This window comes from Pseudomonas yamanorum (assembly GCF_013386765.1).
Lineage (GTDB): Bacteria > Pseudomonadota > Gammaproteobacteria > Pseudomonadales > Pseudomonadaceae > Aquipseudomonas > Aquipseudomonas yamanorum_A.
Map to the genome: position 1 here is coordinate 1 of NZ_JACARE010000049.1, position 51,932 is coordinate 51,932.

Consider the following 51,932-nt stretch of genomic DNA (forward strand, 5'->3'; position numbering starts at 1 on the left):
GCCGACAGGCGGGGCAGAGCCTTTTGCTTACTTTGGGCTGGGCCGGCATTCCGGCTTTTCCAAAGTGAGTCGCTGTAAGAGCGAAACCATAAGTGGCCGTTACCTAAATAACGGATATACACCCACAACCACCCACCCCCTCACCCCCGCCCCTCCCTGGCACACCCACCACGCAATTCCGCCGCCAGCTTCCCCTCATCCAACGCCCCCTCCCACTTGGCAATAAACAACGTCGCCACCCCATTGCCAATCACATTAATCAACGCCCCCCCTTCAGAAATAAACCGATAAACCCCGAGCACCAACACCAACCCCGCCGCCGGAATCACATCCAGGCTACCGAGGGTCGCCGCCAGAGTAATAAACGCCCCACCGGTAACACTGGCCGCCCCCTTGGACGTCAGCAGCAAAATCAGCAACAAGGTGACCTGGTGCCAAAGATCGAGGGGAATATCCAAAGCCTGGGCAATAAAAATCGCCAACACCGTCATGTTGATGCAACTGCCATCCAGGTTGAAACAGTAACCCGACGGCACCACCAACCCCACCACCGACTTCTCACACCCCAGGCGCTCAAGCTTGCCCATCAACCGCGGCAACGCCGACTCCGAAGACGATGTCCCCAACACCAGAAACAGCTCATCACGGATGTACTTGAGAAACTGCCACAAACTGAACCCAGCCAAACGCGCCACCAGGTTCAACACCACAAACACAAAGAAAACCGCCGTCACGTAATAGCAAATCAGCAAGTTCCCATAGGCCCCCAACGACCCCACACCATACTTGCCGATGGTAAACGCCATCCCCCCAAACGCCCCCAACGGCGACACATACATGACAATCCTGACCATACGAAAAAACGCCTGGGCCACCAGATCAATCAGGTTCAGCAACGGCTTGCCCGCAGCCCCCAGCATCTGCAAACCAAACGCAAACAGAATGGAAATAAACAGCACCTGCAGGATGTCGCCCTCGGCAAACGCCCCCAACACCGTGTTCGGCACAATATGGGTAAGGAACCCCACCACACTCTGCTCATGGGCCAGCTTGCTGTAGCCCGCAACCGCCTGACCATCGAGGGTCGCCGGGTTGATATGCATCCCCGCCCCCGGCTGCATCAGGTTGACGCCGATCAGCCCGATCACCAACGCCAGGGTCGTCAGCACCTCGAAGTACAGCAGCGACTTGAAGCCAACCCGACCGATGCGCTTGAGGCTCTGCATGCTGGCAATGCCGCTGACCACGGTGCAGAAGATAATCGGCGCAATCAGCATCTTGATCAGCTTGATGAAGGTGTCACCCAGGGGCTTCATCTGTTCGCCGACGCTGGGGTAAAAGTGCCCGACGATAACGCCCAGCAGGATCGCCAGCAGCACCTGCACATACAGGTGGCGCAGTACGCGGCGCAGGCGTGACGGGGATTTTTCCGAAATCATGCTTGTTATTGTTTTCATGAGTGGACCTTGTTGTTTGGAGAGGGAACCTCTACGACACGACGTTGATCAGGCTCCCGCTGTAGTAACCCTGAAGGTTGCCGAGGATGCCGTCGGCCAGCCGTCGCAGGCTGCTCTGGCTGGCCCAGGCCACGTGGGGCGTGACGATCAGGTTGGTGTGCGGGCTGTTGAGCAACGGGTGATCAGCCGGCGGCGGTTCCTGGCACAGCACATCCAGCGCGGCGCCACCCAGGCGGCCGCGCTCCAGTGCCGCGAGCACGGCGGACTCATCCACCAGCGGCCCACGTGCGGTGTTGATCAGCAACGCGCCGGGCTTCATCTGTGCAAATTCAGCGGCGCCCATCAGGTGGCGGGTACGCTCGGTCAGCGGGCAGTGCAGGGAAATCACGTCGCTCTGCGCCAGCACCGTCTCAAATGCCTGATACCCCTGGCGCACCGACGTCACGCCGCGGTGCTCGGCGAACAGCAGGCGCATGCCCAACGAACTCGCCAGGCGCGCCGTGGCCAGGCCGATCGCGCCCTTGCCGAAGATGCCCAGCACGCTGCCTTGCACATCCTGGATCGGCTCGCGGTGCACGCAAAAGTGTCGCGATTCGGGCCAGCCCTGCCGCGCGGCACGCTGGTAGGCAAACAGCTGCCGGCGCAGGGCGAAGATCGAGGCGATCACCGATTCGGCAACGCTTTGCGCCGAATACGCCGGCACGTTGGACACCGTCACGCCGAAGTCGCGGCAGGCAGCCAGGTCGATGCAGTCGTAGCCGGTGGCCGCGACGCAGATGAAGCGCAGGTTGGGCAGTTGTTCCAGCTCGACGCGGCCAATACGCACCTTGTTGGTGATCAGCACGTGGGCATGCCGGGACACGTCCACCACTTGATCAGCAGGCGTATCAGGTCGGTCTTGCCAGTCGGTGACCCAGGCCGGCGCCGCAAGGTTCAGGGGCAGGCTGTCGCTGTCGAGGAACACCACGTTCATGGCTGCACCTGCTCGGAAATCTCGATCAGGTTGAGGTCCGGGTCGCGCACGTAGACCGAGCGGATCGGCCCGGTGGCGCCCGTGCGCATCACCGGCCCTTCGATGATCGGCCACTCGACCTTGGCCAGATGGGCAATCACCTGCTCCAGCGGAATCGAGGCGATAAAGCACAGGTCCAGCGCCCCTGGCACCGGCAAGTGCGCCTTGGGCTCGAACTCGTGGCCGCGCACGTGCAGGTTGATTTTCTGCTGGCCGAAGGCAAACGCCTTGCGCCCGCCGGCGAAGGTCTGCACCTGCATGCCAAGCACGCGCACGTAGAAGTCCTCGGCCGCAACCGGGTCGATGGTGGTGAGTACCAGGTGGTCAAGATGGTCGATCATGGGCGCAGCTCCAGGGTGTTGGCCACCTGCTTTTCCAGGCTGGCGACATGGGCGGGAATCGGGTGCAGGTCCAGGCGTTTGCCGGCTTTCAGGACCTGGCTGGGAATCTCGTGGCCGATCAGTCCGGGCAGTTGCCGGGCAACCGCCAGCACGCGATCAAGGTCGACGCCGGTGCTGAAGCCCATCAGTTGCAGCATGTGCAGCAGGTCTTCGGTGCACACGTTGCCGCTGGCGCCCGGTGCGTAGGGGCAGCCGCCGAGGCCGCCGAGGGATGAGTCGAAGCGGTCAACCCCAGCGTCGATGGCCGCCAGGGCATTGGCCAATGCCATGCCGCGGGTGTTGTGGAAATGCAGGGTCAGTTGCAGCGCCGGGAACCGCTCGCGCACGGCCCGGGACAGCGTCTCGACCTGGCTCGGGTAGGCCATGCCGGTGGTGTCGCACAGGGTCACGCCACGGGCGCCCAACTCAGCGAAGCGCTCTACCCAATGCAGCACCTCCCCCACCGGCACATCGCCCTGCATCGGGCAGCCAAACACGGTCGACAGCGACACATTGATCGCCACCGGGCCCTTGGCGCCGATCACGCTGAACACTTCACGCAGCTGGGCAAACGACTGCTCGCGGCTCATGCGCAGGTTGGAGCGGTTGTGGGGTTCGCTCACCGACATCACCAGGTTGGCTTCATCGATGTTGCACGCCAGCGCCCGCTCGGCGCCGCGCACGTTGGGCACCAGCACGGTGTACTCCACCGCCGGGTTGCGGCGGATGCCGTGCATCACCGCCTCGGCATCCCGCAGGGCGGTGATGGCCTTGGGCGAGGTAAACGAGGTGACTTCGATCTTGGCGAAACCGCACTGGCTGAGGGCGTCGATCATGGCGATCTTGTCGGCGGTCTCGATAAACCGTGCTTCGTTCTGGAAGCCGTCACGGGTGGCGACTTCCTGCAAAAACAGGCGTTGCATGACTGTTCCTCCGATTCAAATGATGCCGCGCTGGCGCCAGTCGGCTTGCTGCGCGGGGGCGATGCCGAGGCCGTCGAGGATCTCGGCGGTGTGCTGGCCCAGGGTCGGCGCCGGGCGCATCACGCGGCCCGGGGTGGTGCCGAGCTTGGGCACGATGCCGGGCAAGGTCACCGGCGTGCCGTCGTCCAGTTGGCTGTCGAGGAGCATCTCCCGCGCCCGGTAGTGCGGGTCGTGGGCGATGTCGGCGGCGTTGTAGATCTTGCCGGCGGGAATCCGCGCTTCGGTGAGGATCGACAGCACCTCATCCAACGGCAGCTGTGCGGTCCATTGGGAGATGGCGGCGTCGATGCGTTCTACCTGCAGCACCCGGCCGTCGTTCTGCGACAGCGCCGGGTCGGCCGCCAGGTCGGGGCGACCGATCACTTCCATCAGGCGTTGGTAGATGCTGTCGCCATTGCCGGCGATCAACGCAAAACCACCGTCGCGGCAGCGGTAGGCGTTGGTCGGCGCGATGCCCGGCAAGCTGCTGCCGGCGGGTTGGCGCACGGTGTTGAACACCGAATATTCGGGCAACAGGCTTTCCATCATGTTGAACACCGACTCGTACAGTGCCACGTCGATCTGCTGGCCGTCGCCGCCGTTCTGTTCGCGGTGCCGCAGGGCCAGCAGGATGCCGATCACCCCGTGCAACGCCGACAGCGAGTCGCCAATGGAAACACCGACCCGCACCGGCGTGCGCCCCGGCTCGCCGGACAGGTGGCGCAGGCCGCCCATGGCTTCGCCGATCACGCCGAAGCCGGGGCGGTCACGGTAAGGCCCGGTCTGGCCATAGCCGGAAACCCGCAACATGATCAGTCTCGGGTTCAGCGCATGCAGCGTGTCCCAACCCAGGCCCCAGCTTTCCAGGGTGCCGGGGCGAAAGTTCTCGATCAGCACGTCGGCATCCGCCACCAGGCGGCGTACCACTTGCTGGGCCTCAACCTGGCGCAGGTCAAGGGTCAGCGAGCGTTTGTTGCGTGATTGCGCCGCCCACCACACGGACGTACCGTCGTGCAGCAGCCGCCATTTGCGCAGCGGGTCACCGTTCACCGGCGGTTCGATCTTGACCACCTCGGCGCCGAATTCGCCGAGCATCTTGGCCGCGAACGGCCCGGCAATCAGTTGACCCAGCTCCACGACCTTGAGACCTTGCAGCGGTAAGCCCATGACGTTTTCCGTTCTTGTTGAGTGCGTGTGCCATGGATAATCGACACAAACCGGGCGGATGAAAATTTCGGATTTCGCCACTATCCTTTCCAGATTGGAAACCCTCGGACACCCCTGATGATCAATCCCCTGCATTTCGACCTGCTGTCCCTGCGCTTGCTGATCTTCGCGGCCGAAACCGCCAACCTCACCCGCGCCGCGGAAAAGGCCAACATGACCGTCTCGGCCGCCAGCAAGCGCCTGGCCGAACTGGAACGCACCACCGAATGCCCGCTGTTCGTGCGCCTGCCCCGGGGGCTGGAGCTGACGGCGGCGGGACAAGGCATGGTCGAGCACGCAAAGATCATTCTGGAAGGCGTCAACCGCATGGCCTGCGACGCCAGTGACTACGCGGTGGGGGTACGCGGGCATGTGCGGCTGTTCGCCAACACCTCGGCGGTGGTGCAGTTCCTGCCGGATGACCTGGCGGCGTTCCTGCGGGACAACCCTCACGTGCGCATCGGCCTGGAAGAAGCCCTCAGCGAACCGATCATCCAGGCGGTGGAAAGTGGCCGCGCCGATATCGGAATCTTTGCCGATAACGTGCCGGCCGAGGGGTTGTACAAACTGCCGTATCGCGAAGACCGGCTGGTGCTGCTGGTGCCCGTGGGCCATGCGCTGGCCACGCAGCCAAGGGTGTCTTTCAGCGACACCCTTGGCTTTGATTACGTGGCGCTGAACCAGGGCAGCTCGCTGCTGCGCCGGATCACCGACGCCGCCGCAAGCGCCGGCAAGGTGCTCAAGGTGCGGATCCAGGTCAGCAGTTTCGACGGGATCTGCCGGATGATCGAAGCCGGGCTGGGCATCGGTATCCTGCCGTTGTCATCGGTGCGGGCCGAACTGCTGGGCAGCCGGTTGATCGCCGTGGAGCTGGACGACGACTGGGCGCAGCGCACCCTGTTTGTCGGGGTCAGCAGCCAGGCGCAGTTGGCACCGGAAGCAGCGAAGTTGTTCGAGTACCTGAGCCAGCGCAATCCTTAGCGAAACCGCGCAATCACCGCCTCCACCACCGGGTTGGGGCGCTGGGTGTTCCAGGCGACTGCCGTGGTCACCACATTGAGTTTCTGGCTCAGCGCCCGAAACACCACATTGGCCGGGGCCAGTTTTTTCAGCGACGCCGGCACCAGCGCAATCCCCTGCCCATAGCTGACAAACGCGATCTGCGAGGCCACCGAACGCACTTCATGCAGCACCCGTGGGGAAAAACCACTGGCACGGCAGGTAGCGATCAGGTTGTCGAAATACACCGGGCTGACATTGCGCGAGAACATCACCAACGGCTCATTGGCCAGGCTCGACAGGCTGATGCGCGTGCGGCTCGCCAACGGGTGATCCGCCGGCAACGCCACCACCAGCCGGTCTTCCGTCAGCGGCAGGGACTGCACCGAGGCGCCCAGGTCGCCGTCGAGTCGGGCGAACGCCAGGTCAATGTCTCCGTTTTCCAGCGCCGGCAGCGCCTCGACGCTGTCGATTTCCCGCACCGACACCGTGAGCTGCGGGTAATCGAGCTTCAGTTGCTCGATCAGGCCGGGCAACACATCGAACATCGCCGTGGAGATCGCACCAATGGTCAACATCCCCGACTGCCCCGCCACCGCTTCCTCCACCGCCAGCTCCAGGCGCTCCAGTTGCTCGGCGAATTTGCGCACCGCCGGCAGGATCGCCGCGCCCACCGGGGTCAGTTGGGCACCGCGTCGCGAACGGTCGAACAGCTTGACCTTGAGCGCCTGCTCCAGCACCTGGATCTGCTCGCTCAGGGGCGGCTGGGACATGCCGAGGCGCTTGGCGGCGCGGCCGAAGTTCTGCTCTTCGGCCACCGCGAGGAACAGCCAGAGATGACGGATCAGGCGAAAATTGATCATGGTTTTATCCATAGGTTAAGCGTATGCAAGGCTTCTGTACTTCGTAATATACCTATCAAAGCACCTCGCCGACACTGGCCGCCTCTATCACCCGAGGCTTGCCCATGACCGCTGATCACTTGCTCGACCGCCTGGCCGCACTGGACACCAACACCGTGTCCGACGCCCTCGACTTCCTCGGCCTGCCCGGCGCCACCGTGGGCCTGCGCCCGCTGTGGAACTGCCCGAAGATCGTCGGCCGCGCCAGCACCGTGTTGCTCGGCCCCAAGTCCGACACCGCCCCCACGGTGCACCTGATCACGCCAGTGATCGAACAGGTTGAAACCCGCGACCGGGTGCTGGTGATTGCAGGCGGCATCGAGGGCATTTCCTGCTGGGGCGACATCATCGCCAACGCCGCATCGCGCAAACACATCCGCGGCACAGTGATTGATGGTTTCAGTCGCGATATCGACGGCAGCGAGGCCATCGGCTATCCGGTGTACGGGCGTGGCGTGACCATGATCAGCGCGCGCAACCGCGTGGTGCAGCTCGATGCCGGCGTAACCATCAGCGTCGCCGGGGTGCAGGTCAGCGAGGACGACTATGTGATCGCCGATGTATGCGGCACGGTATTCGTGCCCCAGGCGATGATCGAAAAGGTCCTGGACCTGGGCGAGCGCATCGCCCGTCGCCAGGACGGCATGGTGCAGGCGGTGCGCAGCGGGCGCTCAGTGGTGGAGGTGATGCACGACGCACAGTTTGAGGCGATCAGCCAATGAGCCGCGATATCCAGCGGCTCAACCCGCGCCTGGCCAGCGCACAACCGTCCGCCACCTATCGCATCATGGACCGCGTCGCAGAACGCCGCGCACAAGGCGCGCAGATCATCTCGCTGTGCGCCGGCGAGCCGGATTTCGATACGCCGGCGCATATCCGCGAAGCCGCGATCCGGGCCATCGAAACCGGCCACACCCGCTACACCCAGGTGGCCGGTGCGCGAGCCCTGCGGGAGGCGGTGGCGGCGAAGTTCCGGCGCGAAAACGGCCTGGACGTGTCCTGGCAGGACACCCTCGTGTGCAACGGCGGCAAGCAGGTGATCTATAACGCCCTGGCGGCCACCCTCGATGAAGGCGACGAAGTGATCGTGCCGGCGCCGTACTGGGTCAGTTACCCGGAGATGGTGCAACTGTGCGGCGGCGAAGCGCGCATCGTCACCTGTGGTGCCAACAGTGGGTTCAAGCTGACACCCGAGGCGCTGGCCGCCGCAATCACCCCGCAGACCCGCTGGCTGATCCTCAATTCACCGTCCAACCCCACCGGCGCGGTGTACAGCAAGGACGAGCTGCAGGCGCTGGCCGAAGTGCTGCTGGCCTACCCGCAGGTGCTGGTCCTCGCCGACGATATCTACGAGCATCTGATCTTCGACGGCCAGGCCTTTCATACCCTGGCCCAGGTTGAACCCCGGCTGGCACCGCGCACGTTGACCATGAACGGCGTGTCCAAGGCCTACGCCATGACCGGCTGGCGCATCGGTTTCGCCACCGGACCGCGCTGGTTGCTGGAAGCCATGGAAAAGCTCCAGGGCCAGCAAACCTCCGGCGCCTGCTCGATCTCGCAACAGGCGGCCCTCGCCGCACTGGAAGGCCCCAGGGACTTCATCCGCGACAGCCGCGGGATATTCCAGGCGCGCCGGGACCTGATGGTCGAGCTTCTCAACGACACCCCGGGCCTCGGGTGCATCAGCCCTGCCGGTGCGTTTTATGCGTTTGCCTCCTGCGCGGCGCTGATCGGGCGTACTTCCGCTGGCGGCCGGGTGCTGCGCAGCGATGAAGACGTGGCCCTGGCGCTGCTCGACGAGGCGAATGTGGCCGTGGTCCACGGCAGTGCCTTTGGCCTGGGGCCGTACATTCGCATCGCCTATGCCCTGGATGATGCGTCGCTACGCCAGGCGTGTGAGGCGATCCGTGGCTTCTGCAGCAGCCTGGTGACTGAAGAAGAAAAGTGATGAATTCACATAGATAAATATCGCTAATGGTGGCGTTCGGCCCTTTTTAAGATGAGGGCCGAACAGGACAACACTCACAACAACAAGGTCCGCCCCTATGTCTATGCCTGAAGTCATAAAACCCGCTGTGCGCAGCCAATACCGCTGGGTGGTCGCGGCGCTGATTTTCCTGATCTACACCGTGGCTGCGGCCGACCGGGCCAACCTCGGCGTGGCGCTGCCGTTTATTCGCCAGGAATTTGAAATGAGCAACGCCCAGGCCGGCGGGCTCGTCAGCCTGTTCCTGCTGGCTTACGCCCTGGCGCAATTGCCGTCGGGCTTTGCTTTCGGCCGCTTTGGCGTCAGCCGGATCCTGCCGGGGGCCATGGTGCTGACCTCGTTGCTGACCGGCCTGGTGGGCACCGCCAGCTCACTGCTGGCCCTGAAACTCTATCGCCTGGGACTGGGCATCGCCGAGGGCCCGTTGCCCATCAGCATGACCACCACCATCAACAACTGGTTTCCGGCCCGGGAAAAAGGCACGGCGTCGGGGATCTTCCTGTCGGCCGTGAAGTTCGGGCCCGTGATCGTGCCGCCGCTGTGCGCGGTGATCATTTCGGTGTGGGGCTGGCGGGAGATTTTCTACTTCTTTGCCATCCCGGGCATCGTGCTGGCGGTGGTCTGGTATTTCATGGTCACCGACCACCCTTCCCGCAGCCGCTTCGTCAATCAAGCCGAACTCCAGTACATCGTCGAAGACACGGCAATCGCCCAGACCGCCCGCGTACACAAGACCCCGGCCTGGGTGGAAAAGCTCGACCGGGTGATCCGCACCCGCGATGAAAAACCCCTGGAGACCAACCGCCAGGTGTTCAAGTCCTGGAACGTCTGGGGCTGCGCCACCAGCTACTGCTTCCAGCTCGGCGTCTCCAGCGTGCTGCTGGCGTGGATCCCGACCTACCTGATGACCGTCAAGCAGTTCTCGATCATGAACATGGGCCTGGTCTCGGCAGCGCCCTGGGTGGGCGCGGTGCTGGGCAACCTGCTGGGTGGCTGGTGCTCCGACCGCCTGATGGGCGGGCGCCGCAAGCCGGGCATGCTGCTGTCGGCGGTCGGCACCTCGTTGATGATGTACCTGCTGATCAACTCACCGGCCGAGCCCCTGCCCTATGGCTTGCTGCTGATGCTGACCGGCATGGTGCTGAGCCTCGGGTTCTCCTCCTACATGGTCTACCCGATGGGCTTGACCACCAAGAAGACCTTCCCGATCTCCAACGCCATCGTGAACATGATCGGCCAGTTGGGCGCCGCCGCCACGCCCTTCATCACCGGCCTGCTGCTGGACAACTACGGCTGGAACTACGTGTTCGCCTGGCTGGCCATCGGCTCGTTCATCAGCTTCATCATTTTGCTGACGATCGCCGAGCCCCGCCCACAAACCTGACCTATCTGTCACCACCATTGAGGAGTTACCCATGTCGCCCCAAGACCAAGAATTGGTTGCCCTGTTTGCCGGCCTCGACACCCCGGGCGTGTCCGACGCCCTGGACAAGCTCGGCCTGCCCGGCCAGTGCCTGGGGATCATGCCCCTGGACAACTATCGCCAGGTGGTGGTCGGCCCGGCCTTCACCGTGCGCTACGTCAGCGCCAGCACCCCGCCGGGCACCGTCGGCGACTTTGTCGATGACGTGGCCGAAGGCGATGTGGTGGTGATCGACAATGACGGGCGCACCGACTGCACCGTGTGGGGCGACATCATGACCCAATACGCCGGCAGCCAGCGGATCGCTGCGACGGTGATCGATGGCGTGTGCCGTGATGTGAGCAAGGCCCTGGGCGACGGCTACCCGCTGTTCACCAAGGGCCGGTTCATGCGCACCGGCAAGGACCGGGTTGAAGTGGCGTCGGTGAACCAGCCGGTTTCCATCGGCCACGCCCGCGTATGCGCCCGGGACATCGTGGTGGCCGACGCCAACGGCGTAGTGATCGTGCCCCGCGAGCGCGCCCATGAAGTGGCGGCCTGCGCACGCTCGATTGAAGCGGTGGAAGCGCGTATCCGGGCGCTGCTGGGTGAAGGAAAATCGTTGCGCGAAGCCCGTGCGGCGCTGGGTTATCACACCCTGCAACGCAAGGGCTGACCCTCCCTTCAGTTGGCCGGGCGCAACAGCTGCATCTGCTGGCGATAGTCATCCGTCACCTGCCGCGCCTGGCCGCTGCTGGTAATCACCCTCGGCGTGATCAGCACGATCAGCTCGGTGCGATCCTTGGACTTGCTGGTGTTGCCAAACAACCAGCGCAGCCCGGGGATTTTTCCCAGGTACGGCACGGCGCTGACGCTCTCGGCGTTGTCCTGCTTGATCAGCCCGCCGAGCAACACGGTCTGGCCGCTTTGCACCGCCACCTGGGTCGACACCGAGCGCGTGGAGATGCGCGGGTTGTTGGGCGTGTCGCTGCTGTTGGTGGTCTGGTTCTCGGCGTCGCTGACCTGCTGCTGGATGTCCATGTACACCAGGCCGCCCGGGTTGATGCGCGGCACCACGTCGAGGATCACCCCGGTCTGGATGTATTCGACGCTGCTCAAGGTGGTGTCGGAGGTGCCGGTATTGACCGTGGTCTGGCTGATGGGGATGTTGTCACCCACCTGGATCTGCGCCGGCTGGTTGTTCATCACCACCAGCGACGGCGCCGACAGCACCTGGGTGCGGCCGTTGGTTTCCAGGGCATGCAAGGCCACTTGCAGGTTGGAGCTGACGAAGGAATAGAACAACGAATCCGCGCCCAATCCCGCCCCGCCACCGCCCAGCGCGCCCTGGCTGCCTGGGGTATTGGCCACCGTGGTGCTGGTGGAATTGCCCGCCAGGCGCCCCAGGTACCATTGCACCCCGAGGTCCAGTTCGCCGGTGAGTTTGACTTCGAGGATGCGCGTTTCGATCTGCACTTGCAGCGGCGGGTTGTCGAGGCGTTTGATCGCCGATTCGATCTCCTTCCACTGCACCGGGCGGGTGCGCACCAGCAGCTGGTTACTGCTTTTCTGCGCGGTGATCCGGGTGCCGGCGTCGAGGCTCTTGCCGGGGGTTTGCGGCTCGGCGCTTTCACTGTCTTCGCTGGTGGCCGGGGCCTGGTCCTCGTCATCGCCAACGGGCGGGTTGGTACCGCTGTTGTTCAGGCCGCCGGAGGTGCCGCCACTGGTGTTGAGTGACGACAGGGTCGCGGTGCGCAGACCCGGCGCCACCTTGGCCGGCGCATCGTCCTTGATCGCGCCGGTGCCGTAGATCTGCCGCAGGTACTTGGCCAGGTCCGTGGCCTTCATGTTGCGCACATCGTAGACGTACATCTGCGGTTCATTGCCGCCGCCTTCGTCGATGGTGTGAATCCAGTCGCCGACTTCGCTGAGGTACTGCGGCTGGGATGAGATCGCCACCACCGAATTGGTCCGCTCAATCGGCAGAAAGCGCACCATGCCCGCCAGGGGCATGCCGCTGTCGGGGCCGAACATTTTTTGCAGCTCGGGCATCAGCTCGGCCACCGAGGCCCGCTGCAAACCGAACACCCCCACCGACATGCCTTTGAGCCAGTCAACGTCGAAGGTGTCGATGGTGTCCTGATAGTTGGCCAGCTCATCCGGCGTACCGGCCAGGCTCAGTACGTTGCGCGCCGGGTCCACCAGCAGGAAGGCATTTTCCCGGGCGAACGGCTTGAGCAGTTTCTGCATTTCCGTGGCCGAGATATAGCGCAGCGGAAACAGCCGCGCCGAGAGCCCGCTGGAGGGTTGCGACACGCTCATTTCCGGCACCAGTTTGCCCGCCACCGCCTGGTTGGCCGGCAGGATCACGTAGCGCTGGCCCTGGCGGATCATCGCGTTATCGGTCCAGGACAACAGGGTTTCGAGGATCGACAGCGCCTGCTTCTTGTTCACCGGCTTTGAGGTGGAGAAGCTTACGTTGCCTTTCACACCCTGGGCGATGCTGTAGTTCTCGTGCAGCAGGTCGCCCATGACGCTGTTGATCACCGCCTCAATCGGCTGGTCGGCGAAGTTGAACACGATGTCGCCGCTGGTTTCATCCTTGACCGCCGGCGCCGGTGCAGGCTGGCGCACGAACTGCTGGTTGCCGCGAATCAACTGGCGTTGGGGCGGCGTGGACGCCTGGGGTTGGCGACTGTCAGCCGCAGGCGACTCGCTGGCCGGGTCCACGGCGGGCCGTTGCGAACCGGTGCCCTGCATCGCCTCGTGGAGCAAGGCGTCGTCCGGGTCGAGGTGATCGGGGAATGACCCACAGCCGGCCAGGGAGACGGCGGTGGCCAGGCAAAACACGGTGGTGCGCAAGGCGCCAGGGCAAGTATCGATCAAGGTGCGGGCTCGTGAGGAAGGGAAATCGGTGGTGTGGTGGACGGCGGCGGCAAACGCGGAACGCTGAGGCTCAGGGTTTGCGTGCGGCCATCCAGTACAAAACGGGCATGCAGCGGTGTCAGGTGTTCCAGGCGCCAACCGTTGGGCAGGGCCTGGCCTTGGTGGACCTTGAGTGGCGGGCCGTCCGCAGGTTTGAGCAGCGCGACGCGAAGCTCGCCGTCGAGCAGCACGCCGGTCAGCTTCAGGCTCGACAGGCTGGAAATCTCGGCCTGGCCCACGGCGGCATCGGGGCTGCGGTCGGGGCTGAACAGCGGCGCTTGCCAGGTGCCGGCGAGGCTTTCCAGGGTCGCGCTCGGGGCCACGTGAACCTTGGCCGTGGCATTGGCGCGCGCAGCGGAGGCAGGCTCATCCAGCCACTGCGGCGCATCGCCGATACTGCTCAGGATGCCGACCATCAGCAGGCCCAGCAGCCCGGCCACACCGAGCAAGCCCCACTCCAGGGGGCGCAATGAACGGATCATCGGCGGGCCTGCGTGGCGGCGGCCGGTTGCAGATAGCCGCGCACCAGCAGATGCACCACCAGCTTTCCAGCGCCGCCGCTGGCGGGTGCGTTCGGGCCACGGCGGATGCTCATTTCATCCACGAACAGGAACGGCCGCTGGTACTCCAGTTCATGCAGGATCGCGGTCAGCGGCTCGATGGCGCAGTTGAGGGTCAGGCTGACTTTCACCTGGCGATAGGGTTCGGTGTCGTCCTGCTCCGGGGTGATGGGCATGCGCTGGGTCAGGCTGCACCCACCGCCAAGGCCGGCTCGGCTGTTGATCAGGTCGGCGATGCGCTGCATCAGGTCGGCCGCCACGGCGCTGGGGTCATCCCCGGGCAACAGGCTGGTGCTGCTCGCCGGGTCCTGACGGGCTTGCTCCAGTTGCTCGCGCAACGCGGCGCCCTGGTGCAGCAGGCCGGCATAGCGTTGCTGTTGTTCGCGCAGTTGTTCGGCCTGCTCGCCCATGGCGCGCAGCGGCCCGGCGAACCAGCTGTCGATCAGCAGCCAGTAGCCGCCGCCGAGCACCAGCGCGAGGACCAGCAAGGCTGCGCCGCGACGTTCACGGGGTGTCAGTGGTCGGCGCATCGGCGGCCTCCTGGTGCAAGTGGGCGCGCAGGGAAAACTGGTCCTTGCCGGTTTGCGCATCGGGTTGGATCACCCCTTCGAACTGGGCGTTTTCCAGGCTGTGGCAGGCCTTGATCCGGGTGATCAAGGCACTCGCCTTGGCGCTCTGCCCGGAGAAGGAAACGTCGGCGCCGTCGTTGACCTCCAACTGGTCGATCCATGTGTCGGCGGGCAGGCACGCCGTCAGCTCGTTGAGCAGCGCTGCCAGCGGCGGTTGTGCCGACTTGCGGCGAATCAGGTACTGCGCGGCGCCACGGGTATTGAGCAGTTGCTGGCGCAGGTTCTGGATCTCGGCGACCTGGGCTTTTTGCTGCTGCACCTGCTCGTGCATCACGTCGAGCACCCGCTGGCGGTCGTTGAGCCACAGCAACATCGCCGCAATCAACAAGGCGCCGCACAACCACGGCAGGCTGCGCTGCAAGCCCTTCCCCGCCGGGCGTTGGCGAGGGCGCAACGGGGTCGGCAGCAAGTCGATGCCCATGGGGCCGTCCACATCCACCGCGTGGGGCTGCAAGCCGAGGGCGGCGCAGTCCAGCAGGATCTGGTCCAGGCGCTCGCGCAGGATGGCCACCAGGGTCACCTGCAAATGCGTAGCGGTGCGCCGTTCCTGACGGGCCACGAAGTACAGCTGCCCGGCCTCGAACGGGGTAAAGCGGTCCAGCTCATACCCCACCACCGTCGACAGGTCGCGCCCGGCCGCCAAGGGCAGTTGCAGGCTTTGCCGCAGCACCGCCGAGGGCGGGAGCAGCAATACCTGGCGCACTTCGCCGACAGGTTTTGCCACCGCCTCGGTCAACGGCCACAGGTAGTGATGCTCGGGGATGTCGTGGAGCGACAGCCACGCCGGCAGGCAGCCCCGCAGCTCCTTGAGCCACAGCCGCCAGCCCGATTGCAGCACGCTGCCGCGCCAGCGCTGGGCAACAGGCGCCACCAGCACCTGCAGCCGTGCGGATAAGTGTTCGTTCATTCTTGCCAACGTAGGACTCGATAAGGTTGTGCGCTGCCTTGCGCGGGGCTCAATAACACCGTGGCTTGCAGCCGGGCGTGCGCGCCGCCTGGCCGTTGTGCGCGGCTGTCGATCACCAGCACGTCGCCGGGGTCGGCGCCTGCCGCACTCAAGCGCGGCAGGTTCAACGCACGGCGCATCAACGGGCTGGCGAAGGCCGGATCAGGGCGGTCCAGGCCACTCCACAGGCTGATCTCGGGCACCAGTGCGCTGTACAGCGCCTGGGTCATACCCGGTAATTGCCGCACTTCCTCCACCACCCGAAACGGCGGCAGGCCTTCGTTGCGCCGCACTTCCAGGTCCCTGGCGAGCCGGTTGGCCTGGGCCTGGGTGGCACCGCAGGCCAGGGTCAGGCGGGCAAAATCACTCGCCTCGGCGCTGTTCAAATACAGCTTGCCGCGCTCGCTGTGCAGGCTCACGTGCAACTGGGCGTCATCAAACACCAGGGGCATTTCGCGACCGTCGGCAATCCACTGTTTGCGCTGCAGCGGGTCGGCCAGGGCCTGCATGGCCAGCGCCACGCCCGCCTCCGCCGCCAGCAAGGCCTGGGTGTGCTGGCGATGCCACAGGGCCTGGCGAGTCTCCAATTGCACCCAACCGGCCAGGCCGCCCAGCAGCAGGCTGAGCAACGCCAGCACCCACAGCACCAGCAACAGGGCAACGCCGCGCTGGCGCTTCATTCGCCCGATGCGCCACTGGAGAGGTTCAGGCGCAGGGCAACCACCTGGGTCACCCACGGCACCGGCCCATTGACGCGCGCGGCGATACGCACCGCGTAAGGCAGGCGCTTGGTCCACGGCCAGTCATTGATCCAGCCGGTGGCCTGGCCCTTGGGCGACACGCCGAAATAGCTGAATTGCAGGTCCTCGACGTTGGTGAGCAAAACCTGCGGCTCGCTGCGGATGGCCGGCACGCTGACCTGGGCGCTGGACTCGAACCGGGCGAAGGCCACTCGCAGCTCGCCCTCGGCCAACTGCAAGGTGAAACGCTGGATGCCGCCGCCGAGCACGCCCGGCAAGGTCGCGACGAATTGCAGGCGTTGGGGGTTGCCGACAAAAAAACCGTTGGTTTGGCTGTCGTCCTCGGTCACATCCAGCGGCAGCGCCTCGCTGATGGAGGTGCGCAGGAATTGTTGCGCGGCGCGCATTTCATCCAGGCTGACCGTGTAGCGCTGGGCCTTGAGCACCGCGCGGTTGGCCCCCAGCAATGCGCCGCCCACCAGGACCAGCAACACCCCCAGCAAGCTGAGCACGATCATGATTTCGAGCAAGGTAAAGCCCCGTTGATGCTGATTCACAGGCCGGCCCTGTCGGTGGCAGCGCGCAGTTTCAGGGTGCTGAAACGGGCCTGGCGCCGGGCTTCGCTGACGGTCAGGTCGAGGCGAAACAAACGCGGCTGACCGATGCGGGTCGGCTGCTGGGCAATGGTCAATTGCCAATCGATGCCGTCCCCCAGGCTGCCCTGGCGGGTGCCGCTGGCCAATGGGCCCGAGGCTTCCTGATCCATCACGCTCAGGGCGGCGTGCGTGAGGCGGTCACTGTGGGCCACCTGCAACAACGAGCGCACGCTCTGGCCGAACGCGACCAGCAGCACCATGCTGCAGATCGCCATGAGGGTCAGCGCGGCGAGCATTTCCAGCAAGGTGAAACCCGACTGGCGATTCATGGCAAGGCCCTGGACTGCACGCTGCCGGTCAGCCAGCCAATATCGATGCGCCAGCGGCGTGAGCCATTGGCCAACAACAGGTTGCCGCCGGTGGAACTGCCGTCGGGGTAGAACTCCACCGCCGGGCCTGCGTGCTCGGCGGTGTGCAGGGTCACTTGCAGGTCGGCCGGCCAATGCTTGAGTGGTCGCCCCGGCGCCTGGAAACTCAGTTGCTCCAGGTCGAATAGGGTCCTGGCCGGCGTGCCGCTGACAATCGCCCGCGCCCGTGTACTGCGCAGGGCCTCGACCATCTGCCCGACCGCCTGGCGCTCCTTGGCAACCCGCAGGCCTTGTTGCAGGCCGAATCCCACCAACCCGGCCGCGAGGCTGATCAATACGATCACCACCAGCATCTCCAGCAGGGTAAAGCCGCGTTGGGGGGCACGCATTATTCCCAGTTGCCCAGGTCGGCACTGTAGCCTTCGCCGCCGGGCTGGCCGTCCTGACCGTAGAAGATCAGGTCGAAGGCGCCATGTTCCCCGGGAAAGCGATAGCCGAAGGCATGGCCGAACGGGTCCTTGAGGTCTGACGGTTTGGCGTACGGCCCGGCCCAGCCCGCGGTATTGCCGGGTTTGTCGACCAGTTGCTGGAGGGTCTTGGGTGGCGAGCCGACATCCAGGCCGTAGCTCTCGATTTTCATGCTCAGGCTGGCCAGTTGCGCCTTGCCCGCGCCGTATTTGCCCTTGTCGACGTTGCCGCCCACCTGGCGCACCACGATGGTGGCGACGACGCCCAGCAGCACGATCACCGCGAGCATTTCCAGCAAGGTAAAACCGCCTTGGCGGCGGGCGGGTTTGAAACGGGTATGGCGCATCGGCTTGCTTCCTTGGGTCTTCATATATTGCTGGTCAGGCTCATCAGCGGCAGCATGATCGCCAGCATGATCACCGCCACCAGGACCGCCATGACCACAGTCAGGGACGGCACCAGCGCGGCCAGCAGGCGGTCGATACCGCGTTTGGCTTCGACGTCGAACACGTCGGCGACCTTGAGCAGCATGCTGTCCAGTTCACCGGCCTGTTCGCCGACTTCAATCATTTGCAGGGCCAGGTCCGGCAGCAGCGGCTGGCTGCCAAACGCACTGGCCAGGGTGCCGCCACCTTTCACCGACTCGGCGGCCTGGGCCACTTGTGCCTGCAAGGCGCGGTTGGTGCAGACCTGGCGGGCGATCACCAGCGCTTGCAGCAGCGCCACGCCGTTGCTCAGCAAGGTGCCGAGGGTGCGCGCCAGGCGTGCGGCTTCGACCCGTTGCAACAGCGGGCCGATAACGCGGATGCCCAGCACGCGGCGGTCGTAATTTTCGCGGTGCTTTGGGTTGCGCAGGCGTGCCGCCAGGCCCCAGACCGTCACGATCAACCCGGCGAGCACCGCCAGGCCATAGGCGCCGAGGAACTGGCCAAGGCCCAGAATCACTTCGGTGATCAGCGGGATCGGCACGCCCAGGTCCTTGAAGATCGGCACGAATTGCGGCACCACGTAGGCCAGCAGCAAGGCCAGGGAACCGAGCACGCCCACCACCAGGAAGGCGGGATAGATCAGGGCGTTGATCACCTCGCCCCTTAACAACTGGCTGCGCTCCAGGTAGTCGCTGAGCTGGCGCAGGGTGTTTTCCAGCGCACCGCCGGCCTCGCCGGCGCGCACCATGCTCAGGTACAGCGGCGAGAACTGGCTGCCCTCCTCCTCCAGCGCCGCCGACAACGGCTTGCCGGCCTTGACGTGCTCGCGGATGCGCTCGATCAGCGCGCGGGTTTGCGGCTGGCCGGGTTGCTTGAGCAGGATGCCCAGGGAGCGTTCCAACGGCTGGCCCGCCCCCAGCAGCGTGGCCAGTTGCTGGGTAAAGCTGACCAGCGCCGCGCCGTTCAACTGGCCACGCCCGAAGGCATTGCGCAGGCCTTGGGCACCGGCGGCATCGATGTGCAACAGCAGCAAGCCGCGCTTGTGCAGCGCGGCAACAGCAGCGGTCTGGTCTTTGGCTTCGATCGTGCCGTTTTGCGCGACGCCCTGGCTGTCGAGGGCGCGGTATTTAAACAGGCTCACGCGCCCTCTCCACGGGTGACGCGCAGCACTTCTTCAAGGGACGTGACACCGGCCACCGCCTGGCGCAGGCCCTCTTCATGCAGGGTGCGCAGGCCACCGCGGCGGGCCGCCTGTTCAAGGGTTGCGGCATCCGCCTGGCGCATCAACAAACTGCGCAGTTCGTCATTCATCACCAGCAATTCGGTGATTGCGCTGCGGCCGTGGTAACCGCCGCCCGGGGCATCGGCGCGGGGCCGGTACAGCAGGATCGGGCGCTGGTCGGTGAAGCGGTCGAGGCCGTGTTCCTCGATCAATTCCGGCGGCGCTTCGAAGGCCTCGCGGGTGGCCGGGTCGAGGCGGCGCACCAGGCGCTGGGCGAGAATGCCATTGACGGTCGAGGCGATCAGGTAGCTCTCCACGCCCATGTCCAACAGGCGGGTGATACTCGCCGCGGCGCTGTTGGTGTGCAGGGTCGAGAGCACCAGGTGGCCGGTCAGGGAGGACTGGATGGCGATGCGGCAGGTTTCGAGGTCGCGGATCTCGCCGATCATGATCACGTCCGGGTCCTGGCGCACGATGGAGCGCAGCGCCCCGGCGAAGTCCAGCCCGATGGCCGGCTTGACCTGGATCTGGTTGATACCTTCCAGCTGGTATTCCACCGGGTCTTCGACGGTGATGATCTTGCGCTCGGCAGTGTTGAGCCGCGACAGCGCGGTATACAGCGTGGTGGTTTTGCCCGAGCCGGTGGGCCCGGTGACCAGCAGGATGCCGTGGGGCCGCTCGAGCACTTCAAGAAAGGTTGCCAGGCGCTGGCCGTCGAAGCCCAGGCTCTGGAAATCGAACTGCACGGTCTGGCGGTCCAGCAGGCGCATCACCACCGACTCACCGAAACTGGTGGGCACCGTGGACACCCGCAGATCCAGCTCCTTGCCCTGGATGCGCAACATGATCCGGCCGTCCTGCGGCAGGCGGCGCTCGGCGATGTCGAGGCGCGCCATGATCTTGACCCGGGAAATCACCGCTGCCGAGGAACTCGAGGGCGGCGCTTCGGCCTCGTGCAGCACACCGTCGATGCGGTAGCGCACCTTGAGCTGGTTTTCGAAGGGTTCGATATGGATGTCCGAGGCGCGATGTTCCACGGCCCGTTGCAGGATCAGGTTGACCAGGCGAATCACCGGCGCTTCGGAGGCCATGTCCTTGAGGTGTTCGATGTCTTCCAGGGCGCCGCCCTGCTCGTCGAGGTTTTCGATCAGGGTGCCCATGGCCGAACGGCCCTGGCCGTAGTAGCGCTCGATCAGGGTCTCGACTTCATTGCGCGGCCCGACCGCCAGCCACACCGGCACGCCGCAGGCATAAGCCAGGGCCTGGAACGGGTACAGCAGCGCCGGGTTGGCCGCCAGCACCCGCACGCCGCCATGGCTCCAGCCCACCGGCACCACCTGGTAATGGCGCATGAAGCGTTCGGTCAGCACCGGCAACGGGTCGAGCAAGGGTGGCGCGGCATCGGCCAGCAGCAACGGTGCGCCGAGCAAGTCGGCCCAGGCCCGCGCCAACTCCACTTCGGAGACCAGCCCCAGGCGCGTCAGCAGGCCGAGCAGTCCGGTGTCGTCGGACTCCTGGGATAACCGTCGGGCGCGTTCCAGGTCGACGGTTTTCAAACCGGCCTGTTGCATCAGCCATGCGCACACCTGTTCGGTATCCGGAATCTGCATTCGGCAAGCATCGATGGGCGTGGACGGCATGGGCTGGGGTATCTGCAAAATCTGAGGGGCTATTTAAAAAACCTGTTCCCGTGAGGCGCCCGGGAACAGGTGCATCCAACCTTAGTTGGAGGTTTTTGGTGCAGTCGCCTGGCTGTTGCCCAGCGGGCGGCCGCCCTTGGTGGTTTCGGCTTTCTGCTTCTTCGCCGCCTTGGCGTCGTGGGCCTGGGTGATCACCGTGGAATCGGCGGCCCCGGACTTCGCGTCGGCGTCCGTCGACTCGACGGCCATTGCCGCACCACTTAGTGCAACGCCCAGTACAACACCGGCACTCAACAGGGAAATCTTCATCAACTTTCTCCAGATCAAAAACAATCAATCGCCCAGGTGCAGCCCTGACAAGATCAAGACCCTACACCAAAGCATTTTGTATTACAGCCCATTTGAGTTATGGCCATTTAGAACTACTGGTAGACGCCACTAGTTAGCCATGACCGTGCATGTTTTCTTAAACCAATCGACTGGTAGGTTTAACACAAGTTCATAAACGTAATAAAATATTTCTAATTTCACGCAAAAATTAGCTTTCGTTTGACATTTTACGGCAAGAATTGACTTAATTATGGCGATTTAACGGTTCAAAGTGCCATCTAGTGATATCACTTGGTCACTACTCACAATAATAATTAGTTCAATTGTTACACTTTTAAAACTGCGAAATCCGCCCAGTAATCGCAATTAGCCATCGGCCAAAAGTTGCGACAAAGGCGAACTATTGCCCGTAAAAAAGTGACGAGCGTGCACAACAAAACGCACTTCTCGACGCCCAGTTTTCAATAATCAGTTGTCGGAGAGCTCAATGAGCAAACGCAAGATGATCGGTGCGCAGTCGGCTTTCGCCCTGCTGGCACTTGCCGTGTCCCAGGTGCATGCGGCCACCAGCCCCGCCCTGGATGAAGCCCGGGTAAGCCGCGCCGAAAAGGCCGCGGACCAGACCCTGGCCAAGATGACCATGGAAGAAAAACTCGCCTATATCGGCGGCACCGGCGGCTGGGACGTCAAGCCGTTGACCCGGTATGGCGTGCCGCAGATTCATGGGGCCGACGGTGGCGTGGGCGTGCGCTACACCAGCGAAGGCAACGACCAGGGCGTGGTCTACCCCTCCGGCCCGAACCTGGCGGCCAGCTGGAACCCGCGCCGCGCCATCGACCTGGGCCGTGCCCTGGGCTACGACACCGCCAGCGGCGGGTATCAATTCGTCACCGGGCCTGGGGTGAACCTGTACCGCATGCCCTACAGCGGCCGGGCGTTTGAGTACCTGTCCGGTGAAGACCCGTTCCTCGGCGCCAGCCTGGGGCCGGCGGTGATCAATGGCATCCAGTCCCGCGGGGTGTGGGCCAACGCCAAGCATTTCGCTGCCAACGACCAGGAAAGCAACCGCTTCCACCTCGACGAGACCATCAGCGAACGGGTACTGCGGGAGATGACCCTGCCACCCTTCGAGTCCGCCTCGAAGAACAGCAAGGTGGCGATGATGATGTGTTCGTTCCAGAAGGTGAACGGTGAGTTCGCCTGCGAGAACAAACACCTGATGCACGACATCCTGAAGACCGAATGGGGCTATCCGGGCTTCGTGCAGAGTGACTACAACGCCGTGGTCAACGGGTTGCCGGCGGCGCAGGCCGGCACCGACCTGGACATGATGGGCTACCAGATGAACAGCACGGTGCTCAAGCCGTTCCTGGACAGCGGCGAGCTCGCCAGCGCGACCATCGATGACAAGGTGCGGCGCATCCTCAAGCAGATCTACCTGTACAAGTTCGACAGCAAGGCGCCGTTGACCAGCCATAACATGAACAGCGCCACCAGCAACCGCGTGGCGCTGAATGCGGCCCGCGAAGGCATCGTGCTGCTGAAAAACCAGAACAGCCTGCTGCCCCTGGACGCAAAGACGGTCAAGCGCATCGCCGTGGTCGGCAACCTGGCCAAATACGCCCCGCCCACCGGATTCGGCAGCGCCAACGTGATGGCCGCCAACTACATCAGTGAGCTGAGCGGCCTGCAGCAACTGGCGCCGAACGCCAAGGTCGAGTTCATCGACGGGCTGTCCCTGGACCAGACGGCGTCCAAATGGACCCACACCGACAACGACGGCAACAGCGTCAAGGGCTTGAAGACCGAATTCTTCAGCAATGCCAACTGGTCCGGCGACCCGGCTGCCACCCGTACCGATACCCACGTCGACCTCGACTGGTCCACCGACAGCCTGCCGGTGAATGGCGACACGGCCGCCACGTCGATCCGCTACAGCGGCCAGGTCACCCCGACCGTCAGCGGCGAACAGGTGTTCAAGGTGCGCGCCGACGGTGCCGTGCGCCTGTACGTCAACGGCCAGAAAGTCCTCGACAACGGCGACGGCAACCCTCTGCCCAACAACAGCATCCCGCCGACGATTCCGGTGTTCGCCAAGGTCAATCTTGAAGCCGGCAAACCCGTGGACATCAAGCTTGAGTACTCGCGCCGCAAAGGCTACATCTCGACCATGGGCGGCCTGGTGGGCGTGCAGATGAGCTGGGCCTCGCTGGTGGCGCCCAAGGACCTGGCCCAGTACGACGCGGTACTGGTGGCCGCAGGCAACAGCAATGAGTACGAAGGTGAAGGCTTCGACCACAGCTTCGACTTGCCGGAATACCAGAACCTGCTGATCCAGAGCATCGCCAGGGTCAACCCGCATACCGTGGTCACCCTGCACGGCGGCACCGGGCTGAAGATGAGCGACTGGATCGACCAGGTGCCGGCGGCGCTGCATGCGTTCTACCCGGGCCAGAACGGCGGCCAGGCCCTCGCCGAGATCCTGCTGGGCAAGGTCAACCCGTCGGCCAAGCTGCCCATCAGCATCGAACGCAACATTGAAGACAACCCGATCTACGCGACTTTCCCGAAATTCGACAATCAGGAAACCCTCACGCAGATGAGCTACAAGGACGACCTGTTCCTGGGCTATCGCGGCTACGAGAAGAAAGGCATCAAGCCGCTCTACCCGTTCGGCTATGGCTTGTCGTACACCACCTTCGGCTACAGCAACATCAGCGTGACCCCTGGGGTCGCGGTGGCGGGCGCGCCGATCAAGGTGTCGTTCGACCTGAGCAACACCGGCAAGGTGGCGGGCGCTGAAGTCGCCGAGCTGTATGTGGGCCAGAACCACCCGAAAGTCGAACGGGCGCTGAAGGAACTCAAGGGCTACAAGAAGGTGTTCCTCAAGCCCGGCGAGAGCAAGCGCGTGACCATCGAACTCAACGACCGCTCACTGGCGTACTTCGATGTGGCGAGCAAGCAATGGGTGGTGGACGCCGACAGCTTCAACCTGTCGGTCGGCGCCTCGTCCCAGGACATTCGCCTGAACGCCAGGCTGGTCAACCCGTTCCGCCAGGAACTGTCGACCACCACCAGCAACCCGCTGCCGCGCTCGGCGCTCAACTCCACGCTGCGTGAGTCGCCAACGGTCAAGACCGGTGGTGTGCTGCATCAGAACCAGGGTGACGCCGGCACCAGCGACGGTGACGGCTACGACACCTCGGATGACAGCAGCCAGGGCAGTTCGACTGGCAACTGATAAAACCCTGTAGGAGCGAGCTTGCTCGCGAAAAACGCAAAGACACCGCGTTAATCCAGGATGCCCGCGTTATCGTTGACGTCCTTCGCGAGCAAGCTCGCTCCTCCATTCACGCTCGTATGGCCGCATCGACCCGCGCGATGTAGGTATCGAAACGCGCCACCAGGTCCACCTGATCGGGAAAGCGCAGCCACTGGATCTGCAAGCCGTCCATCATGGCCAGGATCTCCTCCACCAGCCCGGCAATGTCCACGTCAGCACGCACCTCGCCCATGGCCACAAGGTCGGCAAACTGCCCGTGCAGGCGCCGATGAATGCCCGCATAACGCTCCTGGAACCAACCCCAGGCCGGGTGGGTGTCCAGCAGGCTTTCCGCATTCAGAATCGTAAAAGCCCGCACCACCCCCGGCGCAGTCGCGTTGGAGCGGTTGATCGCCCGCAGGCTGCCCAGCAAGCCGGACAATGACTTCTCGGCCCGGACCTCATCGGCAATCCGCTGATTGACCTCGTCCCGGCGTTGCAGCACGCCCATCAACAACGAAATCTTGCTGGGAAAGTGATGCAGCAGGCCGGCCACCGAGATACCGACGATCGCCGCCACCTGCGCCATCGAGGCACCGCTGTAACCTTCCAGGGAAAACACCTGCAATGCGGCGTCCAGCAGTTCTTCCCGGCGTTTTTCACCTTTGGGCGCACGGCGGGATTTGGGCGCGGTAGCGGGTTGCGGCTCGGTCATTGGCAGGTCCTTTGGGCAGGCCTGCACCGTATCCAAAATGCCCCGCAGCCGCAAATAAACCTCAGGCGCTCTCGCGCTCGATCAAGCGGCATGCCAGCAGGTTCAAACGCTGCACCTCCTCCTCGACCGGCAACACGCCCAGGCTTTCCAGGACCCGCGTGGCCGCCAGCACGCCAATTTCCAGGGCGGGCGGCTTGATGGTGCTCAGACTCGGCAGGAGCATTTCGGCAAACGGGTAATCACCAAAGCCAAGCACGGCACACTCCTCGGGGATTTTCAGCCCGGCCCGCTGCCCGGCCAGCAAGCCGCCGGCGGCCAGGTTGTCATTGGCGAAGATGATTGCGTCGGGCGGCACGGCGGCGCTCATCAATGCTTGCATGGCTTGCTTGCCCGCCTCGAAGGGCGCGCGGTCGGCGTCCGGGGCAAACACCCAGGGCTGCACACCCAACTCAAGCAGGGTGGCGCTGTAGCCATCCCGGCGTTCCAGGGCGCTGAAGTCCCCCGGCGCGCTGTTCTGCACAAAGGCGATGCGCCGATACCCCTTGCCATGCAGGTAGCGCGCGGCCGTCACGCCCACCTCGTAATGGGAGAAGCCGATCTGCAACGGCTCGCGCTCGGGTTGGTAATCCCAGGTTTCAACCACCGGGATATCGGCCTCGGCGATCATCTTCTCGGTGCCCGCACTGTGGAAACGGCTGGTGAGCACCAGCGCCGCCGGCGACCAACCGAGAAACGCGCGCACCGCATTTTCTTCCTGCTCGGCGCTGAAGTAGCTGGATGCCAGCAGCAGTTGATAGCCATGGCGGCTGAGGGTGTCGCTGAAGCCCTGGATGGTATTGGCGAAGATCGGCCCGGAGATGTTCGGAATCACCATGGCGACGATTCTGCCCCGGGCCGACGCCAATCCACCCGCCACCAGGTTGGGCACGTAGCCCAACTCGGCGACCACCGCCGCGATGCGCTCACGGCGTTCAGGCGAAACCTGCTCCGGCTGGTTGAAATAGCGCGACACGGTAATCGCTGACACACCGGCCTGGCGCGCCACGGTGTTCAAGGTGACACGGCCGGCACCACGGCGTTTCCGGGGTTTGTCTTCGCTCAAGGGACGATCCTGTTAAAAACCTAAAAGAATATAAAACTAATTTTTTAGTATTTGACGCTCTATGCCACACCTACCAATAATGCCGATGTTAGCGCTACCAAAGCGTTTTGTCTGCTACTCGCTCGAGCGAATGCCCAAGACAGTTTCAACGGCGCTGTCGTCGCAGAACGGCAGCGGTTCAGGGCATATTTCGAGCGGGCAGAGCATGCACACACATTCGGGGCAACCTCAAAAACTATCGCAATCCATACGCGCCGCCACCGGGCGCCGCGCCCACCTGGGCTGGCTCCTCGCGGGTCTCGCCGCCCTGCCCGTTCCCGCTGTATTCGCGGCCGACGAGCAGGAACCCACCCTCAAGCCGGTCACGGTCACGGCCACCCGCCGCGAAGAGTCGCTGCAAAAAGTCCCGGTGGCGGTCTCGGTGCTCGATGGCGAACAGCTGGAGCGTGACAATCGCAATGGCGTGGCCAGTATCGTGCAGCAAGTGCCGTCGCTGAACTTCCGCACCGGTGCGTCGAACAAGGACACCTCGCTGTTCGTACGGGGTGTGGGCACCATTTCCACCTCGCCCGGGGTTGAACCCACCGTGGCGACGGTGATTGACGGCGTGGTGTACGCACGCCCCGGCCAGGCCACCCTCGACCTGCTGGACCTGGAACGTGTCGAAGTGCTGCGCGGGCCCCAGGGCACGCTGTTCGGCAAGAACGCTTCGGCCGGCGTGCTCAATATCACCAGCAAGGCGCCGACGGCCGAGACCCACGGCTATATCGACCAGTCCTACTACAGCGGCAATGAAAGCCGCACCCGCTTCGGCCTTGGCGGCAGCCTGATTCCCGGCACGCTCAAGGGCTCCATCAGCGGGCTGTTCGGCAGCTACGACGGTAACGTCGACAACAAGCACAACGGCCAGGAAGTGAACGGCTACAACCACCAGGGCGTGCGCGGCAAGCTGGAGTTCACCCCCAACGACGACGTGAAACTGACCCTGATTGCCGACTACATGCAGTCCCACGACGACGCGCCGAATGGCGTGGTGAGCAAATCCCTGACCCCGGCGTTCGCCAATGCATTGAACCCGGTGCGCGGCTCCAGCGACAACCGCGACATCAACACCGACACCCGCAGCCATGTGGAGGACACCAACAAAGGCCTGTCTGCCCAACTGGACTGGAACCTGGGCGACTACACCCTGACCTCGATCACCGCCTGGCGCGGCTGGGACAACACCCAATACCAGGACGGCGACCGCCTGGGCACCGTGACCGCCGCCTTCCCCGGCACCGCCGACAAGGGCCAACTGGCGTTCGACCAATACTCCCAGGAGCTGCGCCTGGCCTCGCCCAAAGGCGAATTCCTCGAATACGTCGGCGGCCTGTTCTACATGCACGGCAAGGACCAGGAAACCTACCAGCGCACCCTGACCACCACCACGCGCACCGACCGTGGCATCGCCGATTACGGCACTACCAGCGACAGCTACGCGGTGTTCGGCGAGACCACGCTGAATTTCACCTCGAATTTTCGCGGCATCGCCGGCCTGCGCTATACCCACGACGACCTGGAATACGATCACCGCCGCGTGTCCACCTCGGCCGCCACCGTCAGCGGCATTCAACCGGCCACCAGCAGTTCCGGCTCAGTGGATGAAGACGGCTGGTCCGGCCGGCTGGGAGTGCAGTACGACCTGAGCGACACCGTCACCAGCTACCTGACCTACTCGCGCGGCTACAAGGGCCCGGCCTACAACGTGTTCTTCAACATGCAGCCGCGGGACACCGACGCGCTGAAGCCGGAAACTTCCAACACCTGGGAAGTCGGGATCAAGGCCACCAGCTGGAACAACCGCCTGACCACCAACCTGGCGATCTTCCACAGCGACTACGATAACTACCAGGCGAACTTCTTCGACACCGTCGCCGGGCAAGTGGTGACGCGCCTGATCAACGCCGGCAGCGTCAGCACCGAAGGGGTCGAACTCGACTACACCTTGCAGGCCACCCAACAACTCAAGCTCTCCGGCGCGCTGGCCTACACCCGGGCACGTATCGATGAGTTCGCCTGCCCGCCGGGCGCGGCGGCGTCGTGCAACGTCAACGGCAAGCCGCTGCCCTTCAGCCCCGACTGGAAAAGCTACGTGCGCGCCGACTACAGCATCCCGCTGGATAACGGCCTGGATATCGAACTGGGTACCGACTACAGCTGGCAGAGCGAAGTGCAGTACGACATCAGCCAGAACGTCGACACCAAGCAAGGTGCCTACGGCATCTGGAACGCCAGCGTCGCCCTCGCCGACTACAACAACGGCTGGCGCGTGGCGCTGCTGGCGAAGAACCTCGCGGACAAGTCCTATTCACCGCTACTGACCAGCGGCGGCAACTACATCTACCGCGCCGTACCCCGTGACGATGAACGTTACTTCGGCGTGCAACTGCGCAAGGATTTCTGAGCATGCCCCGTCAACTGAAACTCGGCGCGTTCCTGATGGCCACCGGGCACCACGTGGCCGCCTGGCGCCATCCCGATGTGCCGGCCAATGCGGGGCTGGACTTCTCCCACTACAAACGCCTGGCGCAGATCGCCGAGGCGGCGAAATTCGATGCCCTGTTCGTGGCCGACAGCATTGCCGCCGCCACCGGCGAGATCGCCAGCCGCATGGCGCGCTCGGACCATTTCGAGCCACTGACGTTGCTGTCGGCGTTGAGCGTGGTGACCGAACACATCGGCCTGATCGCCACGGCCACCACCAGCTACAACGAGCCTTACCATGTGGCGCGCAAATTCGCCTCCCTGGATCACTTGTCCGGCGGGCGCGCCGGCTGGAACCTGGTGACCTCGGACAACGCCGCCGAAGCCCGGAATTTCGGGCGAGACGAACACCTCGGCCACGGCGAACGCTACAGCCGTGCCCGGGAGTTTCATCAGGTGGTGACGGGGTTGTGGGACAGCTGGGAAGACGATGCCTTTGTGCGCGACAAGGCCAGTGGCGCCTATTACGACCCGGCGAAGCTGCATGTGCTCGACCATGTCGGCGAACACTTTCGGGTCAAGGGCCCGTTGAACGTAGCGCGCTCGCCTCAGGGCCAACCGGTGATTGTCCAGGCCGGCTCGTCCGAGGCAGGCCGTGAGTTGGCGGCACAAACCGCCGAAGTGGTGTTCACCGCCCAGACTTCATTGGCCAGTGCCCAGGCGTTCTATGCCGACCTCAAGGGTCGCCTGGCCCAATACGGGCGGGAGCCGGACGCGCTGAAGATCATGCCGGGGGTGTTTGTGGTGGTCGGGCAAACGCAAGCGCAGGCGCAGGAAAAGTTCGAGGCCTTCCAGCAGTTGGTCGAACCCGAAGTGGGCGTCGCCTTGCTGGGGCGCATGCTGGGCAATTTCGACTTGTCTGGCTACCCGCTGGACGGCCCGCTGCCGGAGCTGCCATTGACCGACAGCGGCCAGCGCAGCCGCCAGCAACTGCTGACCGAACTGGCGGGCCGCGAACACCTGAGCCTGGCGCAGCTGGGCCGCCGAATTGCCGGTGGACGCGGGCATTACAGCCTGATCGGCACGCCCGTTCAGATCGCTGATGAGCTGCAGCACTGGTTCGAAAACGGCGCCGCCGATGGCTTCAATGTGCTGGTGCCGCACCTGCCGGGCGGGCTGGAGGATTTCGCCCAATGGGTGGTACCGGAACTGCAACGGCGCGGCCTGTTCCGTACCGAATACGCCGGCACCACGCTGCGTGAAAACCTTGGACTGGCGCGGCCAGGCAATCGCTTTACGGAGAAACAGCCATGAAGATTTCCGCGCTGCTGTTGGCGCTGCTCGCCCTGGCGCAAACCGCGCTGGCCGCCGACCCGGCGAGCCTGAGGATAGGCTACCAGAAAGGCTCGATCGCCCTGGTGCTGGCCAAGGAACATGGCCTGCTGGAAAAACGCTTCGACCAGACCAAGGTGCAATGGATCGAATTCCCCGCCGGCCCGCAGATGCTCGAAGCCTTGAATGTGGGCGCGCTGGACGTCGCGTCCACCGGTGATATCCCGCCGCTGTTCGCCCAGGCGGCAGGTGCCGACCTGGTGTACATCGGTGCCGAACCGCCCAAGCCGACGGCGGAAACCATCCTGGTGCAGGCCGACAGCCCGCTGCATACCATTGCCGACCTCAAGGGCAAGAAAGTCGCCTTCCAGAAAGGCTCCAGCTCCCACAACCTGATCCTGCGGGCACTGAACAAGGCCGGCCTGAGCTACAAGGACATCCAGCCGGTTTACCTGCCGCCGGCCGACGCCCGCGCGGCCTTCGAACAGGGCAGTGTCGATGCCTGGGCCATCTGGGAGCCCTACTCGTCACTGGCCCTGAGCCAAAGCCCCAGCCGCGTGCTTGCCAACGGTGAAGGCTTGAACCTGTCCGGGCCGATCTATACCGCGCGCCGTGCCTACGCCGAGGCCAATGGTCCGTTCATCCACGCGCTGCTCGATGAACTCAGCGCCGCCGAAGCCCTGACCCGCAGCCAGCGCGAAGACAGCCTGCAGGTGCTGACCCGTTTCATGGGTTTGCCGGCCGGGGTGATTGCGCGGTATGTCGACAACCGGCCGCCATCGCCGATCCTGCCGATTGACGAGCACATCATTGAGGCGCAGCAACAGACGGCGGACCTGTTTTTCCAGAACCGCCTGCTGCCCAAGCCGGTGCAAGTCAGCAAAGCGGTGTGGCAGGCCGCCGACGCATCGAATCAGAAGTCGACCGTGGCCGACAGCAAGTAAGTGCGCGGCGTCGACAAGGTCAGCCCCGGCTCGCTGTCATCCGAGGCACCGGCCGAACTCCAGTAGCGCCGGTTGGCCACGTTCTCGACATTGGCCCGCAGGGTGATGTGCTTGTCGTCGACCTTGAAGGCGTAGCGTGCACCCACGTCGAGGCGGGTCCAGGCGTCGATTTCCTTGACGTTGGACTGGTCCAGGTATTGCGAGCTGGAATAGATCCCGCGGCTGGTGAGGGTCAGGCCTTCAACGGTCGGCACATCCCACTCGGCGCCGAGGTTGACGTTGTACTTGGGCGTGGCCGGCGCGCGGTTGCCGTCGTAGGTGCCGTTGGTGGTGTTGGTCAATTCGCTGTCGATGTACATCACCCCGCCCAGCAGGCGGAAGCCCTTGAGCGGCTCGCCGAACACGCTGAGTTCCACGCCGTCGTTCTGGCGCTTGCCATTGGGGCCGAACACCAGGGTGGTGGCATTGGTCTCGTAGGCCGGCTGCTTGATCCGGAACACCGCCGCCGTCACTGCGAACGCCCCGGCGTCGTACTTGGCGCCGACTTCGACCTGGCGACTGATGAACGGCGGGAAGATTTCGTCATCGTTGACCGAGGTCGACGGTGCAACCTTGCCCTGGCTCAGGCCTTCCATGTAGTTGGCGTACAGCGACAGCTTGTCGGTGGCCTTGAACAGGATGCCGCCCGAGGGTGAAATCTTTTCTTCGTCGTAGGCGGTTTTGCCTTTGACGTCATCGGTCCAGTCATCCACCTTGACCCGCTGCCAGCGCGCGCCGAGGGTCAGCAGCAGCCGGTCGTCGAAGAAGCCCAGGGTGTCGGACAACGCCACGCCGCTGAAGCGGTTCTCGGTGTAGACCTTCGAGTCGAGTCGCGTCGGCCTGCCGGGTGCAGGGGTTTGCACCGGGTTGTAGAGATTGCTCGTCCCGGACGCATACCGCGCGCCGCCGTTTTCGAAGTCCATGTAGAAGTAGCTGGCCGCCAGGTTGACCTCATGGCTCACCGGGCCGGTATGGAACCAGTTGCGCACGCCTGCCGTGGCGGTGCGCACGTTTTCGTCGCGGGTGAAGTCCCGGGGCTGCACGCTGAAATCACCGGCGTTGTTGGTCACCGATACCGCATGGCGCAGGAAATCGTGATTGCTTTTGCGCGCGCCGACGCCGCCGTAGAGCATCACGTTGTCGCTGAGGTCGAACTCACCGTTGACCGTGCCGAAGGTGTCGTTGGTGCTGGCCTTGCTCCAGGGCTGCGCGTAGTTGTGGCGCACGTCGTTGGCGCTCGGCACATTGGCCTTGGGGCCGACCTGCACGCGCTCTTGCGGGGCGTCGGTGTCGCGCTCGGTGCGGCCGATGTCGGTGGAGAGCCGCAGGCGGTCGCCGCGAAAATCCAGGCCGAGCACGGCCATTTCGCGGTCGACGCTCTGGTGATCCCAGGTGGTGTCGCCGGACTGTTTCACGCCGTTGAAACGCAGGCCGAACTTGTTGTCTTCACCAAAGCGCCGGCCGATATCCACGGCGCCACCCGCCTGGCTGTCGGAGGCCCAGCTGCCGGTGAACGAGGTGATGGGTTTGTCGGTGGCGCGCTTGGGCACCACGTTGATCCCGCCGCCCACGCTGCCCCGGGGCGAGATGCCGTTGATCAACTGGCTGGGGCCTTTGATGATGTCGACGCGCTCGGCCATTTCCATGTCGATGGTGTAGGTCGGCAGGACGCCGTAGAGGCCGTTGTAGGCGACATCACTGTTGAACAGGCTGAAGCCGCGAATGGTGAATTGCTCATAGCGCCCGCCGGCCGGGTTGGTGGCGCGCACCGAGGGGTCGCTGGCGATCAGGTCGCCGAGGGTGCGCGCCTGCTGGTTCTTGACCGCCTCGCTGGTGTAGGTGGTCATGCTGAACGGGGTTTCCATGAAGTCCCGCGAGCCCAGCAGCCCCTGGGAACCACGGCGCGCCACCTGGCCACCGGCGTAGGACTCGCTGCCGGCATCACTGGTGGTGCCGAGAATCGAAGTGGGTGCGAGTTGCAGGCTGCCACCTTCGGGAATTGGGGTCAGCATGTAGGCCTGCTCGCCCATGGGCTGCAGTTGCAGGCCGGAGCCTTGGAGCAGGCGCGCGAAACCTTCTTCGACACCGTATTCGCCCGACAACCCGCTGCTGTTGCGGCCGCTGACCAGCGCCGGGTCCACCGACAGGTTGACCCCGGCCAGCCCGGCGAAACGGGTCAACGCGGCACTCAGGCTGCCGGCCGGCACCTGGTAACTGCGCCGGGACGCGCCGTCTTCGGCATAACTGACGGGAACAAACAACGGGCTGGCGCTCAGGCTCAGCATGAGGCTGAAATTCAGCAACGGACGTAGGGCGGGCATTGGCAAAAGCTCTCGATTTTGTTCACTTACCTGGAATGACCAGCCAGGTGAAAAAAGGGGACAGGCTTCAGCCAATATTTTTTGAAATCAGGGTTTGATGCCTTTCAGCTTTTGCAGCAGCTCCATCAATTGCTCCAGGGATTCCTCGCCGAACTGCTCCTGAATCTTCAGGTAGTTGCTTTCCATCCCGGCGCTCATGTCGACAAAACACTGCTGCCCCTGTTCGGTCAGGGCGACGAACACCCGGCGCTGGTCTTCGGCGGATTTGCGCCGGCGCACGATGCCGTCACGCTCCAGCCGCCCCAATACGCCGGTCATGCTTGGCTTGAGGATGCACGCGAGGTGCGCCAGTTGGTGGCTTTCCAGTTCGCCTTGCTGGCGCAGGATGCGGATCACCCGCCACTGCTGTTCGGTCAGGTCATGTTCATTGAGCAAAGGCCGGAAGAACGCCATGGTCGCTTCGCGGGCCTGGAGCAAGGTGAGCGTAAGGGACGGTCTGGGGGTGGGCATGGTTCACGCGCAGTAGAGGTCGAAGCGTCGAAGCTTAGAGTCGGGGCCCCGGGTGCGCAACCCAAGGCACGCGGCAAATCGTTAATTTCGAAATGAATTAGCAAAAACCTCTGAATCCGGCTATTCAGCTTAAAGATAACATGTTAACAATATGCCCGCCCCTGCCCCGGTGGCGGGCTCTACCAACAAAAACAACAAAAGGAACGCCCCTCATGCATTCGTGCCTCTTTCGCACGGCGGCAAGCGCTGGCCTGTGCGCCGCGTTTACCCCTCTGGTCGCCCACGCCGACTTTATCCAGGACAGTAAAGCCAGCCTGGACCTACGCAACTTCTACATGAACCGCGACTTTCGCCAGGCCAACGCGCCGCAGAACAAGGCGGACGAATGGGCGCAAGGTTTTGTGCTGCGCCTGGAGTCGGGCTACACCGAAGGCGTGGTGGGTTTTGGCGTGGACGCCTTGGGTGAAATGGGCCTGAAGCTCGACTCCAGCCGCGACCGCCGGGGCACCGGGCTGTTGCCATCCGGCGCCAGCGGCGAGCCGGCCGACAGCTACAGCGAACTCGGCCTGACCGCCAAATTGCGCCTGTCCAAAACCGTGCTCAAGCTCGGCACCCTGCAACCGATATTGCCGGTGGCCGCCTACAACGACACCCGCTTGCTGCCGTCGACCTACAACGGCGAGCTGGTGACTTCCCAGGACATCGACGGCCTGACATTGAACGTCGGCCGCCTGGAAAAACAGAACCTGCGGGACTCCTCCAACAACGAGTCCATGAGCTACGGCGGCGTCAACAGCAGCCACCTGGACCTGGCCGGCGGCACCTACGCGATCAATCCGCACCTGGCCGCGACCTATTACTACGCCCAGATGCAGGACATCTACCGCCAGAACTTTATCGGCCTGGTGCATGACCTGCCGCTGGCCGAAGGCGTGAACCTGCGCACCGACCTGCGCTACTTCGACACCCGCGAGCAAGGCAGCGCCCTGCTGCGCAGCCCTACCCGGGTGGACGGCGGGCGGATCGACAACCGCTTTTTCAACGGCATGTTCAGCCTGTCGGTGGGCGCGCACAAATTCGGCCTGGGCTTCCAGAACCTTTCCGGTGACGGCGACTTTGCCTTCCCGGGGCAAGACCCGTACTCGGTCAACCTGGTGACCATCAATATCTTCACCAAGGCCAACACCGATGCGTGGCAGGCGCGCTACGACTACAACTTCGCCGCCCTCGGCCTGCCGGGCCTGACCTTCATGACCCGCTACGTCGACGGCAGCCACGCGCAAACCGCCACGGTGCGCAACGGCCGGGAATGGGAGCGCGACACCGACCTGGTCTACACCGTGCAAAGCGGCCCGTTGAAGAACGTCAACGTGCGGCTGCGTAACGCGACGCTACGCTCGAGCAACGGCCTGACCAGCGACATCGACGAAAGCCGGGTGATCATCGGCTACACCGTGGCCCTGTGGTAACGCCAGGCGCCTCAACGCAACCCCGATTGACGCTGGCGGTACTCCCCCGGCGTCATCTGCGCATAGCGCTGGAAGAACCGGCTGAAATACGCCGGGTCCTTGAACCCCAGCTGGTAGCAGATTTCATTCGCCGAACTGCCGGTAAACAGCAGCAGGCGCCGGGCTTCCTGCATCAGCCGTTCGAGGATCAGGCGTTTGGACGGCAGGTCGGCGATGCGTCGGCATACCTCGTTGAGCCGCGCTTCGGTGACGCCCACACCGTCGGCGTAGCGCGACAGCGGCCAGTGTTGCAGGTAGTGGTCTTCGATCAGTTCGTTGAAGCGGTGGAAGATCCGCAGGTCTTCGTGACGCGCCGGGCGGGCTTCCAGGGAATTGGCGCAGAGCCTGAGCAGGCTGATCATGATCAGGCGCGTCAGGCTGTCCAGGGCCGAGCCGCGTCCGCTGGCCTGGGCGTTGATCTCACTGCACAGCTCGTCGAACAGGAATTCCAGACGGCGCACCTCGGGATGAAACTCCGGCGCCAGTCGCGCCAGCGCCACACAGGCCGCCGGCAATTGCGCGCCGGGCGCCAGGCTCGGATCGGCGTCGATCAAGGCCCACACCAGTTGCTGGCGCACCGTCAGCACATGGCCGTCGGCGTCGGCTTCGGTGACGAAGGAATGCGCCACCGTCGGCGGTGTGAGGAAAAACATCGGCCCGGATTCGAGGTACTGCTGGTCATCCAGATAGACCCGCACTGCGCCCGTCTTGACGTAATGCACCTGGAAAAACCGGTCGTGGCGGTGCACCGGCATGTTGCGACCAAAAAACCCCGCCAGGTTGCCGAGCCTGTCGTAGTGCACCTCGGCATCGCTGTAACGCTGGTCGTAGACCTGCCCGATGTTGATGTTGGGGATCGGCTGACGATCGCTCATCACTGGATTCTCTTTGTTGTTTTGACTGCCCTGAAATATTGCCACGCTTGACGATAGTTAACATCTTAATTATAACGTTAACAGGTTAACGAATATTCCACGGAGCAGGTCCGAATCTGCCCCGCCACTGCCAGGAGAAAAGCATGAGCCGTGCCCTGCATGATGTTGCGAACGGCACCCTGTTCGGCGTTGCGCTGAACTACCAGGGGTTGCTGAACCAACGTCTCGCCGAATTCGAACAAGCGCCTTACCAGAAGCCACCGGTGAAGCCGGTGCTGTTCATCAAGACGCCCAACACCCGCAACGGCCACGACGCCGTGGTGCTGCACCCCCAGGGTGAACGCCTGCAACCGGGCCCGGCCCTCGGCGTGGTGATTGGCAAGACCGCCAGCCGGGTCAGCGTCGAAAACGCTCTGGAGCATGTGGCGGGCTACACCATCGTCAACGAGTTCAGCCTGCCGGAAGACAGCTACTACCGCCCGGCGGTGAAAGCCAAGTGCCGGGACGGCTTCTGCGCATTGGGCCCGGAACTGGTGGCCCGTGACCAGGTCGCCAACCCGCACCAACTGAGCGTGAAGCTGTTCGTCAACGGTGAACTGCGCCAGCAAAACTCCACCGCCAATTTCGTGCGCAGCCTGCCGCAGTTGATCGCCGAGATCAGCGAGTTCATGACCCTGCACGAAGGCGATGTGCTGATCACCGGCACGCCCGAAGGCCGGGTGGATGTGCAACCCGGCGACACGGTGGAAGTCGAGATCAGCGGCCTGGGCCGCCTGGTCAACCACATCAAGGCAGAGGAGCTGTCATGAAACACGCCCGTATTCGCTTTGAAGGTGAAGCCCACCAGGTTCTGGTCGAAGCTGAAAATGCCGTGCGCCTGGCCGACGGCCGCCTGCTGGCCGAAGACCAGGTGGAGTGGCTGCCACCGGCCAGCGGCAGCATGTTCGCCCTCGGCCTGAACTACGCCGACCACGCCGCCGAACTGGCCTTCAAGCCGCCCACCGAACCACTGGCGTTCATCAAGTCACCCGGCACCTACACCGGCCACAACCAGGTGACCTGGCGCCCGGACAACGTCGCCTACATGCACTACGAGTGCGAGCTGGTGGCGGTCATCGGCAAGCCGGCGCGCAACGTCAAGCGCGAGAACGCCCTGGAGTATCTGGCCGGCTACACGGTGTGCAACGACTACGCGATCCGCGACTACCTGGAAAACTACTACCGCCCCAACCTGCGGGTGAAAAACCGCGACGCCACCACGCCCGTAGGCCCGTGGATCGTGGATGTCGCCGACGTGCCCGACCCGAGCAACCTGAAGCTGCGCACCTGGATCAACGGTGAACTGCGCCAGGAAGGCAGCACGAAAGACATGATTTTCGATATCCCGTACCTGATCGAATACCTGTCCAGTTTCATGACCCTGCAACCCGGCGACATGATCGCCACCGGCACGCCCGAAGGCCTGGCCGATGTGGTGCCAGGGGATGAAGTGATCGTGGAAGTGGAAGGCGTTGGTCGCCTGGTAAATCGAATTGTCAGCGAGGCGGACTTTTTCGCCGCCCGCAAAGAGGCTTGAGCAACATGATCAAACACTGGATCAACGGCCGTGAGGTCGAAAGCAAAGACACCTTCATCAACTACAACCCGGCCACCGGCGAAGCCATCGGTGAAGTCGCCAGCGGCGGCGCCGAGGAAGTGGCGCAGGCGGTAGCGGCGGCCAAGGAAGCCTTTCCGAAATGGGCCGGAACACCGGCCAAGGAACGTGCCCGCCTGATGCGCAAGCTCGGCGAGCTGATCGAACAGAACGTGCCGCACCTGGCCGAACTGGAAACCCTCGACACCGGCCTGCCGATCCACCAGACCAAAAACGTGTTGATTCCCCGGGCGTCCCACAACTTCGATTTCTTCGCCGAAGTCTGCACCCGCATGGACGGCCACAGCTACCCGGTGGACGACCAGATGCTCAACTACACCCTGTACCAGCCGGTGGGTGTGTGCGCGTTGGTGTCGCCGTGGAACGTGCCGTTCATGACCGCCACCTGGAAGACCGCGCCGTGCCTGGCGCTGGGCAATACCGCCGTGTTGAAAATGTCCGAGCTGTCGCCGCTGACCGCCAATGAACTGGGACGCCTGGCGGTCGAGGCCGGCATTCCCAAGGGCGTTCTGAACGTGATCCAGGGCTACGGCGCCACGGCCGGTGACGCACTGGTGCGCCACCCGGACGTGCGGGCGATTTCCTTCACCGGCGGCACCGCCACCGGCAAGAAAATCATGCAGACCGCCGGCCTGAAAAAGTATTCGATGGAACTGGGCGGCAAGTCGCCGGTGCTGATTTTTGAAGATGCCGACCTGGACCGCGCCCTCGACGCGGCGTTGTTCACCATCTTCTCGCTGAACGGTGAACGCTGCACCGCCGGCAGCCGGATCTTCATCCAGGAGAGCGTCTACCCGCAGTTCGTCGCCGAGTTCGCGGCCCGCGCCAAGCGCCTGATCGTCGGCGACCCGCAAGACCCGAAAACCCAGGTCGGCTCGATGATCACCCAGGCCCACTATGACAAGGTCACCGGCTACATCAAGATTGGCCTGGAAGAAGGCGCCACCCTGCTGGCGGGCGGCCTGGAACGCCCGGCCAACCTGCCGGCGCACCTGAGCCGCGGGCAGTTTATCCAGCCGACGGTGTTTGCCGATGTGAACAACAAGATGCGCATCGCCCAGGAAGAAATCTTTGGCCCGGTGGTGTGCCTGATCCCGTTCAAGGACGAAGCCGAGGCGCTGCAACTGGCCAACGATACCGAGTACGGCCTGGCGTCGTACATCTGGACCCAGGACATCGGTAAGGCGCATCGTCTGGCCTACGGCATCGAAGCCGGCATGGTGTTCATCAACAGCCAGAACGTGCGGGACTTGCGCCAGCCGTTTGGTGGGGTAAAAGGTTCCGGCACCGGCCGTGAAGGCGGCCAGTACAGCTTCGAAGTGTTCGCCGAGATCAAGAACGTGTGCATTTCCATGGGCAGTCACCACATCCCGCGCTGGGGTGTGTGAGTGAACCCCGTAGGAGCTGTCGAGCTTAAGCGAGGCTGCGATGCAGGCGCTGCGGTCTGCCAGAGTCAACGCGGTGATCCCATCGCAGCCTCGCCGGGGCTCGACAGCTCCCACCGTTGATCTTTGACAACACGCTTCCAAGACAAAAACAATTATTCAGGAGAATCATCATGGGCGAAGTCGTCCTGGCAGCAAAGATCTGCCACGTTCCCTCGATGTACCTGTCGGAACTGCCCGGCAAGCACCACGGTTGCCGCGAGGCCGCCATCGCCGGGCACAAGGAAATCGGGCGGCGCGCCCGTGAACTGGGGGCCGACACCGCCGTGGTGTTCGACGTGCACTGGCTGGTCAACAGCGGGTATCACGTCAACTGCGGTGAGCATTTCAAGGGCACCTACACCAGCAACGAACTGCCGCACTTCATCAAGAACATGGAATACGAGTACCCGGGCTGCCCGGAGCTGGGCGAGTTGATCGCCGCCGAGGCCAACCTGGCCGGCGTGCGCACCATGGCCCACAACATCCCGAGCCTGGAGCTTGAATACGGCACCCTGGTACCGATGCGCTACATGCACATGGGCGTACCGGATGAGCAGAAGTTCGACGTGATCTCGATTGCCGCGTGGTGCGCCTGGCACCGCCTGGAAGACAGCTTCGCGTTTGGCGCCGCCGTGCGCCGGGCCATCGAGAAGAGCGACCGCAAGGTGCTGGTGCTGGCCTCGGGTTCCCTCTCCCACCGCTTCTCGGACGACCGCGAAGCCGAAGCCAATATCCACAACTGGACCCGTGAATTCGACAAGCAGATGGACCTGCACGTGGTGGAAATGTGGAAGCAAGGCCGCTTCAAGGAGTTCTGCGCGATGCTCCCGGACTACGCCGAGCACTGCTTCGGCGAGGGCAAGATGCACGACACCGCGATGCTCCTGGGGCTGCTGGGCGGGCCGGACTACAACCAGCCGGCCGAGATCATCACCCCGCCGTTCGGCAGCTCGGGCACCGGGCAGATCAATGCCATTTTCCCATTATGAGCCTTGGTAAAGATCTCCTGTAGGAGCTGGCTTGCCTGCGATGCGACGCCTCGGTGTATCTGTCTCACCAAGTTGATGCCATCGCAGGCAAGCCAGCTCCCACAGGAATCAACAGCGCCTCAAGCTAAAGGAGACACACATGCCGCACTTCATCGCCGAATACACCGACAACCTCGAACAGCAGGCCAACCTGCCGGCCCTGTTCGAACGGGTTCACGCCGTGCTGGGCGACAGCGGCGTGTTTCCCCTGGGGGGCATTCGCAGTCGCGCGGTGCGCCTGGACACCTGGCGCATGGCCGACGGCAAGCATGACTACGCCTTTGTCCACATGACCCTCAAGGTCGGCCACGGGCGGGACCTGGGAACCCGCAAGACCGTCGCCGAAGCCCTGTTCAAGGTCATCACCGAGCACTTCGCCGAGCTGCAATCCCAGCGGCTGCTGGCGTTGTCGTTCGAGATGATCGAGCTGCACCCCGAGCTGAATTTCAAGCAGAACAACGTGCACGCATTCCTGAAGAACCAGGCGGGCTGAGCACAGCCCGCTTTCCGCCCATGGCACTCAAACCAAAAAGAACAACATCATGAGCACAGCCAATACCGCCGACAGCACCACCCTGATCGAACATCAGCGCACCCACAGCATCGTCACCTGGCGACTGATGCCGTTGTTGCTGATCTGCTACCTGTTTGCCCACCTGGACCGGATCAACATCGGCTTCGCCAAGATGCAGATGAGTACCGACCTGCACTTCAGCGACACGGTGTACGGCCTCGGGGCCGGCCTGTTTTTCATCGCCTACGCGCTGTTCGGCGTGCCGAGCAACATGGCCCTGGACCGGGTCGGCCCACGGCGCTGGATCGCCTGCCTGATGGTGGTCTGGGGCGTGCTGTCCACCAGCATGCTGTGGATCGAAAGCTCCACTGGCTTCTACGTGTTGCGCTTTTTGCTGGGGGTGGCCGAGGCCGGTTTCTTCCCGGGGATCCTGGTGTTTCTCAACCGCTGGTACCCGGCCCGCCGCCGGGCGCAAGTCACCGCGCTGTTTGCGATTGCGGTGCCGATGGCCGGTGTGGTCGGCGGCCCGTTGTCCGGGGCCATCCTGGAGAACTTCCATGATTTCGGCGGGCTGCGAGGCTGGCAGTGGATGTTCCTGATCGAGGGCGCGCCGGTGGTACTGCTCGGCTTGGTCGTCCTGAAATACCTGCCCGACAGCTTCGAAACCGTGAAGTGGCTGGCGCCCGCGCAAAAGCAGCAACTGCGCGAGCAACTGAGCACTGAAGAACAGCGCAAATCCATCACCTCCTTCGGCGGCATCCTGCGTGACCCGCAGGTGTGGCTGCTGGTGGCGGTGTACTTCGCGGTGATGCTGGCGGTAAACACCCTGGCGTTCTGGATGCCCACCCTGATCCACGGCGCCGGCATCGGCCGCGACAGCCAGGTGGGCCTGCTGAGCGCCGTGCCGTACCTGGCCGGGTGCTTCTTCATGATCGGCTGCGGGCGCTCATCCGACCGCAACCGCGAACGCCGCTGGCATCTGTGCGTGCCGTTGCTGATGTCGGCCATCGGTATTGCGGTGGCCGGGCTCTCGCCCACCAACCCGACCCTGGTGCTCGGCGGCCTGATCCTGGCCGGTATGGGCGCCAGCGCCGCGTTGCCGATGTTCTGGCAACTGCCGCCGGCGTTCCTGTCCAACAGCACCCAGGCGGCCGGCATCGCGCTGATCAGCTCGTTCGGCAGCATCGCGTCGTTCCTCGCGCCGTACCTGATCGGCTGGATGCGCGACACCACCCATAGCGCGAGCCTGGCCCTGTACGTGCTGGCGCTGCTTATCGCCCTCGGCGGCCTGCTGGTGCTGCGCACCCATGCGGCCATCGTCAATCCCCAGTAGAGATTTTGTCATGCTTGATCAAGCCCAAATCCAGCAAGCCGCCGCCCGCCTCGACCAGGCCGAACGCTCCCGTGAGCAGGTGCGCCAGTTTTCCCTGGAGCACCCGAACATCACCATCGACGACGCCTATGCCATCCAGCGCGCCTGGGTGGCCCAGAAAATCAAGGACGGGCGCAAGCTGGTCGGGCACAAGATCGGCCTGACGTCGCGGGCGATGCAGGTGTCGTCGAACATCACCGAGCCGGACTACGGCGCCCTGCTCGATGACATGTTCTTCGACGAAGGCACCGACATCCCGTTCGAGCGCTTCATCGTGCCCCGGGTGGAAGTGGAACTGGCGTTCATCCTCGGCAAGCCGCTCAAAGGCCCGAACTGCACGATTTTCGACGTGCTGGACGCCACCGAGTGGGTGATCCCGGCGCTGGAAATCATCGACGCCCGCATCCAGCAAATCGACCCGCACACCAACGCCACACGCAAGGTGTTCGACACCATCTCCGACAACGCCGCCAACGCTGGTGTCGTCATGGGCGGCCGCGCCGTGCGCCCTACCGAGATCGACCTGCGCAAGGTGCCGGCGGTTTTGTACCGCAACGGCGTGATCGAGGAATCCGGGGTGTCGGCCGCCGTGCTCAACCACCCGGCCAAGGGCGTGGCCTGGCTGGCGAACAAGCTGGCGCCGTACGACGTCACCTTGCAACCCGGCCAGATCATCCTCGGCGGCTCCTTTACCCGCCCGGTGGCGGCAAATCCGGGTGACACCTTCCATGTCGACTACGACATGCTGGGCTCCATCTCCTGCCGCTTTGTCTGAATACTGGAGGACTGTTTCATGGACATGCCCATCAACCGCTTCAAGCAGCGCCTGCAACGGGGCGAAACCCAGATTGGCCTGTGGCTCGGCCTGGCCGATGCCTACTGCGCCGAACTGGCTGCGAATGCCGGGTTCGACTGGCTGCTGATCGACGGCGAGCACGCGCCCAACGACCTGCGCGGCATGCTTGGCCAACTGCAGGCGGTTGCGCCTTATGACAGCCAGCCGGTAATTCGCCCGGTGATCGGCGATACAGCGTTGATCAAGCAGGTGTTGGATATCGGCGTGCAGACGCTGCTGGTGCCGATGGTGGAGACGGCTGATCAGGCGCGGCAGCTGGTGCGGGCGATGCGTTATCCGCCCCTTGGCGTACGTGGCGTGGGCAGTGCGCTGGCGCGAGCGTCGCGCTGGAACAGCATTCCCGGTTATCTGGATGAGGCCGATGCGCAAATGTGCCTGCTGGTGCAGATCGAGAACCGCGAAGGCCTGGAGAACCTCGACGCGATTGCGGCGGTTGAAGGAGTGGACGGGGTGTTTATCGGTCCGGCGGATTTGAGTGCGGCCATGGGGCATCGGGGCAATCCCGGGCATCCGCAGGTGCAGGCGGCGATTGAGGACGCGATTGTGCGGATTCAAAAAGCCGGCAAGGCGGCGGGAATCTTGAGTGCAGATGAAAAGCTGGCGCGGCGGTATATCGAGCTGGGGGCGGCATTCGTGGCCGTCGGGGTGGATACGACGGTGTTGATGCGCGGGTTGCAGGGCTTGGCTGCCAAGTTCAAGGACACCGCAGCACCGGCCATTACCGGCGGCGTGTACTGACTTCCTCCGTAGCAGCTGTCGAGCCCCAGCGAGGCTGCGTCTGCGGTGTGTCAGGTACACCGCAGACGCAGCCTCGCTGGGGCTCGACAGCTGCTACGCGATGTATCTGAAGCGGTGTTTCAGCGTTTGATGGTTTTCAACTCATCCAGCAACCCCAGCAACACCTGCAACTTCTCCTCCCCGAACTGCCCCTGCAAGCGCTGGTAATTCTCTTCCATGCACTGGCTCATCGACTCGAAACTCGCCTTGCCCTTCTCCGCCAGCGTCACCAGCACCCGCCGCTGATCCTGCTCGGCCTTGCGCCGGTGCACCATCCCCGCCGCTTCCATGCGCACCAGCACGCCGGTCATGCTCGGCTTGAGAATGCACGCCAGTTCCGCCAGTTGGTAAATCTCCAGCTCGTCATGCTGGCTGAGAATTCGGATAACCCGCCATTGCTGTTCGGTCAGCCCGTGCTCATTCAACGAAGGCCGGAAAAAACTCATGGCCGCTTCACGGGCCTGCAACAGGGTCAAGGTCAGGGATTGTCTGGGTTTCAACATAGGCTCAGGGTCACGATAGATTTAGTTAATGTTTTAACGAAACTCTACCACTCTCCTCCGCGCCTCACGCTATAACTTGTGAGGCAGGCGAAGGCTCTGGCGCGCAGGATCAAAAAGCCCGGCACACAGAATCAAGACATCCAGCGCGCCAACGGCCTTAATACACTCATTAGCTCTTCACTGTCAGGCAGCGCAATGATCAATATCGAAACGCCTACCTATTACACGGCGACCAAGAAATACAACCTCAGCTTCCCCACCCTGGAACAGGACGTGGAAGCCGACGTGGTGATCATCGGCGGCGGGTTTTCCGGGATCAACACCGCCCTGGAACTCGCCGAAAAAGGCATCACCAACATCGTCGTGCTGGAAGCGCGGTACCTGGGGTTTGGCGGCACCGGGCGCAACGGTGGGCAGATCATGGCCGGCATCGGCCACGACCTGGAGAAGATCAAGAAGGAGGTGGGTGAAGACGGCCTGCGCCAGATCTTCGAGATCAGCGACCTGGGCGCCGACATCATCAAGAACCGCATCGCCAAGTACGACATCGATGCCGACTTCTGCCACGGCTACGGCTACATGGGCTTCAACGCCCGCCAGGAAAAGACCCTGCGCGCCTGGGAGAAGGACTTCAAATCCATCAACACCCAACACGAGATCCGCTTCCTCGGCGGCTCCGATGTGAAGCAGATCATCGGCTCCGACGCCTACAGCAGCGCCCTGCTGCACATGGGCGGCGGGCATGTGCACTCGTTGAACCTGCTGCTGGGCGAGGCCAAGGCCCTGGCCGGCCACGGTGTGCGGATTTTCGAGAACAGCCCGGCGCTGGAAGTCAGCTATGGCGAACGCATCACCGTGCGCACCGGACGCGGTTCGGTCAAAGCCAGTAAATTGCTGTGGGCCTGCGACAGTTTCCTCAACAAGCTGGAACCGGAACTGCACCGATCGACCATCAACACCTATGCGTTCCAGATGATGACCGAGCCATTGTCTGAAGAGCTGATCAAGCGCATCAGCCCGATTCGCGGGGCTTACAGCGACATCCGCCCGGTGATCGACTACTACCGCGTCACCAACGAAAACCGCCTGCTGTTCGGTGCCGCCACGCCTTTGGTGGAGCACATTCCCGGCGATCTGAAAGCCTGGAACCGCAACCTGATGCTGAAGATTTTCCCGTACCTCAAGGACGTGAAGATCGACCTGGCCTGGGGCGGCCCGATGGCTTGCAGCCCGAACCTGTTCCCGCAGATCGGCACCCTGCCCGGGCGCAGCAACGCGTTCTATGTGCAGGGCTATTCAGGCTTCGGCGTGACCCCGAGCCACATCATCTGCAAGGTGCTGGCCGAGGGCATGAGCGAAGGCTCGGCGCGGTATGACCTGGTCAGCTCGATCCATCGCCCGACCATCCTCGGCAAAGACGCGATCCGCCCGCTGCTGCTCACCGCCGGCAAGTCCTGGCACCAGCTCTCCGGTTACTGGAACGGCCGCCGCTAAAACCCAACACCCAACACCCAACACCTGACACCTGACACCTGTAGGAGCGAGCTTGCTCGCGAAAAACGCAAGGACGCCGCGTTCATCCAGGACGCCAGCGTCATCGTTGACGACCTTCGCGAGCAAGCTCGCTCCTACAGGTGATCACTATTTTTCTCATCAGGAGCAACTGCCATGACCCTCGTTACCCTCAAGAAAGAAATCCAGCTATCCGAACTCGACGCCTGGGGCACCGTCGCCGACCTCGGTTCAACCATCCTCGAAGGCGAAGTCCGGGCCTTCGGCAAAATGACCTTCGGCACCCCGACCGACCCGGTCAGCAGTGCCTATTTCGGCACCACCCAGGGCAAGTTCCGCATGGTCTACCCGTTCGCCGAACAGGCCACCGTGGTCACCGGCGAGGTGGTACTCACCGACGAGTCCACCGGCCAGAGCACGCGCTACAAGGCCGGTGACAGCTGGTTCGTGACCAAGGGCACCCCGGTACTGTGGGAAGTGGTCAGCGAAAGTTTCGTCAAACACTACTTCGCCGTGGTGTGATAGCCCCGGCTGCCGGCACCCGTCGGCAGCCCTTTGGCGCAGGTGCCCCCCATGCACACCCTCCCCGCCCACGAAGTCGCCGGCCAATGCCTGCAGGCTTTTACCCGCTTGATTCCGGTCAGCCAGGCCGCGTTCTATTGCGTCGACCGGCAGCTGCAAGCCCGGGATTTCCAGTTGCACGGCATGAGCGGCGAGATGCACCGCGACTACCTCGACAACTACCGCCAGTTCGACCCGTTGCAACCGCGCAACTGCCTGTCCAGTGGCCTGGCCGTGGTGCCGCTGGGCCTTGCCATGGCCCGCCAGCCGGCGCGGGATACCCGACGGTATGGGGATTTTCTGCGGCGCTATGGCGTGGTGGATGTGGTGGAGATCCTCGCCCAGCGTGGCGGCCAGCCCCAGGCCGCCATTTCGTTGCTGCGCACTGCCGATCAAGGCGCGTTCACCGGCGAGCAACTGGCCCAGTTGAATGCCCTGCAAACCCTGCTGCAACTGGCCGTCGCAAACATGCACCCCGCTGAAGATGCACTGGCCGGGCTGACACCCAAGGAGCGCCAGATCGCTCTGTTGTTGCGCCAGGGCGCCAGCAACAAACAGCTGGCCCAGGAGCTGGACGTCGGCCTGCCCACCATCAAGACCCACCTGATCAACCTGTTTCGCAAGACCGGTGTCAGCAGCCGTACCGAGCTGGTGGGCAGCCTGTTCCTGTAGCCGGCCTCAACCATCCGGTTGATGGTCGGGCCTGCTCCCGGGCGCGATGATCCGTGGTGTTCATCCACCCAACCGGAGCATCGCAATGACCACCCCTTCTGACTGGATCACCGTGGGCGCCCTGGCCGACGGCTTCGCCCCCGAGGCCTTCATCCTGCCGAACCTGGCCGACCTGAGCGGCAAAACCTTCACGCTGTACTTCGCCAATGGCTGGCAGATCGAGCACCGTTTCGAGCGCGACAGCCTGGCCTGGGTTGCCGCCGACGGCCACTCCAGCGGCAGCGCAAGCTACCGCGCAACCTCGGTGCGCCCCGGCCTGTACCTGGTGGATTTCATCAAGCGCGACGGTGCGCAAGCCTGGTCGGTGAGCCTGGTGCTCGACACCGCCAGCGCCTCATTCACCGCCGTGCTCGGGCGCATGCCCACCCAGGAACAGACCCGCGAAGGCCTCTACAGCCGCGCCCTCGCCGGCAAGCCGCTGACCTCGGTGGAAGTGGAATTCCTCCACGGCAGCCTCGACCGCCCCTGGCAGGCCGGCCAATGCCCCCACGCCCGCACCACCGAACTGACCGGCCTGCGCAACCAGTACCGCTACAGCCCGAGCGAGGTCTACGAGCACATCTACCTCAATCACCAGTTCTACGCCTGGCAGTGCCTCAAGGGCGTCGAGCAAGGCCTGTGCGACACCGACCGCTGCGACTACTACAAGATCGCCGACCAGCTGTACCTGTTTGTGTGGCGCGAAAAAATCATCCCCACCCTCGGCCTGGTGCTGATCGACCTGCAGCAGCACCGCAGCGACGGCAAGATCTTTGGCTATGCCGACGCCTCCTTCGATGCCCTGTCGAACTTTCCCATCAGCTCCTACTGCCAGGTGCTCAACCGCACGGAGCATCCTGATGACTGAGCCGCGCACCCTTGTGATCACCGGTGCCGGCACCGGCATCGGCGCCGCCTGCGCCCGGCTGTACGCCGCCGACGGTGCACAGTTGGTACTGATCGGCCGTCGTCGCGAACCGCTGGAGCAGGTTGCCCGGGAAACCGGCGGCCTTGTGCTGGTGGGGGATGCGGCCTGCCCGCAAACGTGGGAAGGGTTCGTCGCACAGATTCGCCAGCGCTATGGGCGGATCGACGTGCTGCTGGCCTGCGCGGGCGGGCATGGGGTTGGCAGCGCCACCGACACCAGCCCGCAGACCTGGGAAGCGGCAATGCGCAGCAACCTCGACAGCGCCTTCTACAGTGCCCGGGCGTGTTTGCCGCTGCTGCTGGAAAGTGCCGGGAATATTGTGCTGATGGGGTCGATTGCCTCCCTGGCCGCCGGGCCTGAAGTGTGCGGCTACACCACGGCCAAGCATGCCTTGCTCGGGCTCAATCGCTCACTGGCCCGGGATTACGGCCCGCGTGGTGTGCGGGTGAACGCCGTGTGCCCGGGCTGGGTGCGCACGCCGATGGCCGATGAGGAGATGCAAGCGCTGATGGATTTTCATGGCGAGACGCTGCAACACGCCTATGACCGGGTGTGCGCCGACGTACCCTTGCGCCGCCCGGCCAGCGCCGAGGAAATCGCCAGGGTGTGCCGTTTTTTGGCGTCCAGTGAGGCGTCGATCATTACCGGGGCGACGCTGGTGGCGGATGGGGGTTCGAGCATCGTCGATGTGCCCACGCTGGCGTATGCGCATATGGAGGTGGGTCATGGATGAAGAACTGGATTTCAGCGGTCGCAGCGTAGTGGTAACGGGGGGCGCCCAGGGCATCGGTCGGGCCATCGTCGAGGCGTTTGCCCTGCGAGGTGCGCGAGTGATGATCGCCGACCTGCAACTGGCCGAAGCGCTGGCGCTTGAGTTGTGCGGGCGCGGCTGCCTGGTGGAAGCAGTGACGGTGGATCTGGCGGACGCCGCTGCGGTATTCAGGCTGGTTGAAGGGGTGGAACAACGCTGGGGCCGGCTGGATATCCTGGTGCATAACGCCGGGTATTTTCCGCTGACGCCGTTTGCCGATATCACCCCGGCGATGCTCGAGCGCACGTTGGCGGTCAATTTGTCGGCGTTGTTCTGGCTGACCCAGGCGGCGCTGCCGATGTTTCGTCGCCAGGGCCGAGGCTGCGTGTTGGTCACGTCTTCAGTCACCGGGCCCCGGGTCGCGTTTCCCGGGTTGAGTCACTATGCGGCGTCGAAGGCCGGGGTCAACGGGTTCATTCGCAATGCCGCGCTGGAACTGGCCGGGCTGAATGTGCGGGTCAATGGCGTGGAGCCCGGCATGATCGCCACGCCGGCCATGGGCAATCTGGGGGATGACCAGGTGAACGCACAGATCGCCAGCCGGGTGCCGCTGGGACGGCTGGGTGCGCCGGCGGATATTGCCGGGGCGATGCTGTTTCTGGCGTCGGACCTGGCGGGCTATATCACCGGGCAGACCTTGGTGGTGGATGGCGGTTCGACCTTGCCGGAGGTTTAACGAAACGTCCTACCGAACGGCCAGATAACCTCTACTCCCCCGCCTTGAGAACCGCTGCAAAGTCCCTCGCCTGATTACACAGCGCGAGGGAACGCCGATGTCTTTTTCGATTACTGCTCTGCCCAGTGGGGCTGCCTCTTGATTCCCGCCATTGGCTTTTTCGTCGTGGCGGCGATGGACCCGAAGACGCGTAACGTCAACGAGGTTCTCAATGACTTCAAACACTGCCTGAACACCTACGACGCGTGGGCCGAGAGCTTCTGGAGTTTTTCGGCACTGGATGTCGAGCAAGTGTTCAAGGTGGGGGATGAGGTTTCACTGGTCGCGCCCATCACCCGCGCTCTGTATCCCAGCAGCACCGTCGCGACCTGCAGGGCCAACTCACCGTTGACCCTGGTGCACATGTTCCAGAGCACACGGTTCGTGCCCATCGGCAATACGCCCGTGATGCTCCAGGAAATCGCGCAAGACGGCGGCCCGCTCGGCGCCCCCCTCCATAAAACCATCGGCCCCAGCGGCATTCTCGAAGTCACCGAGTGCACCGTCGACCGGCAGTACCGGGTCAGCTTTTATCCCAACGTTTCCAAGGACCACATCAAGGCGCTGTATGCCTCCTACCAGTCCGAGATCAGCTCGCTGGAAGGTCGCCTGCGTGGCGAGTGGACGAGCACGTTCAAGCCGATATGGGAGAGCTATTCCAAGGCCGGTTATGTCGATCGGTATACCTCGCTGCAAGTGGCCTATGCGCACGGGTTTGGCAACGTGCTTTACGGTCTCTGGGACGGTATTGCGCAGCTGTACCAGTGGTTGGCTGACATCAAGCCCAACAGCGAAAAGCTGCTGCAGTACATCTCCCAGACCGAGCTTGCGGCGCTGCTGAAGCTCAGTCATGAGGCGATTGCCAAAGGACTGCTGATTCTGAGCGATGAACCGCTGCTGTTTATCTACCTGTCCGCGATGGTCAGTTGGATGCGCATGCTGCCGCCGCATTACATGTTTGAGTTGCTGGGGGAAATCACCACCGAGGTACTGCTCAACCTGTTGTTGCTATGGGCCACCGGCGGCATGGGTGTGGCCGTGCGCCTGGGTGCGCAGGTGCTGGGCAAGGTCAAGTCCGAGCGGGCACGGGAGTGGCTGGAGCAGATGGCCACGCTGGGCGGCACGGCCCGGATGGATGGGCATGCCGAAGTGCTTAAGCCGGTGGTGCTTCAGAGTCATGCGGTGCCAGTGAAGGCAGCGGCGGTGCCGTTGAAGGTGGGTCCAGATCAGGTTTCGAACCCGGCGGCTCTGGTGCGGGAGCCGAAGACGGCGCGCACGGCGCTGGTGAAGCAGGAGCTTGTGGATGATGTGCCCGCCGCTGCCAAGAACCCTGGCGGTGATGCGGCCGCTCCCGCAGACAAAACCGCAACCAATGGCTGCCCGGTGTCGATGGTTACCGGTGAGGAACTGCTGACTCTCACCGACGGCTCGTTGGATGGCGTGTTGCCGTTTGCCTGGACGCGGTTGTATCGCAGCAGTGCGGTGGAAGTGGATTGCGGGTTGGGGTTTGGCTGGAGCCATTCGCTGGCTCAGCGGTTGGCGGTTAGCGGTGAAACGGTGGTCTGGACCGACCACGAGAACCGCAGCACGACCTTTCCCCAGCCCTCTTCTACGCGACCGGCCATCACTAATAGCCTGGCGGAAGCAGGGATTTATCTGGGCGCTTTGCCTGATGAGTTGGTGCTGTCTCAGGCGTCCCTTTTCTACCACTTCCGTGACGGTGTACTGACGTCGATCAGCGACGCGTACGACAACCGGCTGCGTATTTCCCGAGACTACTCCGGGCGGATTCAGCGGATTGATAACCACGTCGGCCAAGGATTGCTGCTGCGTTATGACCGCGGGCATATCGTTGCCGTCGACTATCAGGTGCAGCGGGAACTGGACTGGGTTACCGAGCAGAACGTTGTTTCCTACAAGTACGACGACGCCTGGCGGTTGATTGAGGCGACCAACGCTGTAGGCGAAAGCGAGCGTTATCGCTACGACGATCAGCAGGTGATCCTGGAGCGGCAACTGGCCGGTGGGGCGAGTTTCTTCTGGGAGTGGGAAAGGTCTGGCAAGGCTGCACGCTGCGTTCGGCACTGGGCCAGTTTTTCGCAGATGGACACGCGGTATGCCTGGGATGACAACGGCAGCGTCACCGTGCACAACGCCGATGGCAGCCAGGAAGTCTACGTCCACGACCAGCGCGCACGGCTGGTGCAGCGGATTGATCCGGACGGTGCCGAGCACTTCAAATCCTACGATGAAAAAGGCCGGCTGACGGTTGAGCAGGATCCGCTGGGGTCGGTGACGGCGTATCAGTACGACGAAGCCGGTCGGTTGAT

The 51,932-nt window shown here is 63.7% G+C and carries 49 protein-coding genes; 25 read left to right on the top strand and 24 right to left on the bottom strand.

Annotated elements, in window-relative coordinates; translation table 11 throughout:
• Positions 1-140 precede the first annotated feature (140 nt).
• The 5 genes from HX875_RS28610 to HX875_RS28630 are packed head-to-tail and all read right to left on the bottom strand — an operon-like array spanning position 141 to position 4,978.
• Positions 141-1,439, bottom strand: a complete 1,299-nt coding sequence (locus HX875_RS28610) for a dicarboxylate/amino acid:cation symporter (protein WP_177047993.1) — start codon at positions 1,437-1,439, stop codon at positions 141-143.
• A gap of 49 nt (positions 1,440-1,488) precedes the next feature.
• A complete protein-coding gene (locus tag HX875_RS28615; RefSeq protein WP_177047908.1) occupies positions 1,489-2,430 on the bottom strand; it encodes a D-2-hydroxyacid dehydrogenase in 942 nt (313 codons plus the stop codon).
• Positions 2,427-2,810: a VOC family protein gene (locus tag HX875_RS28620; RefSeq protein WP_177047909.1), complete on the bottom strand. Its 384-nt coding sequence runs from the start codon at positions 2,808-2,810 to the stop codon at positions 2,427-2,429. The genes HX875_RS28615 and HX875_RS28620 overlap by 4 nt, the downstream gene beginning before the upstream one ends.
• Positions 2,807-3,772 carry a hydroxymethylglutaryl-CoA lyase gene (locus HX875_RS28625; RefSeq protein WP_177047910.1) on the bottom strand — a complete coding sequence of 322 codons (966 nt, stop codon included), beginning with the start codon at positions 3,770-3,772 and terminating at the stop codon, positions 2,807-2,809. Before HX875_RS28625 ends, HX875_RS28620 begins: the two co-directional genes overlap by 4 nt.
• Positions 3,773-3,787: 15 nt before the next feature.
• Positions 3,788-4,978, bottom strand: coding sequence for a CaiB/BaiF CoA transferase family protein (locus HX875_RS28630; protein WP_177047911.1), 1,191 nt, complete (start codon positions 4,976-4,978; stop codon positions 3,788-3,790).
• 117 nt (positions 4,979-5,095) lie between these two features.
• Here HX875_RS28630 and HX875_RS28635 point away from each other — a divergent pair, with 117 nt between their 5' ends.
• Positions 5,096-5,998 (top strand): LysR family transcriptional regulator, encoded by a 903-nt coding sequence (locus HX875_RS28635; protein ID WP_177047912.1) that lies wholly within the window; start codon positions 5,096-5,098, stop codon positions 5,996-5,998.
• Here the strand turns inward: HX875_RS28635 and HX875_RS28640 are convergent.
• Positions 5,995-6,879, bottom strand: a complete 885-nt coding sequence (locus HX875_RS28640; protein WP_177047913.1) for a LysR family transcriptional regulator — start codon at positions 6,877-6,879, stop codon at positions 5,995-5,997. The genes HX875_RS28635 and HX875_RS28640 overlap by 4 nt on opposite strands.
• 104 nt (positions 6,880-6,983) lie before the next feature.
• Between HX875_RS28640 and HX875_RS28645 the strand changes: the two genes are divergently transcribed.
• The 4 genes from HX875_RS28645 to HX875_RS28660 all read left to right on the top strand — a co-directional run bounded on the left by HX875_RS28645 (position 6,984) and on the right by HX875_RS28660 (position 10,983).
• Positions 6,984-7,640: an RraA family protein gene (locus tag HX875_RS28645; protein ID WP_177047915.1), complete on the top strand. Its 657-nt coding sequence runs from the start codon at positions 6,984-6,986 to the stop codon at positions 7,638-7,640.
• Entirely contained in the window at positions 7,637-8,866 is a 1,230-nt protein-coding gene (locus HX875_RS28650; protein WP_177047917.1) for a pyridoxal phosphate-dependent aminotransferase, read from the top strand. Before HX875_RS28645 ends, HX875_RS28650 begins: the two co-directional genes overlap by 4 nt.
• Positions 8,867-8,963: 97 nt before the next feature.
• Positions 8,964-10,289: an MFS transporter gene (locus tag HX875_RS28655; protein ID WP_256348196.1), complete on the top strand. Its 1,326-nt coding sequence runs from the start codon at positions 8,964-8,966 to the stop codon at positions 10,287-10,289.
• Positions 10,290-10,320: 31 nt separating this feature from the next.
• Complete coding sequence (locus HX875_RS28660) at positions 10,321-10,983, top strand: RraA family protein (RefSeq protein WP_177047919.1); 663 nt, start codon at positions 10,321-10,323, stop codon at positions 10,981-10,983.
• A gap of 8 nt (positions 10,984-10,991) precedes the next feature.
• Here HX875_RS28660 and gspD read toward each other — a convergent pair whose 3' ends face one another.
• The 12 genes from gspD to HX875_RS28720 all read right to left on the bottom strand — a co-directional run bounded on the left by gspD (position 10,992) and on the right by HX875_RS28720 (position 21,138).
• Positions 10,992-13,193 (bottom strand): type II secretion system secretin GspD, encoded by a 2,202-nt coding sequence (gene gspD / locus HX875_RS28665; protein ID WP_177047921.1) that lies wholly within the window; start codon positions 13,191-13,193, stop codon positions 10,992-10,994.
• Entirely contained in the window at positions 13,190-13,714 is a 525-nt protein-coding gene (locus tag HX875_RS28670) for a general secretion pathway protein GspN (RefSeq protein WP_177047923.1), read from the bottom strand. The genes gspD and HX875_RS28670 overlap by 4 nt, the downstream gene beginning before the upstream one ends.
• Complete coding sequence (gene gspM / locus HX875_RS28675; RefSeq protein ID WP_177047925.1) at positions 13,711-14,322, bottom strand: type II secretion system protein GspM; 612 nt, start codon at positions 14,320-14,322, stop codon at positions 13,711-13,713. The genes HX875_RS28670 and gspM overlap by 4 nt, the downstream gene beginning before the upstream one ends.
• Entirely contained in the window at positions 14,297-15,328 is a 1,032-nt protein-coding gene (locus HX875_RS28680) for a PilN domain-containing protein (RefSeq protein ID WP_177047927.1), read from the bottom strand. Before HX875_RS28680 ends, gspM begins: the two co-directional genes overlap by 26 nt.
• Entirely contained in the window at positions 15,325-16,047 is a 723-nt protein-coding gene (locus HX875_RS28685) for a general secretion pathway protein GspK (protein ID WP_177047929.1), read from the bottom strand. The genes HX875_RS28680 and HX875_RS28685 overlap by 4 nt, the downstream gene beginning before the upstream one ends.
• A complete protein-coding gene (locus HX875_RS28690; protein WP_177047931.1) occupies positions 16,044-16,664 on the bottom strand; it encodes a prepilin-type N-terminal cleavage/methylation domain-containing protein in 621 nt (206 codons plus the stop codon). The genes HX875_RS28685 and HX875_RS28690 overlap by 4 nt, the downstream gene beginning before the upstream one ends.
• On the bottom strand, positions 16,661-17,032 hold the full coding sequence (locus HX875_RS28695) for a prepilin-type N-terminal cleavage/methylation domain-containing protein (RefSeq protein ID WP_177047933.1): 372 nt from the start codon (positions 17,030-17,032) through the stop codon (positions 16,661-16,663). The genes HX875_RS28690 and HX875_RS28695 overlap by 4 nt, the downstream gene beginning before the upstream one ends.
• Positions 17,029-17,460 (bottom strand): GspH/FimT family pseudopilin, encoded by a 432-nt coding sequence (locus HX875_RS28700; protein WP_177047935.1) that lies wholly within the window; start codon positions 17,458-17,460, stop codon positions 17,029-17,031. Before HX875_RS28700 ends, HX875_RS28695 begins: the two co-directional genes overlap by 4 nt.
• Complete coding sequence (gene gspG / locus HX875_RS28705; RefSeq protein WP_177047937.1) at positions 17,460-17,885, bottom strand: type II secretion system major pseudopilin GspG; 426 nt, start codon at positions 17,883-17,885, stop codon at positions 17,460-17,462. The genes HX875_RS28700 and gspG overlap by 1 nt, the downstream gene beginning before the upstream one ends.
• Before the next feature lie 20 nt (positions 17,886-17,905).
• Positions 17,906-19,108 carry a type II secretion system inner membrane protein GspF gene (gene gspF / locus HX875_RS28710; RefSeq protein ID WP_177047939.1) on the bottom strand — a complete coding sequence of 401 codons (1,203 nt, stop codon included), beginning with the start codon at positions 19,106-19,108 and terminating at the stop codon, positions 17,906-17,908.
• Entirely contained in the window at positions 19,105-20,829 is a 1,725-nt protein-coding gene (gene gspE, locus HX875_RS28715) for a type II secretion system ATPase GspE (protein WP_177047941.1), read from the bottom strand. Before gspE ends, gspF begins: the two co-directional genes overlap by 4 nt.
• 81 nt (positions 20,830-20,910) lie before the next feature.
• Positions 20,911-21,138, bottom strand: coding sequence for a hypothetical protein (locus tag HX875_RS28720; RefSeq protein WP_017478963.1), 228 nt, complete (start codon positions 21,136-21,138; stop codon positions 20,911-20,913).
• Between the two features lie 508 nt (positions 21,139-21,646).
• Between HX875_RS28720 and HX875_RS28725 the strand changes: the two genes are divergently transcribed.
• Positions 21,647-24,400 carry a beta-glucosidase gene (locus HX875_RS28725; RefSeq protein ID WP_177047943.1) on the top strand — a complete coding sequence of 918 codons (2,754 nt, stop codon included), beginning with the start codon at positions 21,647-21,649 and terminating at the stop codon, positions 24,398-24,400.
• A 109-nt stretch (positions 24,401-24,509) separates the two neighbouring features.
• Here HX875_RS28725 and HX875_RS28730 read toward each other — a convergent pair whose 3' ends face one another.
• Together HX875_RS28730 and HX875_RS28735 are read right to left on the bottom strand one after the other, a co-directional pair.
• Positions 24,510-25,136, bottom strand: a complete 627-nt coding sequence (locus HX875_RS28730) for a TetR/AcrR family transcriptional regulator (RefSeq protein WP_177047944.1) — start codon at positions 25,134-25,136, stop codon at positions 24,510-24,512.
• 61 nt (positions 25,137-25,197) lie between these two features.
• Complete coding sequence (locus HX875_RS28735; RefSeq protein WP_177047946.1) at positions 25,198-26,238, bottom strand: LacI family DNA-binding transcriptional regulator; 1,041 nt, start codon at positions 26,236-26,238, stop codon at positions 25,198-25,200.
• 205 nt (positions 26,239-26,443) lie between these two features.
• On the opposite strand from HX875_RS28735, the gene HX875_RS28740 reads away from it, so the two are divergent.
• From HX875_RS28740 to HX875_RS28750, 3 genes are read left to right on the top strand one after another with little or no spacing between them, the layout of a single operon-like run.
• On the top strand, positions 26,444-28,684 hold the full coding sequence (locus HX875_RS28740; protein WP_177047995.1) for a TonB-dependent receptor: 2,241 nt from the start codon (positions 26,444-26,446) through the stop codon (positions 28,682-28,684).
• A gap of 2 nt (positions 28,685-28,686) precedes the next feature.
• On the top strand, positions 28,687-30,018 hold the full coding sequence (locus HX875_RS28745) for an LLM class flavin-dependent oxidoreductase (protein ID WP_177047948.1): 1,332 nt from the start codon (positions 28,687-28,689) through the stop codon (positions 30,016-30,018).
• Complete coding sequence (locus HX875_RS28750) at positions 30,015-30,980, top strand: sulfonate ABC transporter substrate-binding protein (protein ID WP_177047950.1); 966 nt, start codon at positions 30,015-30,017, stop codon at positions 30,978-30,980. The genes HX875_RS28745 and HX875_RS28750 overlap by 4 nt, the downstream gene beginning before the upstream one ends.
• Here HX875_RS28750 and HX875_RS28755 read toward each other — a convergent pair.
• Both HX875_RS28755 and hpaR (HX875_RS28760) read right to left on the bottom strand, forming a co-directional pair.
• Entirely contained in the window at positions 30,950-33,340 is a 2,391-nt protein-coding gene (locus tag HX875_RS28755) for a TonB-dependent receptor (RefSeq protein ID WP_177047952.1), read from the bottom strand. The two genes, HX875_RS28750 and HX875_RS28755, sit on opposite strands and share 31 nt — an antisense overlap.
• A gap of 87 nt (positions 33,341-33,427) precedes the next feature.
• On the bottom strand, positions 33,428-33,850 hold the full coding sequence (hpaR, locus tag HX875_RS28760) for a homoprotocatechuate degradation operon regulator HpaR (protein ID WP_008437189.1): 423 nt from the start codon (positions 33,848-33,850) through the stop codon (positions 33,428-33,430).
• Between the two features lie 212 nt (positions 33,851-34,062).
• Here hpaR (HX875_RS28760) and HX875_RS28765 point away from each other — a divergent pair, with 212 nt between their 5' ends.
• Positions 34,063-35,319: an OprD family porin gene (locus HX875_RS28765; protein WP_177047954.1), complete on the top strand. Its 1,257-nt coding sequence runs from the start codon at positions 34,063-34,065 to the stop codon at positions 35,317-35,319.
• An 11-nt stretch (positions 35,320-35,330) separates the two neighbouring features.
• Here HX875_RS28765 and hpaA read toward each other — a convergent pair whose 3' ends face one another.
• Entirely contained in the window at positions 35,331-36,233 is a 903-nt protein-coding gene (gene hpaA / locus HX875_RS28770; protein WP_177047956.1) for a 4-hydroxyphenylacetate catabolism regulatory protein HpaA, read from the bottom strand.
• A gap of 143 nt (positions 36,234-36,376) precedes the next feature.
• Here hpaA and HX875_RS28775 point away from each other — a divergent pair, with 143 nt between their 5' ends.
• From HX875_RS28775 to hpaI, 8 genes are all read left to right on the top strand, one after another.
• A complete protein-coding gene (locus HX875_RS28775) occupies positions 36,377-37,042 on the top strand; it encodes a fumarylacetoacetate hydrolase family protein (protein WP_177047965.1) in 666 nt (221 codons plus the stop codon).
• Positions 37,039-37,809, top strand: a complete 771-nt coding sequence (locus tag HX875_RS28780) for a fumarylacetoacetate hydrolase family protein (RefSeq protein WP_177047972.1) — start codon at positions 37,039-37,041, stop codon at positions 37,807-37,809. Before HX875_RS28775 ends, HX875_RS28780 begins: the two co-directional genes overlap by 4 nt.
• Before the next feature lie 5 nt (positions 37,810-37,814).
• A complete protein-coding gene (gene hpaE / locus HX875_RS28785; RefSeq protein ID WP_088424818.1) occupies positions 37,815-39,275 on the top strand; it encodes a 5-carboxymethyl-2-hydroxymuconate semialdehyde dehydrogenase in 1,461 nt (486 codons plus the stop codon).
• Between the two features lie 170 nt (positions 39,276-39,445).
• On the top strand, positions 39,446-40,303 hold the full coding sequence (hpaD, locus tag HX875_RS28790; protein ID WP_122513623.1) for a 3,4-dihydroxyphenylacetate 2,3-dioxygenase: 858 nt from the start codon (positions 39,446-39,448) through the stop codon (positions 40,301-40,303).
• Positions 40,304-40,442: 139 nt separating this feature from the next.
• Positions 40,443-40,835, top strand: coding sequence for a 5-carboxymethyl-2-hydroxymuconate Delta-isomerase (locus tag HX875_RS28795; protein ID WP_177047974.1), 393 nt, complete (start codon positions 40,443-40,445; stop codon positions 40,833-40,835).
• A 49-nt stretch (positions 40,836-40,884) separates the two neighbouring features.
• The gene (locus tag HX875_RS28800) at positions 40,885-42,189 is read left to right on the top strand and encodes an MFS transporter (protein WP_177047977.1); all 1,305 of its coding nucleotides are present in this window, start codon (positions 40,885-40,887) and stop codon (positions 42,187-42,189) included.
• Between the two features lie 10 nt (positions 42,190-42,199).
• Positions 42,200-43,003: a 2-oxo-hept-4-ene-1,7-dioate hydratase gene (gene hpaH / locus HX875_RS28805; RefSeq protein WP_177047979.1), complete on the top strand. Its 804-nt coding sequence runs from the start codon at positions 42,200-42,202 to the stop codon at positions 43,001-43,003.
• 18 nt (positions 43,004-43,021) lie between these two features.
• A complete protein-coding gene (gene hpaI, locus HX875_RS28810) occupies positions 43,022-43,822 on the top strand; it encodes a 4-hydroxy-2-oxoheptanedioate aldolase (RefSeq protein WP_177047981.1) in 801 nt (266 codons plus the stop codon).
• A gap of 119 nt (positions 43,823-43,941) precedes the next feature.
• Here the strand turns inward: hpaI and hpaR (HX875_RS28815) are convergent, their stop codons facing one another.
• Complete coding sequence (gene hpaR, locus HX875_RS28815) at positions 43,942-44,364, bottom strand: homoprotocatechuate degradation operon regulator HpaR (protein WP_010175444.1); 423 nt, start codon at positions 44,362-44,364, stop codon at positions 43,942-43,944.
• Positions 44,365-44,559: 195 nt separating this feature from the next.
• Between hpaR (HX875_RS28815) and HX875_RS28820 the strand changes: the two genes are divergently transcribed.
• The 7 genes from HX875_RS28820 to HX875_RS28850 form a co-directional block, all read left to right on the top strand.
• Entirely contained in the window at positions 44,560-45,858 is a 1,299-nt protein-coding gene (locus HX875_RS28820; protein ID WP_177047983.1) for an NAD(P)/FAD-dependent oxidoreductase, read from the top strand.
• Positions 45,859-46,032: 174 nt separating this feature from the next.
• Positions 46,033-46,398, top strand: coding sequence for a cupin domain-containing protein (locus HX875_RS28825; protein ID WP_177047985.1), 366 nt, complete (start codon positions 46,033-46,035; stop codon positions 46,396-46,398).
• A 51-nt stretch (positions 46,399-46,449) separates the two neighbouring features.
• The gene (locus HX875_RS28830) at positions 46,450-47,109 is read left to right on the top strand and encodes a helix-turn-helix transcriptional regulator (RefSeq protein WP_177047987.1); all 660 of its coding nucleotides are present in this window, start codon (positions 46,450-46,452) and stop codon (positions 47,107-47,109) included.
• Between the two features lie 85 nt (positions 47,110-47,194).
• Entirely contained in the window at positions 47,195-48,016 is an 822-nt protein-coding gene (locus tag HX875_RS28835; protein ID WP_177047989.1) for a molybdenum cofactor biosynthesis F family protein, read from the top strand.
• Positions 48,009-48,809 (top strand): SDR family NAD(P)-dependent oxidoreductase, encoded by an 801-nt coding sequence (locus tag HX875_RS28840; RefSeq protein WP_177047990.1) that lies wholly within the window; start codon positions 48,009-48,011, stop codon positions 48,807-48,809. The genes HX875_RS28835 and HX875_RS28840 overlap by 8 nt, the downstream gene beginning before the upstream one ends.
• Entirely contained in the window at positions 48,802-49,563 is a 762-nt protein-coding gene (locus HX875_RS28845) for an SDR family oxidoreductase (protein ID WP_177047992.1), read from the top strand. Before HX875_RS28840 ends, HX875_RS28845 begins: the two co-directional genes overlap by 8 nt.
• 174 nt (positions 49,564-49,737) lie before the next feature.
• A partial coding sequence (locus HX875_RS28850; RefSeq protein WP_177047996.1) for a DUF6531 domain-containing protein occupies positions 49,738-51,932 on the top strand: 2,195 nt, incomplete at its 3' end.

Bases quoted from the DNA above. Each gene is read 5' to 3' on its own strand.
- HX875_RS28610 (WP_177047993.1), bottom strand. From the start codon at position 1,439: ATGATTTCGGAAAAATCCCCGTCACGCCTGCGCCGCGTACTGCGCCAC.
- HX875_RS28615 (WP_177047908.1), bottom strand. From the start codon at position 2,430: ATGAACGTGGTGTTCCTCGACAGCGACAGCCTGCCCCTGAACCTTGCG.
- HX875_RS28620 (WP_177047909.1), bottom strand. From the start codon at position 2,810: ATGATCGACCATCTTGACCACCTGGTACTCACCACCATCGACCCGGTT.
- HX875_RS28625 (WP_177047910.1), bottom strand. From the start codon at position 3,772: ATGCAACGCCTGTTTTTGCAGGAAGTCGCCACCCGTGACGGCTTCCAG.
- HX875_RS28630 (WP_177047911.1), bottom strand. From the start codon at position 4,978: ATGGGCTTACCGCTGCAAGGTCTCAAGGTCGTGGAGCTGGGTCAACTG.
- HX875_RS28635 (WP_177047912.1), top strand. From the start codon at position 5,096: ATGATCAATCCCCTGCATTTCGACCTGCTGTCCCTGCGCTTGCTGATC.
- HX875_RS28640 (WP_177047913.1), bottom strand. From the start codon at position 6,879: ATGATCAATTTTCGCCTGATCCGTCATCTCTGGCTGTTCCTCGCGGTG.
- HX875_RS28645 (WP_177047915.1), top strand. From the start codon at position 6,984: ATGACCGCTGATCACTTGCTCGACCGCCTGGCCGCACTGGACACCAAC.
- HX875_RS28650 (WP_177047917.1), top strand. From the start codon at position 7,637: ATGAGCCGCGATATCCAGCGGCTCAACCCGCGCCTGGCCAGCGCACAA.
- HX875_RS28655 (WP_256348196.1), top strand. From the start codon at position 8,964: ATGTCTATGCCTGAAGTCATAAAACCCGCTGTGCGCAGCCAATACCGC.
- HX875_RS28660 (WP_177047919.1), top strand. From the start codon at position 10,321: ATGTCGCCCCAAGACCAAGAATTGGTTGCCCTGTTTGCCGGCCTCGAC.
- HX875_RS28670 (WP_177047923.1), bottom strand. From the start codon at position 13,714: ATGATCCGTTCATTGCGCCCCCTGGAGTGGGGCTTGCTCGGTGTGGCC.
- gspM (WP_177047925.1), bottom strand. From the start codon at position 14,322: ATGCGCCGACCACTGACACCCCGTGAACGTCGCGGCGCAGCCTTGCTG.
- HX875_RS28680 (WP_177047927.1), bottom strand. From the start codon at position 15,328: ATGAACGAACACTTATCCGCACGGCTGCAGGTGCTGGTGGCGCCTGTT.
- HX875_RS28685 (WP_177047929.1), bottom strand. From the start codon at position 16,047: ATGAAGCGCCAGCGCGGCGTTGCCCTGTTGCTGGTGCTGTGGGTGCTG.
- HX875_RS28695 (WP_177047933.1), bottom strand. From the start codon at position 17,032: ATGAATCGCCAGTCGGGTTTCACCTTGCTGGAAATGCTCGCCGCGCTG.
- HX875_RS28700 (WP_177047935.1), bottom strand. From the start codon at position 17,460: ATGCGTGCCCCCCAACGCGGCTTTACCCTGCTGGAGATGCTGGTGGTG.
- gspG (WP_177047937.1), bottom strand. From the start codon at position 17,885: ATGCGCCATACCCGTTTCAAACCCGCCCGCCGCCAAGGCGGTTTTACC.
- gspE (WP_177047941.1), bottom strand. From the start codon at position 20,829: ATGCCGTCCACGCCCATCGATGCTTGCCGAATGCAGATTCCGGATACC.
- HX875_RS28720 (WP_017478963.1), bottom strand. From the start codon at position 21,138: ATGAAGATTTCCCTGTTGAGTGCCGGTGTTGTACTGGGCGTTGCACTA.
- HX875_RS28725 (WP_177047943.1), top strand. From the start codon at position 21,647: ATGAGCAAACGCAAGATGATCGGTGCGCAGTCGGCTTTCGCCCTGCTG.
- HX875_RS28730 (WP_177047944.1), bottom strand. From the start codon at position 25,136: ATGACCGAGCCGCAACCCGCTACCGCGCCCAAATCCCGCCGTGCGCCC.
- HX875_RS28740 (WP_177047995.1), top strand. From the start codon at position 26,444: ATGCACACACATTCGGGGCAACCTCAAAAACTATCGCAATCCATACGC.
- HX875_RS28745 (WP_177047948.1), top strand. From the start codon at position 28,687: ATGCCCCGTCAACTGAAACTCGGCGCGTTCCTGATGGCCACCGGGCAC.
- HX875_RS28750 (WP_177047950.1), top strand. From the start codon at position 30,015: ATGAAGATTTCCGCGCTGCTGTTGGCGCTGCTCGCCCTGGCGCAAACC.
- HX875_RS28755 (WP_177047952.1), bottom strand. From the start codon at position 33,340: ATGCCCGCCCTACGTCCGTTGCTGAATTTCAGCCTCATGCTGAGCCTG.
- hpaR (WP_008437189.1), bottom strand. From the start codon at position 33,850: ATGCCCACCCCCAGACCGTCCCTTACGCTCACCTTGCTCCAGGCCCGC.
- HX875_RS28765 (WP_177047954.1), top strand. From the start codon at position 34,063: ATGCATTCGTGCCTCTTTCGCACGGCGGCAAGCGCTGGCCTGTGCGCC.
- hpaA (WP_177047956.1), bottom strand. From the start codon at position 36,233: ATGAGCGATCGTCAGCCGATCCCCAACATCAACATCGGGCAGGTCTAC.
- HX875_RS28775 (WP_177047965.1), top strand. From the start codon at position 36,377: ATGAGCCGTGCCCTGCATGATGTTGCGAACGGCACCCTGTTCGGCGTT.
- HX875_RS28780 (WP_177047972.1), top strand. From the start codon at position 37,039: ATGAAACACGCCCGTATTCGCTTTGAAGGTGAAGCCCACCAGGTTCTG.
- hpaE (WP_088424818.1), top strand. From the start codon at position 37,815: ATGATCAAACACTGGATCAACGGCCGTGAGGTCGAAAGCAAAGACACC.
- hpaD (WP_122513623.1), top strand. From the start codon at position 39,446: ATGGGCGAAGTCGTCCTGGCAGCAAAGATCTGCCACGTTCCCTCGATG.
- HX875_RS28795 (WP_177047974.1), top strand. From the start codon at position 40,443: ATGCCGCACTTCATCGCCGAATACACCGACAACCTCGAACAGCAGGCC.
- HX875_RS28800 (WP_177047977.1), top strand. From the start codon at position 40,885: ATGAGCACAGCCAATACCGCCGACAGCACCACCCTGATCGAACATCAG.
- hpaH (WP_177047979.1), top strand. From the start codon at position 42,200: ATGCTTGATCAAGCCCAAATCCAGCAAGCCGCCGCCCGCCTCGACCAG.
- hpaI (WP_177047981.1), top strand. From the start codon at position 43,022: ATGGACATGCCCATCAACCGCTTCAAGCAGCGCCTGCAACGGGGCGAA.
- hpaR (WP_010175444.1), bottom strand. From the start codon at position 44,364: ATGTTGAAACCCAGACAATCCCTGACCTTGACCCTGTTGCAGGCCCGT.
- HX875_RS28820 (WP_177047983.1), top strand. From the start codon at position 44,560: ATGATCAATATCGAAACGCCTACCTATTACACGGCGACCAAGAAATAC.
- HX875_RS28825 (WP_177047985.1), top strand. From the start codon at position 46,033: ATGACCCTCGTTACCCTCAAGAAAGAAATCCAGCTATCCGAACTCGAC.
- HX875_RS28830 (WP_177047987.1), top strand. From the start codon at position 46,450: ATGCACACCCTCCCCGCCCACGAAGTCGCCGGCCAATGCCTGCAGGCT.
- HX875_RS28835 (WP_177047989.1), top strand. From the start codon at position 47,195: ATGACCACCCCTTCTGACTGGATCACCGTGGGCGCCCTGGCCGACGGC.
- HX875_RS28840 (WP_177047990.1), top strand. From the start codon at position 48,009: ATGACTGAGCCGCGCACCCTTGTGATCACCGGTGCCGGCACCGGCATC.
- HX875_RS28845 (WP_177047992.1), top strand. From the start codon at position 48,802: ATGGATGAAGAACTGGATTTCAGCGGTCGCAGCGTAGTGGTAACGGGG.